The sequence below is a fragment of the uncultured Sphingomonas sp. genome (assembly GCF_964243315.1).
Classification (GTDB): Bacteria; Pseudomonadota; Alphaproteobacteria; order Sphingomonadales; family Sphingomonadaceae; genus Sphingomonas.
In genome coordinates this window covers 1-56884 of record NZ_CAXTEM010000011.1, presented here as the reverse complement: position 1 = coordinate 56884, position 56884 = coordinate 1, and the positions used below count along the sequence as shown (strand labels likewise).

Sequence of the window (56884 nt, the reverse complement as noted above, 5' to 3'; positions counted from 1 at the left end):
AGGGGGTTTATGGCGGCGTGATCCACTGCTTCACCGCAAGCGGCTCCTTCGCGGATCAGGCACTTGCGATGGGTTTCTACATCTCGATCTCCGGCATCGTGACGTTCAAGAACGCCCGCGACATTCAGGAGACGGCGGCGCGGATACCGCCCGACCGGTTGCTCGTCGAAACGGATGCGCCCTTTCTCGCGCCCGTCCCGCACCGCGGCAAGCCCGGCGAGCCCGCGTTCGTCGCCGACACCGCCCGGTTTCTCGCCGGCCTCCGCGGCGTCGACCCGGCGGAACTGGCGCAGACCACCGCTGACAACTTCTTCACCTTGTTCGCCAAGGCAAAGGGGTGAGGGTACGCATCCTCGGATCGGGCACCTCGTCAGGCGTGCCGCGGATCGGCAACGACTGGGGTGCATGCGACCCCGCCGAGCCGCGCAACCGTCGCACGCGATCGTCGATCCTCGTCGAACACGGCGACACCCGCATCCTCGTCGACACCAGCCCAGACATGCGCGAACAACTCCTCGCCGCCGACGTCGCTGCGCTGGACGCGGTGATCTGGACGCATGACCATGCCGATCATTGTCACGGTATCGACGATCTTCGGCAGGTGTTCCACACCATCGGCCGCCCGGTTCCAGGCTACGCCCGCGCGGCAACGTTGGGCGTCCTGGAGGAGCGGTTCACCTATGCGTTCAGCGGCCGCAGCGGCTATCCGCCGACCGTAGAGGCGTCGGTCCTGCCGGATCGGATCACCATCGGCGGCATCGCGATCAGCGTCGTCGATCAGCCGCACGGATCGATCCTGTCGGCGGGGCTGCGCTTCGAAGCGGATGGCGTAGCGATCGGTTATGCCACCGATTTCAACATCATGACCGACGATATGGCGGCGATGTATCAGCAGCTCGACGTCTGGATCGTCGATGCCCTTCGTGTGGCGCCGCATCCGACGCACCCGGATCTCGCCACCGCGCTCGGCTGGGTCGAGACATTCGCACCGAAGCAGGCGGCATTGGTGCATATGGATCACAGCATGGATTATGCAACGCTGTGCCGCGACCTCCCGGCGGGCGTCGAACCCGCCTATGACGGCTTGGTCCTGCCACGATGAGCGGTGATCGCGTCGCGGATATCGTGATGTACGCGCTGTTCCTGATCCTGCCGGTTTCCGCTCTGCTCGCGCGGCGCGTGCCGCTGAAGCGGACGATGGCGATGGCACTGGCATGGGTCGCGGTCTTCGCGGTCGGCTTGTTGATCGTCAGCCAGCAGCATCGCTTGTCAGGCATCACGAGCATCTTCAGCGATCAGCAGGTCCAGGGCAGCGAAACCCGGATCACGATGGCGGAGGACGGGCATTTCTGGGCCGACGTCACGATCAACGGGATCGGACGGCGGATGCTGATCGATAGCGGTGCAACGACCACGGCGTTATCGGCTGCGACGGCGGCGGCCGCCAAGCTCGATACCGACGAAAGCCCGTTTCCCGCGGTGCTCAACACCGCGAATGGCATGGTCAGCGCACGAACCGCCACCGTCGCAGAGTTGACCGTCGGCAACGTCACCGCGCGCGATTTCGGCGTCGTCGTATCGCCCGCGTTCGGCGATACCGACGTGCTGGGCATGAACTTCCTGTCGCGGCTGGCATCGTGGCGGGTCGAGGGAAAGACGCTGGTCCTCGTCCCGGCTACAGCGTAGATTCTACATAATGTAGATTATCGGCTTTAGCTATGGGCGTTCCGACACGTTGACTGGCGGCTCAAACCCCGGCGGTGAACCGGCCGCCCATCCATGTGACGCCCTCAGCTCAGCAAGAAACTCGCGCCTTGCATGCCGCGCGCGATCCTGACCTCGTCGCCCGCAGCCTGGAGGTGTAGTCCGCCTGAGCCGACCAGCCGGTACGCCTGACGATCACGGCCCTGCCCGATCGCCACGAAGCTGCTCCGCGCCGCAAATCCCGGCGTGCCGTCGTCGCGCGCCAGGACCACCCGGCCCGCGCCGTCGTGACAGAGCCGCTGGCCGCGGCGCTCGATCGGCTCGAACGCGATAGTGCCGCCCTTCCCCGGCACCTGACGGATTTGCGTCGACGCGAGCGGCCCCGAGCCGATCACGAACCGGTCGCCCTGGAGCCGCAGGAAGGCACCCGAGCGCCCCGCCGGCGCCATGCGGTATGGCAGCGGCCCATTGCCGACCGGAATTCCGAAATCGGGCGTACCGTCGGCCCGGTAGTAGATTCGCTGGATCCGCGTGTCGCGATTGGGGTCGAACAGCGGGTCGCCCTTGATCGCCTTATAGTCGCGTCCGTGATAGACCAGCACGTCGCGGCCCTGCTCGTCGACGGTGAAGCTGTTGTGGCCGGGGCCGTAGACGCTCGTGGCGTCCGAGCTGACGAACACGGGCTTGGGCGACTTGGTCCAGTTCGACGGCTGCATGATGTCGGCATCGTCGGCACAGGTCAGCAGGCCGAGGCAATATCGGTCGTCGGTCGCGCTCGCCGAATAGGTCATGAACAACCGGCCATTTCGCGGCAGCACCGTTGCGCCTTCGGCGACCTTGAACCCGCGGATTTCCCAATCGAGCGTCGGCACCGTCAGCCGCGCCGGTGCAGCCGCGAGCGTGATCGGGGTCTTCAGCGGCGCGAGATAGAGGTTGCTGTTGGTGTCGATCCCCGGCTCCTTCTGCGCCCATAGCAGGTAGCGAACGCCGCGGTGGACGAACGAGGTCGAATCGAGCGTGAAGCTGTCCCAGGGCGTGGTCAGCTGCCCGAGCAGCCTCCAGCGGCCGGTCATCGGATCGGGGCCGTCACAGACCAGCGCATAGGTGCGGATGCGGAACACGTCCTCGCCCCCGCCGCTGGGGCCGGCCGCGAAATACATGATCCAGCGGCCGTCGATACGGTGAAGCTCGGGCGCCCAGATGAAGCCCGAGAGCGGCCCGCTCGCGAGATGCCGCCACAGCACCGTCTCGCGCGCGGTGGCGAGCCCGGCGAGCGTCCGCGACCGGCGCAGCACCAGGCGGTCATATTCGGGCACCGACGCGGTCATGTAGTAATTGCCGTCGGTGTGGCGGAAGATCTGCGTGTCCGCGCGCCGCCGGACCACCGGGTTTAGCGGCTGGCCGGGCGTGACGCCCCTTCCCCGCCGTTGCGCGGTCGCGGCCGTGGCGGCGGCGACACCGGTCGCGGCGATGAAGGTGCGGCGCGTCAGCGATGTGGGATCGTTCATCTTCTCTCCAGTCGGGTACGCGCTACGTCGTTCATGGCTGCGCGACCGGCCAGCCATCCTTGGTCCAGCCGAGCAACTGGATCCGCAGCGTCGGCCGGCCCTTATTGCGCGCATCATAGGCGTGGTAGACGATATAGTCGCGCGGCCCGTCGTGCAGCACCGCGACATGCCCGGGCCCGCGCCAGCGGTTGGTGGGATCCAGTTTCGCGTGAAGGACCACCTGGGCATAGCCGTCCATCATCGGCTTGCCGTCGTAATCGACATAGGGTCCGGTGACCGCCTTGGATCGGCCGACCACGGTGTAATAGCTGCTGTTCGCGCCCCGGCAGCAGAAGTCGTTGGAGGCGAACAGATAGTAGAAATCGCCGTGCCGGATCAGGAACGGCGCCTCGATCGCGCCGGGATTGCGGCGCTGGGCGATCGCGAGAACCTTCTCGTCACCCACGGGCCGCTTGCCCGTCGCCGGATCGATCGCGATCAGCTTCAATCCCGTCCAGAAGCTGCCGAACGCCAGCCAGTTCTTGCCGTCCGCGTCGATGAAGGCATTGGGGTCGATCGCGTTGTAATCGCCCCCGCGCGGCGACACGATCACCCGACCCTGATCGGTCCAGCCATAGCCCGGCGCCGCCGGATCGAGCGTCGGCGTCGTCGCCAGGCCGATCGCCGAATGATTGCTGCCGAAGGTCGAGACCGAGTAATACAGCCGGTACTGGCCGTTCGCATAGGAGATGTCGGGCGCCCACAGCCCGGTCGTTCCCTTGATCTCCTGCTTGGCCCAGGCCGGCATCGCCGTGAACACCGCGCCGATCTTGGTCCAGGTGACGAGGTCCTTGGAAGTGCGGATGTGGATCAACCCGGGTGGCTGGTCCTCCCTGCTGGTGGTAACGAACAGATAATAGGTGTCATCCTGTTTGATGATTGCGGGATCGTGGACCGGCGACAGGTCGCCCATCAGCCGGTCAGCCGATCCAGGAGCATTCGTGGGCACCTGCCCCAATGCGACGGCGGGCATCACCATCAGCGCAACGCCGAGGATCTTTGCACTCAAATGACGCATACCCATGGCAACCTTCCCCCCCTAGAGCCTCACGCGAAGCCCGGCACCGAACGTCCGGTCGAAAACCCGCGTGTCGCGAGGGGCCAAGCCACTGGCGCCAAAATAATCGTGGTAGGTCTCGTTCAGCAGATTGGTCGCATCGACCGTGAGCGTGATCTTATCGTTGATCGCGTAGCTGGCCGAGAAGTCGAGGAAGCTTAGAGGCCGGGCGAGAATAGCGCCACCGGGAACCGCACCCGAGAAGCTGTCGGTATAGCTGCTGCGCCAATTATACGCGAGCCGCGCCGAGAACCCGTACTTCTCGTAGATCCCGACCAAATTGTACGAATATTTCGACAACGGCGTGATCGCCTGCCTCACGCCTGCATCGTTCTTAAGATAGCCGCTGGAATAGGTGAAGCTTGCCTGCCCACCGAACCCGCTGAGCGGGCCGGGTAAGAAATCGAGGAACTGGGTACCTGCGATCTCCACACCCTTCAGCTTGCCCGTGGCGGAGTTGCGCGGACGGGTCAGCAGGATGTTGCCGGGGAAGCCGGGCACCGCCTCGAAGTCCGTTGTGGTCTGAATGTAGTTGTCCAGCTTCTTGTAGAAGCCCGCGACGGTGACGGAACCGGTGTTCGAGAAATACCACTCGGCGGTCGCGTCGAAATTGTCCGACTTCACCGCGCGCAGGTTGGCGTTTCCGCCGTTCCCCGTGCCGATGGAGGATGAGCCCCCGGTGACGCCGGTCAGGGTCACCGCAACGGCAGGGTTCAGGTCGGTGAATTGTGGCCGGAAGATCTGCTTACCGGCGACCAGCCGAAGGACGATATTGTCGATCGGCCGAAACTTGAGTGTCGCACTCGGAAGCAGGTTCAGTTCATTGCGCCGCCCCTCGATCGGTGACGTTGCGGGCGTCCCTGCGGGCGGATTGATGTTCACCTGAACCGCGTTGAGGTTGGTCACGGTGTTGACGAGGCGGACGCCGGCGGTTCCCTCGAAGACATCGTCCTGCGTGCCGAAACCCACTTGGCCGTAGGCGGCGTAGACCGTCTCCACCAACGAGAATGTCCGGTTGGGATCGAAGGCTGGTTCTCCTGCAGGCCGCCCCGCGAGCGCGCGCAGCCGATCCGCATTCTCGTTGATCCATGCGGTGCTCGCCAGCGCGAAGTTATCGACACCCAATCGGCCACCGATGATCTCGTCCGGTGCGTTGCCGATGGAGCCCGCAAACCCGGAAGTCGGTACTCCGCCCAGACCGAGCGCGCCGCTTTGGGCGCTACCGGAGTCGCCGGTCCGGCGGGCATAGCGAGCACCGACCTTGAAATTCTTCAGGAACGCAGGATTTTCGAACGTGTAGAGCAGGTCTCCCTTTGCGGCCCATTGCTCGCTGTTGCTCGCGTCGCGATTGTCGAACAGCGTCAGGAGACCGAGCGTCGATCCGTCAGTCAGGTCGAAGCCGTTCGGATTGATCGAGGGCGTGCCACCAGCGTTGAAGTCATAGTCGATCCTCGGCACGACATAGGACGTGTCGACGATCAGCGCTCGGCTTCGCACGGTGCTCTTGTTGTAGGTCACTTCGGCAGAAAGCAGCGCCGACCCCGCCGTATAGCGTGTCCCGAAATTCGCCTGATAGCCGTCGGTCTTCTGCTTGAAGGCCTGCTTGCTGGTGATCGTGAAATTGTCGCGCGTCGTGATCGTCCCAGCGACGGGGAACTCGGCGCCGTTCAAGGAGGCGGTGCCGTTCTGCCGCGCGTTGATCGTCACGCCACCCGCCTTCGGCAGGCCGACGAAGAAGTTCACCTCGTAATCCTGCCGATAGCCCGTGTAGAGGCCGTCAGCATAGAATTCGAGATTCGGGGTCGGCTTGAACTGAAGCGACATGTTCACCGCCGGCCGCTGGCGGTTGCCATCGGTGACGAGCCCGCCAACGGTGTCGGGAACCAACGTACGATCAGTCGGGCTGAGCGGGCTGAAGCCGAAGTTGAATGCGGTCTGATCCTGATATTTGCGGTCGTTGTAGGAAGCGCCGATCAGCACCCCGAACTCGGCGCCGCCCGCTCCCAACGATTGCTGACCAACCCGCTGGTCACGTAGCTCCACTTGTCGCGCTTATCGCTGTAGAACGTCCGCGCTCCGCCGGCGATCTCGAAGCCATCGAAGTCCAAGGGTCGACGCAGACGGATGTCGATCGTCCCTGAAACGCTGCCCTCGATCTGATCGGGCGTTGTCGTCTTGTAGACATCGACTCCAGCGACAAGCTCCGCCGGGATATCTTGCAGCGCCACACCACGTCCGACGCCGGTGAACGCCTCTCGGCCGTTGATAAGGGACTGAACGTTGGGCAGACCTCGCACGAGCACGGAACTGACCTCGCCCTGGTTCCGATAGACCTGAATGCCCGTTACCCGCTGCAGAGCGTCGGACACGGTGTTATCGGGCAGCTTGCCGATATCTTCCGCTACGATCGAATCGACGACCTGAGTCGCGTTACGTTTGATTGTCTGCGCACCCTGAAGGCTGGCGCGGACGCCGGTGACGATGATGTCGTCTGCGATCGGCTCCTGTTCGGTACCCACCGCTGCGACCGTACCTGCCGGTGACACGCTCTGATCGGGCGCGGCGGTAGCGTCGGTGCTCGTCTGCGCCGAGGCAGCAGCTCCGAACCCCATCGCCAATGCGATTGCCGAAACGGTACACAGGACATGACTCGCCAGCGTCTTCATACGTCTTCTCCCCTAATAGTACGTCCGCTCGTGTCGGCGGCGTTATGTCCTACTAATAACAGAAGGTCGTACGCTGGCAATCGAAAAATAGAGGGTGTTTTGTAGCCAAATATCGAGTCGTCGAGCCCTGAAAGGCGCCCGACGACCCAAGCAATCAATGGTTATCGCGTGGCAACCCCATTGTCTGCGCAATGCGCTGATACGTCTCCGCCCCCTCGAGGATCGCGCCCGTCGACAGTTGGCCTACAGTCTGGCGCTGGATCGCCTGCCATGGGGTCTGCGACGCCGGATAGGCGTAGCCGCCAGCCTCGGTCAGCGCACGGCGGCGCTCGGCGAGTTCCGCGTCCGAGATCAGCACGTCCGCGGTGCCCTTGCCGAGATCGATCCGCACACGGTCGCCGGTGCGGATCAGCGCGAGGCCGCCCATCGCGGCGGCTTCGGGGCTGGCGTTGAGGATCGAGGGCGATCCCGACGTACCCGATTGCCGGCCGTCGCCGATGCACGGCAACGCCTGCACGCCTTCGCGGATCAGATAGGCGGGCGGGCGCATGTTCACCACTTCGGCCGCGCCGGGATAGCCGATCGGCCCCGCGCCGCGCATGAACAGCAAGGTGCGATCGGTGATGCCGAGCGAGGGATCGTCGATGCGGTGGTGATAATCCTCGGGCCCGTCGAACACGACGGCAGGCCCCTCGAACGCCTCGGGATCGTCCGGGTTGGACAGATAGCGCGCGCGGAAATCGGGGCTGATCACGCTCGTCTTCATGATCGCGCTGTCGAACAGATTGCCGCGCAGCACGATGAAGCCCGCATCCGCGATCAACGGCGTCGCGAACGGGCGAATCACGCGCTCGTCCTCAATTGTAGCGTCGCGGCAATTGTCACCGATCGACTTGCCGTTGGCGGTGATCGCATCCTCGTGAATCAGGCCCTGCTTCATCAGCTCGGCGACCACCGCGGGCACGCCGCCGGCGTGGTAGTAATCCTCGCCGAGATACTCGCCCGCGGGTTGCAGGTTGACCATCAGCGGCACGTGATGGCCGTATTTCTGCCAGTCGTCGATCGGCAGGTCGACGCCGATATGGCGTGCGATCGCGGCGAGATGGATCGGCGCGTTGGTCGATCCGCCGATCGCCGAGTTGACCACGATCGCGTTCAGGAACGCCTCACGCGTCAGGATGTCGGACGGCTTCAGGTCTTCGGCGACCATGTCGACGATGCGCTTGCCGGTATGGTACGCGACCTCCTGCCGGTCGCGGTACGGCGCCGGGATCGCCGCCGATCCGGGCAACTGCATGCCGAGCGCCTCGGCGAGCGAGTTCATCGTCGTTGCAGTGCCCATCGTGTTGCAATAGCCGGTCGACGGTGCCGACGACGACACCAGCTTGATGAAGCCTTCGTCGTCGATCGCGCCGGTCGCGAGCAGCTCGCGCGCCTTCCACACGATCGTGCCCGATCCGGTGCGCTCGCCCTTGTGCCAGCCGTTCAGCATTGGCCCGACCGACAGTGCGATCGCAGGGATGTTGACCGTCGCCGCGGCCATCAGACACGCCGGCGTCGTCTTGTCGCAGCCGATCGTCAGCACCACGCCGTCGAGCGGATAGCCGTAGAGCACCTCGACCAGCGCCAGATAGGCGAGGTTGCGGTCGAGCCCCGCGGTCGGGCGTTTGCCGGTCTCCTGGATCGGATGGACCGGGAATTCGAGCGCGATGCCCCCCGCCTCGCGGATGCCCTCGCGCAGCCGCTCCGCCAGCACCAGATGGTGGCGGTTGCAGGGGCTGAGATCACTGCCGGTCTGCGCGATGCCGATGATCGGCTTGCCCGAACGCAGCTCCTCCAGGCTCAGCCCGAAATTCAGATACCGCTCCAGATAAAGCGCGGTCATGTCGATGTTCGCAGGGTTGTCGAACCAGGCGCGCGAGCGCAGCTTCGGTGTGTCGATCGGTGTGTCGGTCATGGGGGGAGGGTGTCCGTCAGCGAGCGGTTGAGAGGCGGTAGATCATTACATGGTGATAGGGCTTGCCCGGATCGACCCGTGCCGACACGAAGTTCGGCTTATTGGGCGCATCCGGGAATTTCTGCGGCTCGAGCGCGATGCCGTCGCCCATCCGGTAGAGATGCCCGCCCTTGCCGACGAACGTCCCGTCGAGGAAGTTGCCGGTGTAGAACTGCACCCCCGGTTCGGTCGACAGCACTTCGAGCACGCGGCCCGATGCAGGATCCTCCAGGCGCGCCGCCAATTGCGGGGTCGCGGTCAGGCCTTTGTCGAGCGCGAAATTATGGTCGTAGCCCTGGCCGTAGCGGATCTGCTGGTCGCGGCCGTCGCGAATGCCTTGGGCGACGATCCGCGGCGTGCGAAAATCGAACACCGTGCCTTCTACGGGTTGCAACTGCCCGGTCGGCACCAGCCGTGCATCAACCGGCGTGATCGCGCGCGCCGGGATCGTTAGCAAATGCCCGGTCGCGCCCATCGGTGACCCCTCGCCGCCCAGATCAAAGATCGCGTGGTTCGTCATGTTGACGATCGTCGGCTTGTCGGTCTTCGCGTCGAATGCGATGCCGAGATCGCCCTTGTCGTCGAGCGAATAGGTCACCGTGACATCGAGGTTGCCCGGGTAGCCGGCGTCGCCATCGGGGCTGCGGTGGCTCAGCACCACGCTCGCCTGCGGGCCGCTCTTGATCGATACGATCTTCCAGACCGTCTTGTCGAACGCCTTGCCGCCGCCGTGCAGCGAATTGGTCTTGTCGTTTAGCGGCAGCTGATACGTCTTGTCGTCGAGCATGAACTTGCCACCGCCGATGCGGTTGGCATAGCGGCCGACCGTCACCCCGAAATAGTTGGGATGATCGACATAGGAGGCGAGATCGTCGTAGCCGAGGACGACGTCGGCGATCTTGCCGGCGCGATCGGGGCCGCGCAGCGACTGCAAAGTCGCGCCGTAAGCCAGGATCCGCGCCGTCACCCCGCGCGCGTTGCTGAGCGTGATCGCCTCCACCGAGGTGCCGTCCTTCAGCGTCCCCGCGACGCTCCGCGCAGCGTCGGCGGCGTGCGCAGTGGCCGGTGCCAGCAGCAGAACCGCGGCTATTGCCGTCAACGAACCGTAATTTCTTCTCGCGCGCATTGGGTCCGCTCCTGTAGAGTTCTTTCGCATCGGCGCCGTTGACGCGCCCTTGCGGTATTTATAGTCTGACAAGATCAATCAGGGCAAGCCGGGCGGCCACGCTTTTCGCTCCGACACGGGCTCCCAGAAGGAAGAGGGTTAAGCATGGCCACGCCGATCCAGATGCCGACAGATGCGGCTGATCCGCCGGGCGTCACCGGGACCAACTATCGATCCGCGCTGACGTTGCTCGCAAGCCTGTTTTTCATGTGGGGCTTCATCACTGTCATCAACAACACGCTGTTGCCGCATCTGAAAAGCGTGTTCGAGCTGAACTATACGCAGACGACGCTGATCGAAAGCGTGTGGTTCATCGCCTATTTCTTCGCATCGATCCCGTCGGCCAAGCTGATCGAACGAATCGGCTACCAGAAATCGCTGGTGATCGGGCTGCTGATCATGGCCGTCGGCGCGCTCGGCATGGTCCTCGCGGCGACGCTCCCCTCCTATGGGGTGACGCTCGTCATGCTGTTCGTTATCGCCAGCGGCATCACCCTGCTGCAAGTCGCGGCCAACCCCTATGTCGCGGTGGTCGGCCCGGCGGCGACCGCGTCGTCGCGGCTCAATCTCGTCCAGGCGCTCAACTCCGCGGGTACGATGCTGGCGCCGCTGTTCGGTGCGTACCTGATCCTCGGCCGGTCGAAGGGTGGCACTTCCGAAGTCGGCACGGTGCTGACCGAAGCCGAACGCCTCGCCGACGCGCAGTCGGTGGTCCTCCCCTATGTGCTCGTCGCGATCGTGCTGGTCGTGCTCGCGATCGTGATCGCGCGCTTTCCGCTCCCCGCGATGGGTCAGGCGACCAGCCGGATGGCGAAGGAGGAGCGCCGCCACCACAGCCTGTGGAAGCATCGCAACCTCGTCTTCGGCATCCCCGCCATCTTCATCTACCTGATTGCCGAGATCGGCGTCGCTAATCTCTTCGTCAATTTCGTCAGCCAGCCCAACATTGCCAACCTGACCAACGAGCAGGCCGGCCGCTACCTGACCTTTCTGTGGGGCGGGATGATGATCGGCCGCTTCGCCGGCTCCGCGATCATGCAGAAGATACCTGCGGAAAAGGTGCTGGCCGCCTTTTCGATCGGCGCCTTCATCGTCATGATCGTCACCGTCCTCTCCGATGGGCCGCTCGCGATGTGGTCGCTGATCCTGGTCGGGCTGTTCCACTCGATCATGTTCCCGACGATCTTCACGCTCGGCATCAAGGGCCTCGGCCCGCTGACCGAGGAAGGCTCGGGCTTGCTGATCATGGCGATCGCCGGCGGTGCGCTGGTCGTGGTGCAGGGCTGGATTGCGGACGCCTATGGCCTGCAGACCTCGTTCCTGCTGACCGCGGTGTGCGAACTCTACATCCTGTTCTACGCGCTGTGGGGTGCCAAGGTGACCGACCCGCTGCCGCCGCCGCAGGTAGTCGATCTAGCCGAGTGACTTACCGCGGGGGCCTTCGGGCCCCCGCTCCTCGCCGCGGTTCTACGCCACCATCGCCGCGCGGGTGTCGTCCAGCGCCATGTCGACCAGCACCCGCATCGCCTCGCTCGCGCCGGGCGAATCGCCCGCGACGATCGCGTCGAACACGCGGCGGTGATCGGGAATCGGGTTGCGCGGCAAGGCGCGCTGGCGCTGCTTGAACTGCGTGGTCCAGCTCACCGCTGCGCCGATGCTCGCGCTCAGCACCACCAGCGCATCGTTGCGGGTCGCGCGCAGGATCGCATCGTGGAAGTCGCGATCGGCGGCGCGTCCGGGCTCGCTCGCCAGCGTGTAGCGGGTCATCGCCGCGAGCGCGTCCTTCATCGTCTTGAGGTCCGCGCGATCGCGACGCTCCGCCGCCAGCGCCGCGGCGGCGGGCTCGACGATGGCGCGCAGCTCGAACAGGCCGCGCACGAACTGGATGTCGGGCTCGCCCGCAAACGCCCAGGCAAGCACGTCGGGATCGAGCAGATTCCATCGATTGCGCGGCAACACCCGCGTGCCCGCCTTGGGTCGGCTTTCGACCAGCCCCTTCGCGGTCAGCACCTGTACCGCCTCGCGATAGGCGCTGCGCGAGACGTCAAGCGCTTCCGAAAACGCGACCTCGCCTGACAGCACGTCGCCCGGCATGTATTCGCCCGACAGGATGGCGACGCCGAGTTTGTGCGCGATCGCACCATGTAGCCGCCGCCCGGTGCCGCGCGGGACGCGGACGCCCGCGACCTTTTCCGGCTCGGCCTCGGCGATCGGATCGGATATGATGTCGGCCAACTGGATCTCCCCGGCGATTTGGTATCAGGCGATCGGCGATCGTGGAACGACAAAGATTGCCAAGCGCATTCCCGGGCCATATGTCCGAGTAACAAATGGAGCAGCAGCGATGAGCGACAACCAAAGCGAAGTGATCGAGCGCGCCGCCTCGACCGATCGATCCTCCAGCCACGGCCCGGCCGACGTCGACGCCGCCTGCGCTGCCGCGGAAGCAGCATTCGATATCTATCGCGAGACCGATCGCGAGGCGCGTGCCGCCTTTCTCGAGCGGATCGGTGATGAGATCGTCGCGATCGGCGACGTTCTGATCGAGACCGCGATGCGCGAAAGCGGCCTGCCGCGCGCCCGGCTCGAAGGCGAGCGCGGTCGCACCGTGGGCCAACTCAAGCTGTTCGCCGGTGTCGTCCGCCGCGGCGCCTGGATGGGCATCCGGATCGATCCCGCCCTGCCCGACCGCGCGCCGCTGCCGCGTCCCGATCTCCGGCTGCGGATGATCCCGCTCGGCCCGGTCGCAGTGTTCGGCGCGTCCAACTTCCCGCTCGCCTTCTCGACCGCCGGCGGCGACACCGCCTCGGCACTCGCGGCGGGTGCGCCCGTCGTGGTGAAGGGCCATCCCGCGCACCCCGAGACCGGCGCGCTGGTCGCCGACGCGATCCGCCGCGCGGTCACCGCCTGCGGCCTGCCCGACGGCGTGTTCGGGCATCTCGTCGGCCCCGGCATCGAGCTCGGCACCGCGCTGGTCCAGGACCCGCGCATCGCTGCGGTCGGCTTCACCGGATCGCGCGGCGGCGGTTTGGCCTTGGTCAAGCTCGCCCAGTCACGCCCGGTGCCGATCCCGGTCTATGCCGAGATGTCGAGCATCAACCCGGTCGTCCTGATGCCCCACGCGTTGAAGGCGCGCGCCGCCGCGCTCGGCGCGGCGTTCGTCGGATCGCTGACGATGGGCGCGGGCCAGTTCTGCACCAATCCCGGGCTCGTCCTCGCGATCGAAGGCGACGGTCTCGACACCTTCGTTCAGGCAGCCGGCGAGGCGCTGGCCAACGCCGCCGCCTCACCGATGCTCACCAGCGGCATCCACGCCGCCTATGAGCAAGCCACGGCGGCGCTTGCATCGCACGACGCGGTCGAGACGATCGCCCGCGGCCAGGTCGGCGAAGGCGTCACCCACGGCCAGGCGGCGTTCTTCTCGACTACCGCCACCCAGTTCCTCTCGGACGAAGCACTCGGTCACGAAGTGTTCGGCGCCTCCTCGCTCCTCGTCCGTTGCCGCGACGAGGATGAAATGGTGGCGGTGCTCGCCGCTGCCGAGGGACAGCTGACCGCGACGCTGCACATGGACGACGACGACACCGCGCTCGCCACCCGGTTGGTCCCGGTGCTGGAGCGCAAGGCCGGGCGGATCCTGGCCAATGGCTGGCCCACCGGGGTCGAGGTCGCACACGCGATGGTGCATGGCGGCCCCTTCCCCGCCACGTCGGACGCACGGACCACCTCGGTCGGCAGCCTTGCGATCGATCGCTTCCTGCGCCCAGTGTCCTACCAGAACCTCGGCACCGCCTTGCTGCCCACCGTGCTGCACGACGACAGCGGCCTGCCGAGCCTGATCGACGGGGTCGCGACCAACTAACGCTGACGTAATGACCGACGACCGTCGCAGGACGGCGTTATCGGGGAGAGAGATGGATGACCCTGCGCCTATTGCAGCATCGCAGCGCCGGCGGCACGCGATCGGTGATCGCAGCTAATGACGGCGACGCCCGGATCGTTCCGGGCGTCGCCAGCGTCCGCGTCCTTGCCGAGCGCGCGATCGCTGCAGGCTCCGATCTCGCGACCGCGGTCGCCGCGTGCGGCAGCGGCGAGCAGGTCGATCTCGTGGCGGAGATGGTGGCGGGTCACTTGATCGCGCCGATCGATCATGACGACCCGGCCCATCTCGTCATGACGGGCACCGGGCTCACCCATCTCGGCTCCGCCGAGGGCCGCGACAAGATGCACCGCGATGCGGCTGCCGCGGCGACCCAGACCGATTCGATGCGGATGTTCCTCGAAGGCGTCGAGGGCGGCAAGCCTGCGGCCGGTCAGACGGGGCAGCAGCCCGAATGGTTCTACAAGGGCGACGGCTCTTGCCTCGTCGGCCCCGGCGATCCGCTGACGATGCCCGACTTCGCGCAGGACGGCGGCGAGGAGCCCGAGCTTGCCGGCATCTACCTGATCGGCCCCGACGGCACGCCGTTCCGCCTCGGCCTGTGCCTGGCGAACGAATTCAGCGATCACGTGACCGAGCGCCACAATTACCTCTGGCTCGCGCATTCCAAGCTGCGCCCGGCGGCACTCGGCCCCGAACTGCTGGTCGGCACTCCGCCCGAGCATATCGCCGGCGCCAGCCGGATCCACCGCGACGGCGCGCTGCTCTGGGAAAAGCCGTTCCTCAGCGGCGAGGCGAACATGTCGCACAGCCTCGCCAACCTGGAGGCGCATCACTTCAAATACGACCTGTTCAGGCGCCCTGGCGACATCCACGTCCATTTCTTCGGCACCGCGACGCTGTCGTTCAGCGACGGCATCAGAACGCAACCAGGCGACGTGTTCGAGATCGAGGCAGCGCCCTTCACCCTGCCGCTGCGCAACCCGCTCGCCCGCGCCGCCGTCGCGCCCGTCTCGGTGCGCACGCTGTGACCGCCGCCCCCAGCCGCATCGCCATCGTCGGCGTCGGCAAGATCGCGGTCGACCAGCACCTGCCAGCGATCGCCGCAAACCCGGACTTCACGCTCGCCGCGACGGTAAGCCCCAACCATCCGGGCTTCGCCGAAACACCGCATTTCAAGACGCTCGACGCGCTGTTCGCCAGCGACGTGGCGGTCGACGCGGTCGCGCTTTGCACCCCGCCGCAGGTCCGCTACGACCTCGCCGCCCAATCGCTCGCGCGCGGCACCCATGTGTTCCTCGAAAAGCCGCCCGGTGCGACGCTGTCCGAAGTCGCCGCGCTGGTCGCCGAAGCCGAGGCGAGCGGCGCGACGCTGTTCGCCAGCTGGCACTCGCGCTATGCCGCGGGGGTCGAACCCGCGCGCGTGTGGCTCGCCGATCGCAAGATCCGCAGCGCCGCGATCGTCTGGCGCGAGGACGTCCGCGTCTGGCATCCCGGACAGGCGTGGATCTGGGAAGCGGGCGGGCTCGGCGTGTTCGATCCCGGCATCAACGCGCTGTCGATCGTCACGCGCATCCTGCCGCGCCCGTTCTTCTTGCAAACAGCGACGCTGTTCACGCCCGCGAACCGCGCCGCACCGATCGCCGCCGATCTCGGTTTCCGCGACACCGATGGCGTTACGATCACGATGGACCTCGATTGGCGCCAGACCGGCCCGCAAAGCTGGGACATCACGGTCGAAACCGACGCCGGCACGCTCGCTCTCGCAAAGGGCGGCGCGGTGCTGACCCTTCCTGATGGCGAGCAGCACGCGCAGGATGAGGAATATCCTGGTCTCTACGCGCGCTTCGCCACGCTGGTCCGCGAGCGTCGCAGCGATGTCGATGTACGTCCCCTGCAACTAGTCGCCGACGCATTCCTGCGCGGCCACCGTCAATCCGTGGAGACCTTCGATGAATAAGTCCCCGTTCCGCTCCATCCGGCGCCTGGTCGCCGCGCTCGCGCTGACCAGCGCCGCGATCGCGCCCGCGCAGACCGGGGTGCAGCAGACCGCGGCACCGGCGGAGCTGACGATCCAGGCCGACAAGCCCGGCCCGGTCTATGATCGCCGTATCTTCACGCAGTTCGCCGAGCATCTCGGCACCGGCATCTATGGCGGCCTGTGGGTTGGCAACAATTCCAAGATCCCCAACACCCGCGGCGTTCGCAACGATGTCGTCGGCGCGCTGAAGGCGCTGGGGGTGCCGGTGGTCCGCTGGCCCGGCGGCTGCTTCGCCGACGAATATCACTGGCGGGAAGGCATTGGCGCGCGCGCTAAGCGCCCGGTGAAGATCAACACGCATTGGGGCGGCGTCACCGAACCCAACACCGTCGGCACCCATGAATTCATGGACATGGCCGAACAAATCGGCGCCGAAGTCTATATCTCGGGCAACGTAGGCAACGGCACGCCGCAGGAAATGGCGGAGTGGGTGGAATACATCACTGCGCCCGCCGGTAGCCTCGCCGACCAACGCGCACGCAATGGCCGCAAGGCACCGTGGGCGCTGCCCTATTTCGGCATCGGCAACGAGCTGTGGGGCTGCGGCGGCAACATGCGCGCCGAATATGCCGCTGACGTCACCCGCCGCTACGCGACCTTCATCAAGGCGCCCGCGAATACGCGGATACTGAAGATCGCCAGCGGCGCGAACAACGACGACCTGAAATGGACCGAGACGATGATGCGCGAGGCATCGGGTCAGGTCGATGCGCTGTCGCTCCACTTCTACACCGTGCCCGGCGGCTGGCCGCCGCGCGCCTCGGCGACCGAATTCGACGAAGCCGGCTGGGCGCAGGTCCTCGCCGAGACGCTGCGCATGGACGATCTCATCACCCGCCACAGCGCGGTGATGGACAAGGTCGATCCGCAGAAGAAGATATTCCTCGCGGTCGACGAATGGGGCACCTGGTACGCCGGCGATCCCGGCACCAACCCCGGCTTCCTGCGCCAGCAGAACACGCTGCGCGACGCGATGGTCGCGGCGGTCAACCTCAACATTTTCGCCAAGCACGCGGACCGGGTGAAAATGACCGCGATCGCGCAGATGGTGAACGTGCTCCAGGCGATGATCTTCACCGACGGGCCGAAGATGGTCCTGACGCCAACCTATCACGTCTTCGAGATGTACAAGCCGTACCAGGACGGCACCGTGCTGCCGATCCAGCTCAAGTCGCCGTGGTACAACAAGGACGGCTGGGTGATGCCCGCGGTCAGCGCGTCGGCGGTGCGCGGCAAGGATGGCGCGATCCATGTCGGCCTAGCCAACCTCGACCCGAAGCGTGCCACGACGGTGTCGACCAACGTCGCCGGGCTGGCGGCGGGTGCGACGGTGTCGGGACGCGTCCTGACCGCACCGGCCGTCAATTCGCTGAACTCGTTCGCCACACCCAACGCCGTGGCCCCGGCGCGGTTCGACGGCGCTCAGCTGACGGGCACCACGCTCACGGTGACGCTGCCGCCGAAGTCGGTGGTGATGCTCGCGGTCAAGTGAAGCTGGCGGGGGAGAGCGGCACACGCTCTCCCCCATCTTGGCGAGGAATTTCTTCACTGCGCTCGAAACGAATGGGGTTGTAGAAGATCGCCCCTCCCCCGTTCGTTTCGAGCGAAGTCGAGAAATTCTTAGGCGGCGCTCAAGAGCCCCTATTCATCGCAAACCAAACGGCGCTTTCCCGCAATATGGTAGCGTCGAGCCTCCGACCGCCGTCGAACACGATCGCAGTCTCCGCAAGCTCCTCACGCAAGGACGCTCCCCGCAGCGCCACCGCAACGTCGAGCCGGCTCCCTTCCCGAACCCGGCTGAACGCAAGGATGCGATCCGCAAGCGGCCCCGAAACATCGGCACGCACGAAGCCGCCCTCCGCGAACAGCCGAGGCTCCATGCGACGTAGAGCCAGCAGCGACGCGATCAGCGCCTGCTTCGGATCGCTCCCATCGGCCAGGCTCATTGCCCGCGCCGCATAGTCGACCGGCCGCCGATTGTCCGGATCGACCAGGCTGAGGTCCAGCGCCTCCGTACCCTGATAAAGGTCGGGCACCCCTGGAACGGTGTAGCGCAGCGCCACCTGGACCAGGCTGTTGGCCATCGCCGCCGCCGCGATCTCACCAACAAACCGCGCGATTGCCGACCGCGCGCGCTTGCCTCCCGTCTCGACCAGCACCATTGCCGCGAGCGCCTTGCAGGCCGCCTCATAACGCTCGTCGGGCGCCTCCCACGAGGACCGCAGCTTCGCCTCGCGCAACGCCTTTTCCTGCCACGCCTGGATGCGCGCGAGGTAATCGCCGTCGGGCGCCCCGTCGGGCCAGCTACCGACCAGCGTTTGCCACAGCACGTAGCGATCCGCCGCGTCGACATCCGCACCGTACGCGGCGATCTCCGCTTCCAGCTCCGACACGAACGCGATCCACGCAGCCGGCCGCTCGCTCAGCACCGCGAGCCGCGCGCGGACATCCTCGCCCCGCTTGTGGTCGTGGGTCGCGGTAGCGAGCATCGCGTGCGGCCACGTCGCCGCCCGCTCCGCCATCGCCTCGGCAAAGGCATCGACCGACATCGAAAAGCGCTCGGCATCGAAGCCGACATCGGTTCGCGAGAGCAATCGGCCATATCGATAGAAGGCGGTATCCTCGACCGACTTCGCGGCGATCGGCGCCGACAATTGCTGGAACCGCCGCACCGCCTCCCCCGCTTCCGTGCCGCCCGCCCCGCCGAGCAAGCCGAGCGCCAGATCGATCACGCCACCCTCGCCCGGCGGCACATGCGGCGCGACCCGCTCCCGCACCCGGTCGCGGATCGCGGCATCGGCGGCGGGCGCGGTGTCGCCAAGTCCGTAAGTGCGATAAACCGGAAACACCCAGAGCAGCCGCTCGATCGCACGCCGCAGCATCGCCCGCGTGACCCCCTGCGCTTTTGGCACCGCCGCAGCGAAGGCATCGACGCAGCCGTCCAGTTGCCCCGCAAACTGCCAATCGAGCAATTGCTGCCGCGCCAGCAACTCCTCCGCTGCGAACGCCGCCGGACGCCCGCTCAGCACCGCCCAGTGATCGGTCAGCGGCATCTCCCCCGCGGGATCGTGGAGCAGTGCGGACACTTCCTCCATGAAGTCGTAGCCGCTGGTGCCGTCGATCCCCCAATCGGTGGCGAGCGGCTCGTCGGGCCCGAGGATCTTCTCGACCACGAGATAGGCCGGTCCTGCGGGCGCGTCGGCTGCACGCTCGGTCGCATCGAGCCGCGCGCGCAACTTGCGGCAATAGCCTGCAGGGTCGGTCAGCCCGTCGACATGATCAATGCGGACGCCGTCGATCAGCCCCTCCGCATAGAGCCGCAGCACCAGCGCGTGGGTCGCCTCGAACACTTGCGGATCCTCAACCCGCAGCCCGGCCAACTCGTTGATCGTGAAGAACCGCCGCCAATTCAGCTCGTCGTTGGCGGTCCGCCAGGATGCGAGCCGATAATGCTGGCGCTCGAGCAGCGCGCGCAACGCCGCCTCGTCGCCCGGCATCGCGCGATCCTCAGGCCGCACCGGAAAGCGGTGCTCGCCATAGGCGACGATCTCGAGCCCGCCATCGCCCTGTTCGACCGCGATGTCGCCGGCCGCGATCACCGCGTCGAGCCCGGCGCCGAGCACCGGCAACACGATCGGTCGCCGCCAATCGATGTCGAAATACTCGGCGAACTCGCTGTCCGCGCCCTTCGCCAGCACGTCGTTCCACCAGCGGTTTTCTCCGCCGGCGACGCCCATATGATTGGGGACGATGTCGACGATCACCCCCATCCCGCGCTCTCGCAGCGCCGCCGCCAGCCGCCTGAACGCCGGCTCGCCACCCAGCGCGGGATCGATCCGGGTCGGGTCGACGACATCATAGCCGTGCGTCGATCCGCTGCGCGCGACCGTGATCGGCGACGCATAGACATGGCTAATCCCGAGCGCGTCGAGATAGGGCATGATCTTCAGCGCGTCGTCGAAGGTGAAGCCGGCGTTGAACTGCAGCCGATAAGTGGCGCGGGGCGTCATACGGTCTCGATCCGGTTGAGCCGCGCGATCCGCCCGGCGACATCGGGTGCATCGAGCAGCGCCGCGGTTTCGCCGGGCATGCGCCGTCGCCAATTAGGGTGTTCGTCGGTCGTGCCGGGCAGGTTCGGTTGCTCGTCGAGCGCGAGCAGATCCTCCATCGGCACGATCACCAGCGGACACGGCGTCGTTGCGGCGAAGTCGATCGCGGCATCGACCGCCGCAGCGGGGTCCGCCGGCAGTTCGCCAGCGCCGATCGCCTGCCACATCGCGGTCCGCTCCGCGTCACGTGCGACCTGCGCATCCACCAACGCGGCGTCAGGCCAGCCTTCGATCCGCGCGCGCCAGTTGAGGTCGCGACCTTGCCACCACCCCGCGATCGTCGGGGTGTCGTGGGTCCCAGTCATCGCCACCGCCTGCGGCGACCAGCGCGCCGCGGGCTTGAACACATCCTCTTCGCGTTCGAACGGCAGCACCGCCATGCCGTAGATCCCGCGCGCCGCCATGACGTCACGAAAGCCCGGCGGCACCGTGCCGAGATCCTCACCGATCACGATCGCGCGTGCACGGTGCGATTCGATCGCGACGATCCGCAGCAGATCAGCGAACGGCATCGAGAGATACGCGCCCTCTCCCGCCGGCGCCCCGTGTGGCACGACCCACAGCCGCGACAGGCCGAGCGCGTGATCGATGCGTATACCGCCCGCATGCCCCAGCGATGCGTGCAAGGTCGCCTTGAACGCCGAGAACCCCGTGCGGCGCAGCGCAACCGGCGACAACGCAGTGATGCCCCAATTTTGCCCGGTCGGCCCGAGCGGATCGGGCGGCGCCCCGATCGATAGGCCCGTGATCAGATCGCCGCGCCCGCTCCAAGCCTGGCTGCCGCCCGGATCGACGCCCACCGCGAGATCCGCGATCAGGCCGATCGCCATGCCCGACGCGACCGCAGCCGCCTGCGCCGCCGCAAGGCCGCGATCCGCCCGCATCTGCAGATAGGCGTAGAACGCGACCTCGCCTGCATGCGCCGCCGCGAATGCAGCCACCGCACTGCCATCGGAATCATGAAAGGCGCTCGGCCACTCCTGCCAGCCACGCGCCCCAGTTGCGGCCAAGAAGTGTGCATTGAGCGCATCGAATACGGCATGCCGCTCCAGCGCCGCGCCACCCTCGCGTCGAAACGCCGCCAGCGCCTCCTGCTCGCCATCCGCCGCGAACGCCTGACGCAATGCATTCATCCGCGCGGGGATCGCCGAAGCCCAATCGATCAGCGGCGCCGTATCGTCAGGACCAGCGCCCGCGACATCCGCCAGCACGACGTTCCGGAACAGCCGCGTCGAAGGGGCATAGGGGCTGAAGCGCGTTGCATCCGCCGGGAACAAGGCATGCACCGGATTGATCGCCAACGCCGCCGCACCGCGCTCCCCGAACGCGCGCGCAGTCTCCGCCAGCGTGCCGAAGTCGCCGTAATGAGTCGGCGCCGATCCCTGCAGCGCCGGGATCTGCACCGCCGCGCCCCAATGCCTGCCTACGGGCAGCTGCCAGCATCGGGGCGGCGCGATCGTCAGCTCGACCGTGCCCGCCGCAGTCTCGAGCAGATGGTAGCCGGGCTCGGCGACCGGGGGCAGTACGACGTCACCTCCCCGCGCCGCCAGGTTCACCGCCATCCGGGCGCCATTCTCCAGCACCAACTCGGCCCGTCCAGCTGCGATGCCCGCGGGCAGCGTCACCGCGCGACCGACCTCGCCCGAAGCGTAGCGGGCCGCGTCCGCCTCCTCGCGAAGCCGCGCCAGGCTCCCCGCGATGCAGCGGTCGTCATCGGCGGGCAGCCCCAACGCGTCGAGGATCGCCAGCAGCGACGATCGGCTCACCCTCTGCGCGACGCTACCGGCATCCTCCCACTCGGCGGATAAACCGGCAGCCGCGACGAGCTCATCGAATGACCCGATCATACCAGCCAGGCCGCGAGGCTAGCCGAGCCGCCGGGCTCGCCCACCGCAAAGAAGGGTGCGCTCTGCTCGGGAAGCTCGACTGCGTCGTCGCCGATGTTGAACAACAACGTCAGCACCCGGTCGTCGCCCATCGCCCAGCGCGCCACGAAGGCCTTGTCGCCGACGACCTGCGCACCCAGCGCTCTTGCCCCCGCGAGCCGCGGCACGATCTCCGTCCGCCGTGCCGCCAGCAGCCGCCGGTAAAGCTCTCGCCATTCGGCCGCCGCCGGGCCCGGCTGCGGACGCGATGCGCCGAACGTCGAGCGCGCATTGGGATCGGGGATCGCCGCGCGCGCGGCCTCATCGGCGAACGCCGCGAACTTCGCGAACTCGCGACGGCGACCTTCGCGAACCGCGTCGGCGAGTTCGTCGTGGAAGTCGGTGAAGAACAGGAACGGCGTATCGCTGCCGCTCTCGTCGCCCATGAAGATCAGCGGGATCTGCGGGCACAGCAGCAACAATGCGGTCGCCGCGCGCAGCTTGGCCTGATCCGCGAGGATCGTCAGCCGCTCGCCGAGGGCGCGGTTGCCGATCTGGTCGTGGTTCTGGAGGAACGAGACGAACGCGGTCGGCGGCAGATGCCCGCTCGGCTTGCCGCGCGCGGCGCCCCCGCCGTTGGGCGATGCCTCGCCCTGATAGATGAACCCCTCGCCCAGGCATCGCGCCAGCCGCTCCGCCGGCCGTTCCGCGAAATCGCCGTAATAGGCGCTGGTCTCTCCGGTCAGCAGCACGTGGAGAACGTTGTGGAAATCGTCGTTCCATTGCGCATCATAGCGGCCACCGCCGATCCGGTCGGCATCGTTATGCTCGTTTTCCAGCACCAGATGAACAGGCCGATCGCCGCAACGCGCGCGGATCTCTTCGGCCATTGTGTCGAGAAAGGCGTCGTCGCCGATCGCATGCACCGCGTCGAAGCGCAGCCCGTCGACCCGGTAATCCTCTAACCACATCAGCGCATTGTCGATGAAGTAGCGCGCAACCGCGGGCTGATCGACCGCGACTGCCCCTCCCCACGGCGTCGCGACATCGGTGTGGAAGAAGCCGCTGGCATAGCCGCCGAGGTAATTACCGTCCGGCCCGAAATGATTGTAGACCACGTCCAGCAGCACCGACAGCCCGACGCCATGCGCGGCATCGACGAGCGCGCGCAGATCGTCGGGCGTCCCATACGCCTCTGCCGGCGCATAGGGCAGCACGCCGTCATAGCCCCAGCCCCGCTCGCCCCCGAACGCCGCGACCGGCATCAGCTCGATTGCGGTCACGCCGAGGTCCGCGATCGCCGGAAGCTGTGCGATGACGCCGCGAAAGCCGCCGAGCACGCCGACATGGATCTCCTGGATCACATGCTCGCTCCATAGACGTCCCCGCCAGTCGCTCCGCCAGCGGAACGTCGTCGGATCGACCACGACGCTCCAGCCATGGACACCGCCCGATTGCGCGCGCGATGCCGGATCGGGCACGTCGACCGCCTCCGCGACCCGGAACAGGTAGCGCGTGCCCGCCGGCGCATCGGTTTCGATCGCAAACCAGCCGTCGTCCTGCGCGGTCATCGGCAGCGGTTCACGCCCGTCGATCACCAGCGTCACCGCCGCGCGATCCGGCGCCCACAGCGCGAACCGGGTGCGACCCGCCGCAATGATGCTAGCGCCCCAGCGCATCAGCCGACATCTTCCGCGTCGAGCTGCCATGCGATCAGCGCCGCTCCCTGCGGCGCCACTACATAGCTCTCGCCGATCTCGCCCTCGCCAATGCCAGCGTCCGCGCTGTCGATCAGCAGCGTCCGCGTGCCGGTGGGCCCGCGCAGCGCGAACTCGATTGGGTCCTCCGATCCGTTGAGCAGCAGCGAGACCATTTCGAGGCTACCGTCCGCCGCCTTGCGCGCGCGCCGCATCTGCAGCGCACGACCTTCCGGATTTTGCCAATCGTCAGGCATCAAAGTCTCGCCGCGTTCGTCGAACCATTCGATGTCGTTGACGCCGTCGACTTGCTGCTGGTCGCCATAGAAATAGGCGTTCGATCGCAGCACCGCGTACTGCTTCCTCAGCGCGGTCAGTCGCGCAGTGAAGTCGATCAGTGTCTGCCCGTCCGCACTCTCCGCGGCAGCCCAGTCCAGCCAGCTGATCTCGTTATCCTGGCAATAGGCATTGTTGTTGCCCTGCTGGGTCCGTCCGAACTCGTCCCCCGCGACCAGCATCGGCGTGCCGAGCGACGTCAGTAGCGTGGTAAGCATCGAGCGCATCACGCGTCCGCGCGCCGCCGCGATGTCGGGATCGTCGGTCGGTCCTTCCGCCCCCCAATTGCGCGAGTAATTTTCGGAGTGACCGTCGGCGTTGTCCTCGCCATTCGCGGCGTTGTGACGCTCCTCGTACATCACGGTGTCGGCCAGCGTGTAGCCGTCATGCGCGGCGATGATGTTGACGCTCGCCCAGGGGCGCCGCGCGCGTCGGTCGAACAGGTCGCCCGATCCCGACAGCCGCGCCGCCAGATCGGGTCGCTGGCCGGCGTCGCCGCGCCAGAACTTGCGCACCGTGTCGCGGTACTTGTCGTTCCATTCGGCAAAGCCTGGTGCGAAATTGCCGAGCTGGTAACCGCCCGGCCCGATATCCCACGGTTCCGTGATCAGCTTCAGCCGCCCGAGTACCGGATCCTGCCGCAGCACGTCGAAGAACGCCGCCCCCGGATCGAACCCCTCGCGCTCGCGCCCGAGCGTCAGCCCCAGATCGAAGCGGAACCCGTCGATCCCGAAGCTGGTCGCCCAATAGCGCAGCGAATCCGCGACCATCTGGATCACCCGCGCCTTGGTCAGGTCGAAGGTGTTGCCGGTCCCCGTGTCGTTGATCGCATAGCGTTCGTCACCCTCGACCAGCCGGTAATAGGTAGCATTGTCGAGTCCGCGCCATGACAGCGTCGGGCCGCGCTCCGATCCCTCGCAGCTGTGATTATAGACAACGTCGAGGATTACCTCGATCCCCGCCGAATGCAGCCGCCGCACCGCGCGGCGCAGTTCGTTCTGGCTGTGCCCCGCCAGGTAGCGCGCTTCGGGAGTGAAGAAGGCGAGCGTATTGTAGCCCCAGTAATTGCTCAGCCCCTTCTCCTTCAGGAATCGGTCCTGGGTGAAGGCCTGGATTGGCATCAGTTCGATCGCGGTGACGCCGATCCGCCTCAGATGCGCGATCACCGCGGGATGGCCGAGCGCCGCATAGCTGCCGCGTTCGCGGGCGGGCACCAGCTCCATCAGCTTGGTCAGCCCCTTCACATGCGCCTCGTAGATCACCGTTTCCGACCACGGCGTGTTCGGGCGGATGTCGCGCGACCAGTCGAAATGATCGTCGACCACCACCGCCTTCGGCATCGCCGCCGCACTATCCCGACGGTCGAAGCTCAGATCCTCCTTGGCCGATCCGATCCGATAGCCATGCAGCGCGTCGGTCCAGCGGATCTCGCCCGACAGCTTGCGCGCGTAAGGATCGAGCAGCAGCTTGTTGGGATTGAAGCGATGCCCGCGCTCGGGCGCATAAGGCCCGTGCGCGCGGTAGCCATATAGCAGCCCCGGCCCGACATCGGGAAGGTAGCCGTGCCAGACCTCGTCGGTCCATTCGGGTAGCGCCAGCCGCTTCAGTTCGCGCCGGCCCGACGGATCGAACAGGCACAGCTCCATCTTCTCGGCGTTGGCGGAAAACACCGCGAAGTTGATGCCGTCGCCGTCGAAGGTGGCACCTAAAGGATAGGGCGATCCCGCCTCGAGCGTATCGGGAAGCGAGGTCACGTAGGTTCCTATCGTTCAGGTAGCCCGCCATGCGCCGGAAGGTGCGGTGGCGGGTAGAGTAGCAGGGAGGTAAATTGTCGCCGTCAGATCGACTTGGCGATCTTCGCGGTCTTCCGCTTGATCTTGGTCAGCGTGCTGGCCTCGGCCGGGGCGCTGACCGCCGGCGGTTCGCTCGTCGCGCTATCCTCGGTCGGCAAGCCGCTAGCATCGACCCCGGCGGTAGGATCGGTTGCCTCAGGAGTGCCGCCGGATTCCGATGCAGCGCGGTGCCAATGGTCCGCCTCGCGACCTTCCGGCTCGCCCTCTTCCTGCCAGATCGCATAGGCGCGATCGCGGATCGTGCGTTCCTTGTCGTCGTTCATAGCCGCCGCCTCCTCCTGTGCCAGAAAAAGCAAACCGACGACGCCGGGATCGGTTCAACCCGCACCCGAAGAATCTGGTTAACGCGAGGCTGCGTCAGGCATCCTCGAGATCGTAGTTCGCGGATACCTCCGCGACCGCACGCCGCGCGATCTCGTCCAGCCCCTCGGGGCATTCCGCCTGCACGTCCCAATTGGGCGAGGACACGCTTTCCGGCTCGGCTGGCGTCGGCAGCATGAAGTCGATCTTCGAACCCTCGCCGTCCAGCGAGAACCGCAGCGCGGCTTGGTTCAATTCGTCGCGGATCTCTTCCGCGGTCAGGCTCGGACGTCGCATGCGTTATACTCCTGGAGAAGGCCTGCGAACCTTTGGAGAACGGTCATACGCTTATTGTGAGCACACCAAGAGTCATTTCTCCGCCGCCAGCTCCGCCAACTCGCGCGGTCGCAGTTCGTGGATCAGTTGATCGGTCGTGCATTGCGCTGCCGGCTTGTCGGGACGCCATCGCAGCAGCCGGGTGCCGTGACGGAACCGCCCCGCGGTGACCTGATCGTAAATCACCTCGACCACCAGCTCGGGCCGCAGCGGCACCCACTCGCTCGCGGCACCGTTGTTCCAGCGGCTCGGCCCGCCCGGCGCCTTGCCGCTGAACCCGTCGCCGCCCGCCAACGGCTCGAGCATCGCGGTAAGCGCCGCGCGGTCAGCGTCCGCGATCGCCGAGGTGAAGCCGACATGATCGAGCGCCCCGTCCGCTCGGTACAACCCGAGCAGCAACGATGCGACCCCGGTGCCCTCCTTTACCCGGCGGAACCCGCCGACCACGCAATCCGCGGTACGGTGCTGCTTGACCTTCAGCATCGCGCGCTCGCCCGATCGATAGGGTTCGTCGAGCCGTTTGGCGATCACCCCGTCGAGCGCGCCGCCGCTGCCGGCAAGCCACCCCTGCCCCTGCGTCCGCGACGTGCTGGCGGGTGACAGCAGCACCGCCGAACCGCCATTATCGCGGTGGAACGCCTCGAGCGCGGCACGGCGGTCGCTCAGCGGCCGGTCGCGATAGGATTGATCGCCGATCCCGAGGCAATCGAACAGCATCAGCTGCGCAGGGGTCTCTTCCGAAAGCCGTCGTATACGGCTCTCCGCCGGGTGCAGCCGCTGCTGCAACGCATCGAACGACAATATCTCGCCGATCGGCAGGATCAGCTCGCCGTCGAGCACGAAGTGCTTCGCGCCAAGCGAGGCGACGAGCGCGACCACCTCCGGGAAATAGCGCGCCAGCGGCTTGCCCGATTTCGAATGAATGCGGATCTCGTCGTCGTCGCGCACCACGATCGCGCGAAAGCCGTCCCATTTGGGCTCGAACTGCCAGCCTTCGTCCTCGGGCAACTCCTCCACCAGCCGCGCCTCCATCGGCGCGATCGGAACGTCGATCGTATCCTCGGCCATGTCAGCCACCTGCCTTGCTGAGGACGAACGCGAGCAGGAAGCCGACTACCGCGATCAGCCCGCTATAGTCATGCGAGCCTTCGGTCGCCTCGGGGATCATCGTGTCGACCAGCATCGCCAGGATCGCACCCGCCGCGACCGCGGTCACCGCCGCGACGATCTCCGGGCTGGTTCCCGCCAGCGCGACGTTCCCGACCATCGCTGCGATCGCCGACGCCACGGCGATCCCGAACCACACCCCAAAGATATACCCGGCGCTGCGTCCCGCCTTCTTCATCCCCGCCGCGCTCGACAGCCCCTCGGGAACGTTGGACAGGAACACCGCGGCGACCGTGACGACGCTCACCCCACCGCCACCGAGCAGGCTCACGCCGATCACCACCGATTCCGGGATACCGTCGAGCAACGCGCCGATCGCGATCGCGAGTCCACCGCCGCCCTCGGCGCTTGGCTGGCTCTGGTCGGCGTTCGACCCCGATCGCTTGCGGTGCTTGGCGCCCCGCCGCGACACGATGATGTTGGCGATGGTGTAGACGACCGCGCCGCCGACGAAACCGCCCGCGGTTGAGTCGAATCCGCCCTGCTTGAACGCCTCGTCCATCAGGTCGAACGCGACGGCCGAGATCAGCACGCCCGATCCGATCGCCATCACCGCCGCGATCAGCCGCTGCGGCAGCGTCGCGTAATAGCCGATCGCCGCCCCCAGGATCAGCGCGGAACCGCCAACGAACCCCCAGAACCCCGCTTCCCACACGATAGCCTTCCTCCCTCAGCGCCAACGTACGGCTGCGATCGTTCGATCCGCTGGCGCAACTGTGAGCAGGGTCGGGCGTTGGCGGCTCTTCACCACGAGGGTTTTCGCATGTCACACGGTCTCACGGTCCCCGAAGCCAACCAGTCCCCCTACCCGCTCCAGGAACCGCCCCACACCCACAAGCCCGAGGTAAAGGGCCTGCCCCCAGTCGCCAAGAAGGACAGGGCGAACAAGCGCGACAAGGCCGACAAGGGCGAGAAGCGCCTGGCCTCGAAGTCCGGCGGCGCACTCGCCCTGATCGGTGCAGCACTCGGCCTCGGCGCACTCGCGATCGGCGCGGTACTCTACGAGCGCCAGGCCGAACCCGCGAAGAAGAAGGGCGGCAAGAAGAGCAACAAGCGCTAGGATCCGTCGCGCGTCTTTTCGGGGGTGGGTAGCACCCGCTGTGCTCCCGCGAAGGCGGGGACCCAGCACCGGGTCCCCGCCTTCGCGGGGACACACGTTTGCTCGGGTGCGCTGTTAGCCGCTTCCGAGTCATGCTCTCGGCGCCGGTCGGCTCAGAAACCGCGACCCTGCCAAGCAGAACCGCCACGGCGTCTCTGCAGCCCGCCGAATTCCGATCCGCGGCCCGGCGACCACCGGCTCTAGCGCGCCGCTCACAACCAACGCAAACGGCGGCGCATCGAGCGACAACCCATTATGCGCCGCGGTCACGCCGAGCGCCTGGCAGAGCCGCCCGGGCCCCGCACACAGCAGTTCGACCTTCTCCAACCCGCGCCGTCGCCGCATCGCGTCGATACTCGTCACCGGCTCGATCGCCCGGATCAAGACCGCGCTGCCGTTGCCGCAGGTTATGTTCAGGCACAGATGAAGGCCGTAGATACGATAGACATAGGCGTGCCCCGCCGGCCCGAACATCGCCGCATTCCGCATCGTCCGCCCGTTGAAGCTGTGCGACGCCGCATCGTCTGCCGCATAGGCTTCGGTCTCAACGATCCTGCCGCCGACGCCGTCCAGCGTCAGCGTCGCCCCGATCAGCGCCTCCGCGACGACGGCAACGTCACGCGCGCAAAACTCAGAAAGGCATACCATTCACGACTCGGTCGCGGTCACGAACACGCGCCCGTCCTCGATCCTAATGCAGGTGAGCACGCCAGTCTCATAGGCGCCGGTGTCGATGCCGATACGATTGCTGCGAACCACCGGCTCCGGGCCGTCCCAGCTATGCCCGTGAACGATCATCTTCTCGAATGGCTTGGTGCTGTCGAGGAACGGTCCCCGAATCCACAGCAGATCCTGCACCGTCTGGTCGGCCAGCGATCGCCCCGGCCGCGCGCCCGCATGGCAAAAGGCGTAGTCGCCGATCGTCACGAGTGTCTCCAGCGATTGCAGCAGGTCGAGATGCGACGCCGGCATCGCGTCGAGCAGCCGGTCCCGCGTGTCGACGTGCAACTCGGTGTCGTCCGCGACATCGGGAGCTGCGACCCCATACGCGGCAAGCGTCTCGGCGCCGCCGAAGCCGACCCAAGGCCGTCCGCTCTCGGGATCGCCGAGGTAGCGCAGCAGCGCCTGTTCGTGATTGCCGATCAGCAGGTGCGTCTCGTAGTCCGGCCGCCGCCGCAGCCATGCCAGCGCGGCCAGCACCTCGGCGGAAGCGGGTCCGCGATCGATATAGTCTCCGCAGAATACCAGCACCGGGCGCCGCCCGTTCGCCTGCACCGCGGCATCGGCGACGATCCGGCGCAGGATCTGCTGGAGCAGGTCGTAGCGTCCGTGAATGTCGCCGACAGCATAGACCAGCTGGCCCTCCGCGCGGCGTACTGCGACGTCAGGCAAAGGCACGAAGCCGCTCTCTACCCTCATCGGCCGACCATGATCATTCATCGTCGCGCAGCGCACGCCGACGGGCCGTCCATAGCTCGTCGGTCAGATCCTCATAGGATCGCAGCGTATCCGCCGGATCGTCCTGCGCCCGGTCGCGTGCGCGCACCCAGCGGCGATTGACCCCGACCAGATAGCCGCGCGGTACCCCCGCCTCGGCTGCCGAGGCATAAGCCTCGACCAGGTCGCGATCCGCGCCGTCGAGCTGTTCCGCGAGACACGCGAAGCTCGACGATCCGCCCCGACGGTCGCAAGCGGAGGCGCGGCTGCCTTCGCCGGCCAGGCGGTATTTGCGCGGTTGGGCCACAGCGGCCGGGCGGTCGACGGTCTCGAGCTTCACCACCGGGGCCTCCGTCGCAGCGATCGTCACCGGGACATCGGTCGGCGCGATCGTCCCGGTCGGCGCGACCGCGACATTCGCTTGTGGCACGGGCTGGGTGATGTTCGGTGCGGACTGTCGCTGGGCGGCGATCCGCACTGGCGGTGTGCGCTCGGTTTCGGGCTTGGCGTTGTCGAGCACCGTCACCCCCATCGCGACCCCGGCGACCGCCGCAACTGCGGCAAGCGCTACGCCGCCGAGCACGCGCGCGCCGCGCCGGCGCCGTCGCGGCGGCACCACGACCGGCATCGCATAGCTCGGCAGGTCGCGCGTCCCGGCCGCGCGGGGCGCACCGAAGATCGAATCCATCGCTGATCCGACTTCGCCGAAACGTCGTGGTCCCATGGCGGGGTTCGCGCCCGACCTGCCCGCACGGGCGAAAGGATAGCCGGATTGTTCTGACATCGCTGCCGTTCCCATCGTTCTTTCATGAACTATCGGGATCGAACGCTTAATTACAGCTGTACGTTGCGCTTTCCCGGTTCGGATAGGAACTCAGGCCGCATGCTGAAGGGCGAATTGATGAAAATAGGCATGGACCACCGGATCGTCGATCGGTGCGATCAGCGCCTCGACATCGTTCGCGATGCTCGCCTCCGCACCGAGCGCCGCTCCTGGCTGATAGCCCATCGCCCATTCGCCGAATTGGCGCTGCTCGATCGCCGACCGGCTGAGGATCACGACCGCGAAATGGCGGGGATCTGCACGGATTCGCTCGAAGGTGGCCAATACCGCCGCTTCCGGTCCTTCCAGTGCCTGAAGAAAGCGACGCCCACCCACGACCAGCAGTCCGGTCACGCCGGCGGCCTTGTTGTTGCGACGCGAGACCCGCAGGACGCTGTCGAGCTCAGCGGGGGTCATGGGAGACCGTGTCGTACTTATATAAAGCAATCGGATCATCAGCATGCACTCCGTATCGTGCACGCTTGCTACGACTCAATTGCGAAATAGCTGGTTAAAAGCGAGTATAACCTGGATCAACCAATATGGTTTTTTCTGGCGCTGATGCCTGCTTTTAGCTTGATCAGGTGCCGTCAGCCGGAATGTTCGCGTGAAGGAGATCAACCTATGCCGCTCTACGAACTCGACGGAAAGCGTCCGACCTGCCACCCCACCGCGTGGGTCGCGCCAAGCGCTGATCTCATCGCCGACGTCGTGCTCGGCGAAGACGTCAGCGTCTGGTTCGGGGCGGTAATCCGCGGCGATAATACGCAGATCGCGATCGGTGCGCGCAGCAACATCCAGGAGGGCGCGATGCTCCATTCCGATCCCGGCATTCCGCTGGTCGTGGGCGCCGACTGCACGGTCGGGCATCATGCCATCCTGCACGGCTGCACCGTCGGCAACCGCACGCTGATCGGCATGGGTGCGGTGGTCCTCAACCACGCGGTGATCGGCGACGACTGCATCGTCGGCGCCGGCGCGCTGGTGACTGAGGGCAAGACCTTCCCCGCCGGCAGCCTTATCATCGGCTCGCCAGCCAAAGCGGTGCGCCAGCTAGACGACGCGACCCGCGCCTCGCTGGTCGTGTCGGCGCAGCATTACGTCGCCAGGGCACATAGCTGCGCCGACGGGCTCAGGCAGGTCGGCTGATCATTTCGCCAGCCAGGTGGTGATCGCCGGGCGCAGGCGATCGGCGGTGCCCTTGCGCACCGCGATCGCGGTCAGCGCCCGGTTTGCGCCGGCGCGCTGACCCGCAGCAAGGTACTTGGCCGCGAACGCCTCGATCTTGGCCGGCATCGCGGGATCGTTGGAGCGTGAACCCAGTCCGACGATATACCCCGGCCGGGCGCCCTCTTCGATGAAGCTCTCGGCAAGCTCGCGGTGCGCCACCGCCCAGTTGAACGCGAGTTCGGGGTGACGGTTCGACACCGCGCGCAGCAGGATGCCCTTCTGTGGCGTCGTCAGCGTGTCCGCCTGCAACAGGTCGAGCGCCCGCTGCCCGAGTCCTGGCGACCGGCTGCTACCGAGCAGCGCCACCAGCGTGTTCTTCGCTACCGGGCTCTTCTCCGCGATGGTGAGCGCGAGCAGCGCATCCCATTCCGCCGGGGTGGCGTTGATTGCGAAGGTCGACAGGATCGGCTCGCGGATTGTCGGCGGGATCGCGGTCGGATCGTTCTTCAACGCTGCGACATAGCGCCTCGCACGATCCGCCACCGCTGCGTCCCCATCGGCGCCGAGCCGCCCGAGCAGCGCTTCGCGCAGATTGGTCACCAGCACCGGCTCGCCCGCGGTCGCATCGACCCCGATCCGCGCCAGCACCGGCGACAGCAGCACCCGGTTGCGTGCGCGCAGCGGCGCCTCCAGCGGCGTACCGAGGTAGAGCGAGGTCAGGCTGCCGAGCTGCCCCGATACCATCGACCATTCGAGCGGGTCTGCCGCGGCGCCGACGCGGCCCATCAGGGACAGCCAGCGCGACAGGTCCTGGTAACCGCCCGCCGCCAGCGCGTAATCGTCGCCCAGCGTGCCCAGCCGATCCTCGAGCGTCAGTGTCGAATAGCCACGAACGATCGCGTCATGCCCGGCATCGTCGTACATCGCGCGCAGATAGCTGCCCTTGCCGCGATTGAGCACCAGCGTCCCGCAGCCCTTCACCGCGACGTTCGTAGCTGCACCCGATACGATCGTGCGCGTCTCGCCACCGCCGACCGTCGCGACCACCAGCGGCACGTGCCAGGTCTGCGCGGCCTTCGATGCCGCATCCAGTCCGAAGCGCCCCTGCGCCAGCGTCGCCGTGGTGGTTCCACCCGCGCACTTGGCACCGGTGAGCGTTACCAGCGGCACGCCGCCCTGCAAGGTGAAGTCGTGTGCGATCTCTGTCACCGGCTTCCCGGCAGCCGTCGACAGCTCGGTCCAGAGCTGGTCGGTGACGGTGTTTCCGTATTTGTATTTCGCCATGTAGGTGCGAATGCCGCGCCGGAAGGTGTCCGCGCCGAGCGTCGATTCGAGCATCCCGATCACCGCCTGCCCCTTGGCATAGGTGATCTGATCGAACGCATCGCTAATGTTCTCGACGGTTTCGATCGGGCGGATGATCGGGTGCGTCGCCGCGGTCGCGTCCAGCCGCATCGCGTCCTCGCGCTCGCTGGCGATCGCCGAAGCCGACGCCTGCCATGTCGGGTTAAGATCGTTCGAGGATTTCCCCTCCATCCACGATGCGAAGCCTTCGTTAAGCCACAGATCGTCCCACCACGCCATCGTCACCAGGTCGCCGAACCATTGGTGCGCCATCTCGTGCGCGACGACAGTAAAAATCCGCTGGCGGCCGCTCTCGGTGGTGCGCTTGGGATCGAACAACAACTCGTTCTCGAAATAGAAGATCGCGCCCCAATTTTCCATCGCCCCGAAGGTCTGGCTCGATCCCGGGCCCGCGATCATGTCCATCTTCGGCAACGGATAGGGCTGGCCGAAATAATCATTGTAATAGGTCAGCAGCCGCTTGGCCTCGGCGAGCGCGTAATCGCCCTGATCGACGACGCCGCGCCGGCTGATCACGCCGATCTCGGTCTTGCCCGCCATCACCGTCTTGCGCTCGAGATCGCCCATCCCGAGGAACAACAGATAGGACGACATCACCGGTGTCGGCGCGAACACATAGCGCTGGCTGCCGTCCGCCGCCTTCGTGATCGTCGCGGGCATGTTCGAAAAGGCGAGCTGCTTGGCGGGCGCGGTGGTGCTCAACCGGAAGGTCGCCTTGAACGACGGCTCGTCCCACATCGGCGCGAACCGCCGCGCGTCTGGCGCCTCGAACTGGGTCGCGAGCATCCGCGACTTCGATCCGTCGGTGTTGGTGTAATCGATCGCGAACAGCCCCAGCGGCTGCTGGTTGATCTTGCCCGTCCAGCGCAGCGCTATCTTATGGCGCCCGGCGCTCGCGGCTTGGGCAAGCGACAGCGTCACCTGCTGCTGGGCGGTGTCGTAGGCGACAGTGGCCGGCTTGCCGTCAACCGTCGCGGACGAAATCGCCAGGTCGGCCGCGTTGAAGATAATCGTCCTCGTCGCCTGCTTGACGTCGACGTCGATCGTCTCGCTGCCCGTGAAGGTCATCTTCGCCGCGTCGGGCACCACATCGATGTCATAGGCGATCGGCACCACCGTCTTCGGCAACTGTCCCGCCGCGAGCGCAGTGGTCGAGGCGGACATGGCGAGCAGGACGGCAACAGCGCTTTTCATCAACGACAAACTCCACGAATTCGATGGCGGCGTCTTACGCCTTTGCTACACCGGTGCAAGCGAGCCAGAAGGCCACCGCGGGCGCTCGGCTGGACAGCAAGATCGGTTTCGGTAAGAAACGGGTTATGACGATGCCATCTATATTCGATCGCCTGCGCCTGCCCGTGATCGGGTCGCCGCTCTTCATCATCTCCGGTCCCGATCTGGTGATCGCGCAGTGCAAGGCGGGCATTGTCGGATCCTTCCCTGCGCTCAACGCGCGGCCTCAGTCGGTGCTCGACGAATGGCTGCATCGCATCACCGAGGAACTCGCCGCGCACAACCGCGCACATCCGGATCGGCCCGCGGCGCCGTTCGCGGTCAACCAGATCGTCCACAAGTCCAACGATCGCCTCGAAGCCGATCTCGAAACCTGCGCCAAATGGCAGGTGCCGATCGTGATCACCTCGCTCGGCGCGCGCGAGGATCTCAACACCGCCGTTCATGGCTGGGGCGGGATCACGCTGCACGACGTGATCGACGACCGGTTCGCGCGCAAGGCGGTGGAAAAGGGTGCCGACGGCCTTATCGCGGTCGCGGCCGGCGCCGGCGGTCATGCAGGCAAGCTGTCGCCCTTCGCGATCATTCAGGAAATCCGTATGTGGTTCGACGGGCCGCTCGCGCTGTCCGGCTCGATCGCCACCGGCGGCGCAGTCCTCGCCGCGCAGGCGATGGGCGCCGACTTCGGCTATATCGGCTCGCCCTTCATTGCCACCGAAGAAGCCAATGCCGAGGACGGCTACAAGCAGGGCATCGTCGATGGCCGCGCCGCGGACATCGTCTACTCGAACCTGTTCACCGGCGTTCACGGCAACTACCTGCGTGGATCGATCGAGGCGGCCGGGATGGACCCCGACAATCTGCCCGAGGGCGATCTCAAGACCATGAACTTCGGCGGCGGCAACAGCAGCAAGGCCAAGGCATGGCGCGACATCTGGGGGTCGGGCCAAGGCATCGGGGTCGTCGATCGCGTCGAGAGCGTCGCCGACCGCGTTGATCGCCTGGAACGCGAATATCGCGCGGCCCGTGAGCGGCTGGGGATCGGCCGGGGCTGAGGTCGGTAGGGTCGCTAAGACCCGCTCCGTCATCCCCACGCAGGCGGGGATCCAGACCGGCAAGCGTTGCAGCTAACCTACCTAGTCCAGCCAGTATGGATCCCCGCCTGCGCGGGGATGACGAACAAAGTGGCTGGTTCCACTTGCCATCGTTTGACGCTGAGGTCCTAGAACGCCGCGGCGATCCGGTTCTGCAGCGACCTTGCCGGGCTCGGTGGGGCCATCCCCTGCTGCGCGTCGTCGAGCCGGGCCACCCGGCGATGCAGGTCCGCGCTCGCCGCGATCATCGCCTGCGCGGTCTGCGGCAGCGCACTCACCAGGTTTGCATCAAATACCGGCGCATGACCCAGGCGACGCGAAGGGTGGAGCAGATCGGACCGCTCGATCTCGCCGATGTCGACCGCGCGCTGCGTCATCAGCCACGCGATGACATGCATCAGCCGGGTCGTCACCTTCAGCGACTCACACGAGAATCCCACCCTGACCAGCGGATCGAGCGCCTCGCGCTCGGCGCGGCCAGCCTCGTCGAAATAGCTCCGCGCTTCGTCCGCCAGCAGCATCGCCTCGGTATACAGCCCGTCGATGAGGCGACGGTGAATGGCGGTATCGTTGGCAGCCTGCATCATGCCGCTCCTTTGCCATAGCCATGCTGCGCTGCACAGGCTCCGTGGCGCCTTGCCGAAACTCGTTACTGTGCCGCAACGGGCCAGCGGGGATTCAGGCGATGATGTCGGGAATCAGCTCGTCTTCGATCATCGCGATCTCGTCGCGCAGCCGCAGCTTGCGCTTCTTGAGGCGGGCCGTCTGCAGCTGATCGGGGACCCCCGTTGCCGCAAGCGCTGCGATCGCGGTGTCGAGATCGCGATGTTCGAGGCGCAGCAGGTCGAGCCGCGCTTCCATCTGTGCATCGTCCATCATCGCCGCCCCCAGCTGCCGCGCTGCCCCGCCGACGACGATGCCTTAATGCAGCGGCCACCGCAAAACCAATCGTCGTGCCCTTCGCCTCGGCTAGTCGCTTTCGCGTATAATCGTGCACGACTTTTTCGCGCTTCGGTGGTTTACTCCGTCCCCCCAACGATTGCATCAGGAGGTATACCGCCATGCAGACGACGCATCAGACGGCCTTGGCAACGAAGCATGCGACTCTCGACAAACGGATCGACGAGGAAACGCATCGCCCGCTGCCCGACGCGCTGATCCTGGCGGACTTGAAGAAGCAGAAACTACGCTTGAAGGAAGAACTCGGCGGCGCCTGACCGCCGCGGCCGATCAGGTCGGGTTCCTGCCGCCGCGGTGGCGGGAGCCCAGGCCCACCCCTAGATTGACCGGCGTCGCATAGATCGGTGTCTGCTTGCCCTGCCCGACCGGCTTGCGCGCCTTCTTCGGATCGATCGGATGATCGAACGCGATGCCGATGCGGCCTTCGGTGCACCAGGCGACCCTGCCGATAACCTCGCCGATTCCGCGCAGCTCCATCGATACCGCGGTGCCGGTGTCGACCACCCGGTCGGCTTCGGCCATCATCCCACCCTCGGAAAGGTTGCGCACGCGCACCTCGCGCGTGTCGGCGGTGCCTACGAAGGTCAGCCGCGCGGTCAGGAACAGGCTGTCCCGCTTGCGCGGACGCTGCCCCGATCCGCTGGCGGATTGGGTGGCGATCGGGTCGCGGTTGAAACTGTCCATCCGGCGGGTCTCGTTGCACGAATAATGATGAGATTCGCGTAGGCTACAAAGCTTAGCGAATTGCTTACTCAATCCTCGCGCGAAACCTTTTCGTTGCGTTCGTGGCGCTCCTGCGCCTCGACGGTCATCGTCGCGATCGGTCGCGCTTCGAGCCGGCCGAGGCTGATCGGCTCGCCGCTGACCTCGCAATAGCCATATTCGCCCTCGTCGATCCGTCGGATCGCGGCTTCGATCTTGGCGACGAGCTTGCGCTGGCGATCGCGGGTGCGCAGTTCGATCGACCAGTCGGTCTCGCTCGACGCCCGATCGGTAAGATCCGCCTCACGCATCGAATCGACCTGCAGTTGCGACAGGGTGCTCTGCGCTTCGAGCAGGATCGCGTCCTTCCACCGCAACAGCTTCTTCCTGAAATAAGCCTGTTGCTTCAGGCTCATGAAAGGTTCGTCGGCGGTGGGACGATAGCCGTCGTCGGCATCGTTTGCCGGCGGCGGGGTCGATATTGAATCGGGTACTCGATTGATCACCGTTGCCATACCACTCTCCCTTCGGCCCTCTGTGCCTCGGGGCCGCCCCCAAATGGTGATCGGGCCTATAATCGTGCGTCGTCGCGCCGACAAGCGAGCGCGCTTGCGTAAATGTCCCGTCTCGCGACAGATTGTTGCGAATGCGCTATTTGCGCATCACCCGGGACCTCGCCTGAGCCTCGATAACGATTAACCATATCATTGTATCGTCTTGATACGTTAACAACACTATTGCCGTTGATCATCGTGGAGGGAGGTAAGTATTCATTAGGATCCAGGTTAATGATCTTGCGCTTAATAGTTTCTTTTGCACTCTACGGCATAGCGGCATCGCATGCGAGAACTGGCAAGCAGGTCCCGTCTGCCAGCAACGAGAGAGTGTCCCTATGTCTGTGCGGATGGCCATGGCCAAATTGTGCGCGTGCGCATGCGGTGGTGCCGTGATCGGCGGCGGCGCGGTCCATGTTGCCGAGAGCCCGAAGCGCGCCCCGCACTTCAGCAAGTCGGCCAAGCCGATCTACACCAAGCCCATCCGCCGCGTCGCGCACGCCCGCCCGGCGCCGCGCCCGGTGCGTCCGCGCACCCGAGTCGTGACGACGACGACCACCACCGCTTGCGCGCCTACCGTCGTTTCCATCGCCAATCAGCCCGCACCACTGCCGAGCGCGTTCGGCGAGCCCTTCGGCGGTAGCGGCGGCGGCGGCGTCCCGGTCGTGATCGGCGGCAGCGGCGGCTTCTTCGGCGGTAGCGGCGGCTTTGGCGGCGGTTTTTTCGGCGGCGGCAGCTCGGGGTCGAGCGGCAGCGTCGTCGTCTCGTCGACCTCCAGCGGCGGGTCTACGTCGAGCAGCGGCGGTTCCACCTCTAGCAGCGGCGGCTCTACCTCGAGCAGCAGCAGCGGCGGCTCGACATCCAGCGGCAATGTCAGCAGCACCTCGTCGACCGGGGGGTCGTCGACCTCGACCGGTGGCGCGACGGTTTCGAGCACCTCGTCGTCGGGCGGATCGAGCGGCAACGTCTCTTCGTCGACCTCGTCCTCCACCTCATCGTCGTCGTCGGGCAACGTCTCGACGTCGACGAGCTCCAGCGGCAACGTGTCCTCGTCGACCTCGACGAGCTCCAGCAGCAACGGTTCGTCCACCTCGACCAGCTCGTCGAGCTACGGGTCGAGCAGCAAGGGCTGGAGCAGCGGCGGGCATTGGTCGTCGAACGGTGGCTGGAGCTCCAACGGCGGCACCGGATCGAGCGGCGGCAAACCCGCCCCCGTCCCAGCCCCGCCGATGGTGTTCCTGTTCGGCGCCGGCGCGGCGATGCTCATCGCGCGCCGCCGTTTCGCCAAGCCCGTCTCAGCCTGATTCCTTACGCCGCCACTAGCGCCTTCTCGATGTCGGGCACCGAATGCCCGGTCAGATCCTTGGCCAGCTCGCCCGCTAGCCGGCTGCTGACTTCCTTGTGATAATGTTTGCGCAGCTCGCCCAGCGTCTTGGGCGGCGCGATGATGATCAACGACTCATATTCCTTGGCGAGCGCGCGGCGCTTGAGCATCTCCGCGGTCTCCGCGGCGAAGCGATCCTCCTCCTGCTGGTGGTAATCGGTCTCGCCCATCGATCCGCGTGACTCGGCGAACTGCGCGCCACCGCCGGCCGCATGGTTGCTGCCGCCCTGCGCCACAGCCGGCGCACCCGATCCGCTCTGGGTCGATCGCGCCCGTCCTGCGGCATCGGTCTTCTGGTCGCGATCGGCCGGGTTCGGCTGCTCGACCGCATGTTCGACCTGAAGGTTGGGGAATTCCGCATCGCCCTTGTTGCGGAAGAACAGTGCCTTGCGGCCATCCGCGACCAGCACGAACGCATTATGGGGAACCTGCATCGTCTCATACTCCCGGTCGTTGCAATCGGGGTCTGAACGCAAGGAACGGCGCGCGGGTTGCGCCTGTGCGGGTGCCTCGGCATAGCCCGTGCATCATGCACGACATACGCGCCATCCGGGACGATCCCGCCGCCTTCGACGCCGCCCTCGCCCGCCGCGGCCTGCCTGCCCAATCGACCGCGCTGCTCGCGCTGGACGATGCGCGCCGCGCCACGATCGCCGCGGCACAGGACGCGCAGACCCGCCGCAACGACCTGTCGAAGCAGATCGGTCAGGCCAAGGCGCAGAAGGACGAGGCGCGGGCACAGACGCTGATGGCCGAGGTCGCGGCGCTGAAGGACGCGCTGCCTGCCCTCGCCGCCGCCGAGCGCGAGGCGGAGCAGTCGCTGGAGACCGCGCTCGCCGCCATCCCGAATGTGCCGCTCGACGATGTGCCCGAGGGTGCCGACGAGAACGACAACAAGCTGATCCGCCAATGGGGCGAGCCACGTAGCTTCACGTTCACGCCGCGCGAGCATGACGCGGTCGCGGAGCCGCTCGGCATGGACTTCGATACCGGGGTCCTACTCGCCGGGGCGCGGTTCACGCTGCTTCGCGGCGCGGTCGCACGCCTCAGCCGCGCGCTCGGGCAGTTCATGCTCGATCGGGTCGTCGCCAACGGCTTCGAGGAAGTGGTGCCGCCGCTGCTGGTGCGCGACGAGGTGGCGTTCGGCACGGGCCAGCTGCCGAAATTCGCCGAGGATCTGTTTCGCACCACCGACGGTCGCTGGCTGATCTCGACTTCCGAGATGTCGCTGACCAACATGGTCCGCGAACGGATCATGAGCGAAGCCGAGCTGCCGCTCTACTTCACCGCGCTCACCCCGTGCTTTCGGTCCGAGGCAGGGTCGGCGGGGCGCGACACGCGCGGGCTGATCCGGCAGCATCAGTTCGAAAAAGTCGAGATGGTGGCGATCACCACGCCCGAAACCTCGCAGGCCGAGAACCAGCGCATGACCGGCATCGCGGAAGCCATCCTCGAAGCGCTCGATCTTCCCTATCGGCGCATGCTGTTGTGCACTGGCGACCTCGGCTTCTCGATGGCGCGCACCTACGACATCGAAGTGTGGTTGCCGGGCCAGGGGCGGTATCGCGAGATTTCGAGCTGTTCGACCGGCACCGATTTTCAGGCACGCCGCATGAACGCGCGCTACCGACCCGAGGGTGAGAAGGCGACGCGCTTCGTCCACACCCTCAACGGGTCCGGGCTCGCGGTCGGGCGGACGCTGGTGGCGGTGATCGAGAACTACCAGCAGGAGGACGGCTCGGTCGCGGTGCCCGCCATTCTCCAGCCCTATCTCGGCGGGCTCGGTCGGCTGGTGCCGATCGGATGATCCGCGCGGCGGCGATCGGCGCAGCGATGCTGACGCTCGCCGGCTGCATCCCCGGCGAAGAGCCCCCTCCCGTCGCCGTTCGCCCGCCGCCGCCGCCAACCGAAGAACGCCGCCCGCGGCAGGATCCGGGGCCACCGCTCGACGATTACCAGCGCCGCCCGGTCGAGGACGACGAAGTCTCGATCCTTCCCGCGCCCCGCCCAGCCTGGGAAGCGCGCCCGGTCGAGCCGGATGCGCGCGCGGTGCCCGACGGCAGCTATGTGGTCAGGCAGGGCGACACGCTGCGCGGCGTCGGCGACCGTACCGGCGCGGGCAGCGAGGCGATCGCGCGCGCCAACGATCTGCCGCCGCCGTTCACGATCCGCGCCGGCCAGCGGCTTGCGATACCCGGTGGCCGCTATCACCTCGTCCGACCCGCACAGAGCGGGATCGCGATCGCGCGCGCCTATGGCGTCGAATGGTCGCGGATCGTCACCGCCAATGCGCTCGCCGAGCCCTATATCCTGCGGGTCGGGCAGCGGATCCTGATCCCCGGCGACATGCAGGCCGGCCCGACCCGCGCCGAACGCGCCGCCGCCTTCAGGCTCGACATCGACGACATCATCACCGGCGGCGAGCCCGCTCCCGCGCCCAGCCAGCAACCTGCCCGCCCTGCCGCGAGCGCCCGCCGCGTGCTGCCGACCAACGCGGTCGTCGTCGCACCCGCGCGGCTCACCGGCGGCGCGTTCATGTGGCCGGTCGACGGGCGCGTGGTGAAGCGCTTCGGCCCCGGCGCGAGCGGCGAACGCAACGACGGCATCAAGATCGCGGTCGCGCTCGCGTCCCCGGTCCACGCGGTCGCGGACGGAGTCGTCGCCTATGTCGGCGACGGCATCGCCGCCCTGGGCGGACTGGTGATCGTCAAGCATGGCGGCGGCTGGACCAGCGTCTACGGCCACGCCTCCAAGCTGCTGGTGCAGCGCGGCCAGAGCGTCAAGCGCGGCCAGACGATCGCGCTGTCCGGCGACACCGGCTATGCCGACCGCCCCGAGCTGCACTTCGAACTCCGCAAGGGTAGAATGCCGGTCGACCCGCAAACTCAGCTACCGCGGAGTTGAGCTTGCCCCTCCCGCGCACCGTATAAGGAACCCGCCACCCCGGCGAAGACCGGGGCCCAGTTAGGCGGCGTGAGTTGGCGCGCGCCGTACTCCGTTACATCGACCTTCCCGACTGGGCCCCGGCCTTCGCCGGGGTGGTGCAACTCGCTAGACGAAGCGCGCGTGCCACGCAGAGGACGCCAAACACGTGACGCCCGCGCCCCCGCTTGCTAACCGCCGCGCATGACCTACCAGTCCGACCTGCTCAGCACCCTCGCCGCGCGCGGCTACATCCACCAGCTCACCGACGCCGCCGCGTTGGACGCGCTCGCGACCAAGCAGGTCGTCCCCGGCTATATCGGATTCGATCCAACCGCGCCGTCGCTCCACGTCGGCAGCCTCGTCCAGATCATGCTGCTCCGCCGGCTCCAGCAGACCGGGCACAAGCCGATCGTGCTGATGGGCGGCGGCACCGGCAAGATCGGCGATCCGAGCTTCAAGGACGAGGCGCGCAAGCTGCTCGCGGCCGACGGCATCCAAGCCAACGTCGCCTCGATCAAGCGGATCTTCGAACGCTTTCTGACCTTCGGCGACGGCCCGAGCGACGCGGTGATGCTCGACAATGCGGAATGGCTAGACGCGCTCGAATACATCCCGTTCCTGCGCGAGGTCGGTCAGCATTTCTCGATCAACCGGATGCTGTCGTTCGATTCGGTGAAGCTGCGGCTCGACCGCGAACAATCGCTGAGCTTCCTCGAATTCAATTACATGATCCTGCAGGCCTATGACTTCCTGGAACTGTCGCGTCGCGCTAGCTGCCGGTTGCAGATGGGCGGGTCGGATCAATGGGGCAACATCGTCAACGGCATCGAACTCGCGCGGCGGATGGACGGCACCGAGGTGTTCGGCGTCACCACGCCGCTGATCACCACTGCGGACGGCGGCAAGATGGGCAAGACCATGGCCGGCGCGGTTTGGCTGCACGAGGACCAGTTGTCGCACTTCGACTACTGGCAGTTCTGGCGCAACACCGACGATCGCGACGTTGGCCGCTTCCTCCGGCTGTTCACCGATCTGCCGCTCGACGAGATCGCGCGGCTGGAGGCGCTGGGTGGCGCAGAGATCAACGACGCCAAGAAGATCCTCGCCACGGAAGCCACCGCACTGTGCCGCGGGCGCGATGCCGCCGATCAGGCGGCGGAGACCGCGCGACGCACCTTCGAAGAGGGCGCGGCAGGTGACTCGCTGCCGCGCTTCTCGGTCGCCGTCGGCGCGATCGGCATCGTCGACGCGCTGATCGGGATCGGCTTCTGCGCCTCGCGCGGTGAAGCGCGACGCCTGATTGCTGGGGGCGGCGCGCGGATCGAGGGCGAGCGGGTCGCCGACGAAGCCGCCACGATCACGATCGGCGACGCGCCGGTCCGAATTTCGGCGGGCAAGAAAAACCACGGGCTGATCGAACCAATCCGGCCAGCGTAAGTATCTGTAAACCGGTGACCCCTAATCCTTCCCGCGACGACCGACGCGATGCCGCGGGCGGTCGGCGGAGAAGAGCGTGTTTCAGTCCGCAATCTCGGGATCGATCGACAATCGCGTCGAGCCACGCGCGGAAGTGTATCATCGCACCCGTGCGACGATGCCCGATCGGCAGGTCTGCTCGGTACTCGTCGTCAACATCTCGGCAAGCGGGCTGATGCTGCGCAGCGACGCGCTGGTCGCGGTGGGCGATCGTATCCAGGTGATGCTGCCGACTGCGGGCGAGGTCGCCGCGACGGTGCGCTGGGCGCTCGGCGGACGCCTCGGCTGCCAGTTCGACGCGGCGATCCCGGGACCGCGCTACGCTGCGGTGCTCGCCAAACTGGACCGCTAATCAACCGGAACGCAGCAGCGCGACGCCCGCATCACGTTCGAAAAGATACAGCAACGTCCGCGCCGCCTGCCCGCGCGGCCCCGCAAGTCCGCCGTCGCGATCGATCAACAGCCGGGCATCATCCTGCGCGCATTGCAGCAGATCGTGGAGCAGATCGGGGGTTGCGATACGGAACGCCGCCTCGCCCGACTGCCGCGTTCCGAGCATCTCGCCCGCGCCGCGCAGCCGCAGATCCTCTTCGGCGATGCGGAAGCCGTCGTTGGTCTCGCGCATAAGCGCAAGCCGCGCACGCGACGTCTCGCTCAGCGCCGATCCGCGGATCAACAGGCATACCGATCGCCCGCTCCCCCGCCCGACCCGCCCGCGCAATTGGTGGAGCTGCGCCAGGCCGAAGCGGTCGGCATGTTCGATCACGATCAGCGTCGCGTTCGGCACGTCGACTCCAACCTCGATCACCGTCGTCGCGACCAGCACGCCCACCTGCGCCGCGGAGAACGCCGCCATGACGGCGTCCTTCTCGGGCGGCTTCATCCGGCCGTGCACCAGCCCAACGCGATCCCCGAACCGCGTCGCCAGCGTCGCCGCGCGCGCCTCCGCGGCGGCGAGGTCGGACTTCTCGCTCTCCTCGACCAGCGGACAGACCCAATAAGCCTGACCCCCGTCCGCCAGATGTCGGCCCAGCGCGTTGATCACGTCGTCGAGCCGATCCTCCGAGATCACCCGAGTCTCGATCGGCTGCCGGCCGGGCGGCATCTCGTCGAGCCGGCTGACGTCCATTTCGCCATATTGCGCCAGCGTCAGCGTCCGCGGGATCGGCGTCGCGGTCATCGCCAGCAGATGCGGCGCGCGGCCCTTCGCCTGGAGCAGCATCCGCTGCGCCACGCCGAAGCGATGCTGCTCATCGACGACCACCAGCGCGAGATCCTTGTAGACCACCGCCTCCTGGAAGATCGCGTGCGTGCCGATCAGGATGTCGATCTCACCCGCCGCCAGCCCCATCAGCGTCGCCTCGCGAACCCGGCCCTTGTCGCGCCCGGTCAACACCGCGATGTTGAGCGGCAGGCCCCCGAGCGTCTTGCGCAGCGTCTCGTAATGCTGCCGCGCCAGTATCTCGGTCGGCGCGAGCAATGCCCCCTGCGCGCCAGCCTCCACTGCGATCAACAGCGCCATCGCCGCGACCAGCGTCTTGCCCGACCCGACATCCCCCTGCAGCAACCGCAACATCGGCGCTTCCTGCGCCAGGTCGCCCTCGATCTCCCGCACCGTCCGCGCCTGCGCGCCGGTCAGCTCGTACGGAAGCCGCAGCGCGTCGCGTAGCCGCCCGTTGCCCTTCAGCGCCCGGCCGCGCCGCTTGCGGGTATCCGCCCGGACCAATGTCATCGCGAGCTGATTGGCGAACACCTCGTCATACCCCAGCCGCTCGCGCGCCGCCTTGTCCGCGGGATCGGCATGGATCCGCGCCAGCGCATCGCGCCAGTCGGGCCATTCCCGCTTCGCCTTCAGCCCCGGTTCGATCCACTCCGGCAGGTCGGGAACCCGCGCGATCGCCTCCTGCGCGAACTGGCCGAGCCGGCGCGAGCTCAGCCCTTCCGAGAGCGGGTAGATCGGTTCGCGCGCGCGGAAATCCTCGGCACCGTCGCCCTCCGTCTCGGACACCTCGGGATGGACGATCTGGAGTTCCTGGCCATAGGTGTCGAGGCGCCCGCAGACGAGCCGTGCCTCGCCGAGCGGCAGCAGCTTCTTCGCCCAGCCCGGATGCCCGCCGAAGAACACCAGACTGACGTAATTGCCCTTGGCGTCAGCCGCCTGCACCCGCTTCGGCCCGCGGCCGTTGCTGCCGCGATGCTCGCGCGGGGTCAGCGTGATCGCCACGATCCGCCCCGCGTCCGCCGGATCCAGCTCCTCGCGCCGCACCCGATCGATCCACCCGCTCGGCATATGGAACGCGACATCGACGACCCGCGCCAGGCCCAGCCGGTCGAGCGGCTTGGCGAGCGAGGGGCCGATGCCCTTCAACGCCGTCACTTCGGCAAACAGCGGATTGAGGATATCGGGTCGCATGACTATCTTGCAGCTATACCGAACCCGACCGGCGCCGCCAGCGCCTGCCGGGCAATCTCGCTTGGGAAGCCGCATGGATCATGACATTCGCCTAAAACGCCTGTGCTTCCGCAGCTGGCATCGCGGGACGAAGGAAGCCGATCTGATGATCGGCGGCTTCTTCGACATGCACAGTGCCGGCTGGACCGCCGCGGAACTCGACTGGTTCGAGGAACTGCTCGAGGAACAGGATGTCGACATCATGGGCTGGGCGATCGGATCGATCCCCTGCCCGCCACGATGGGACGGCCCGATGATGCAGACGATGCGGTCGATCACCTACGTGCCGGTCGCGGAGTAGCGGGTGTTCCTGCGAACGCAGGGACCCAGAGCCTCGAGCGTCATCGTCAACGACCCTGGGCTCCTGCGTTCGCAGGAGCTCATTAGCCGACCGGATTGCCCTTTGCCCGACCTAAATTCGATCCTCTCCGCAACTCGCGCGCTCACCCTGTCGGGGGTGCCGACCGGGTTCCAGCCGTCGCTGCTCGCCGACCTTGCGCGCGGTGCCAAGGGCCGGGTCGTGTTCATCGCGCCCGACGAAGCGGCGATGCGCGCGATAGCGGCGACCGCGCAGTATTTCGCGCCCGAGCTGGAGGTGGTCAGCTTTCCCGCCTGGGATTGCCTACCCTATGATCGCGCCTCGCCCACGCTGCGGACGATGGCCGAACGCGTCGCCGCGCTGCACCGGTTGCAGGTCGCGAAGAAGGCGCCGCAGCTGTTCCTCACCACCGCCAACGCCGCCACGCAGCGCGTCCTGACGCCGTTCCGCATCCGCCAGCTCGTCGCGCGGCTCGCGCCCGGCGAGCGGATCGGCCGCGACGCGCTCGGCACGCTGCTCCAGGCGAATGGCTATGTCCGTACCGAGACGGTTCACGACCAGGGCGAGTATGCGGTCCGTGGCGGCATCGTCGATCTCTACCCATCGGGCGAGGATCACGCGCTGCGGCTCGACTTCTTCGGCGACGAGATCGAGACCGTCCGCACCTTCGACCCCGCCGACCAGCGCACCACCGGGCGCATCGACGGCTTCATCCTGCTGCCCGCCTCCGAAGCACTGCTCGATGAGGAATCGGTCAAGCGCTTCCGCGGCCGCTATCGCGAGACCTTCGGCGCCACAGCGACCGGCGATCCGATCTACCAGGCGATCTCCGAAGGCCGCCGCCTCGCCGGCATGGAGCATTGGCTGCCGCTGTTCGAGGAGAAGCTGGCGACGCTGTTCGACCATCTCGGCGCCGAAGACATCGTCGTGCGCGACACCGGCGTCACCGCCGCGACCGAGAGCCGCCTCGAATCGATCGCCGACTATTACGAGAACCGCAAGCGCGCCGAGGCCGCCCAGCCCGGCAGCTATCGCCCCCTGCCCGCCAAGTCGCTCTACCTCGACGACAAGGAATGGAACGCCGGCCTCGCGGTCACCACCGCCCACGTCACCTCGCCGTTCCACGAACCGGAAAGTGCGGCGGTCGTCGACTTCGCGGTCGACGGCCCGCGCGATTTCGGCCCCGAGCGCAGCAGCGGCGGCAACCTCTACGAAGCGGTGGTCAAGCACCTCGTCAAGCTGCGCAAGGACGGCCGCAAGCCGATCCTCGCCAGCTATTCGACCGGCTCGCGCGAACGCCTCGGCAATCTACTGAAGGACCACGGCCTGACCGGCGCCAAGGCCGCGGAGAGCTGGCACGAGGCGCTGAGCATCGCCGACACCACCAAGAGCGCGGGCGTCGCGCTGGTGGTGCTGCCGCTCGACCACGGCTTCACCGCGCCGGGCGTCGCGCTGCTCACCGAACAGGATATGCTCGGCGATCGGCTGGTCCGCCGCGCCAAGCGCAAGAAATCGGCCGACGCCTTCCTCGCCGAACTCGCGACGCTGTCACCGGGCGATCTCGTCGTCCATGCCGACCACGGCATCGGCCGCTACGAGGGGCTGACCTCGATCCCGGTCGGCAAGAGCCCGCACGATTGCGTCGCGCTCAGCTATGCCGGCGGCGACAAGCTCTACGTGCCGGTCGAGAACCTCGAAGTCCTGTCGCGCTACGGCTCGTCCGAAGAAGGCGCAACGCTCGATCGGCTTGGCGGCGAGGCATGGCAGCGCCGCAAGTCGAAGATGAAGGAGCGGATCCGCGAGATCGCCAGCGGGCTGATCGCAGTCGCTGCCGAACGCGCGCTCCACCCCGGTGATGTCGTCGAACCCGATTCGAGCGGCTACCCCAGCTTCGTCGATCGCTTCCCCTATGAGGAAACCGAGGACCAAGACCGCGCGATCGAGGATGTGCTCGCCGATCTCGCGGCGGGCAAGCCGATGGACCGGCTGATCGTCGGCGATGTCGGCTTCGGCAAGACCGAGGTCGCACTCCGCGCCGCCTTCGTCGCGGCTATGGCGGGCAAGCAGGTCGCGCTCGTCTGCCCGACCACGCTGCTCGCGCGACAGCATTACAACAATTTCGTCGCCCGCTTCGAAGGCTTCCCAATCCAGCTCGGCCGGCTGTCGCGTCTCGTCACGGCGAGCGAGGCGAAGGCCACGCGGGACGGCTTGGCGGCGGGGACGATCGACATCGTCATCGGCACCCACGCGCTGCTCGCCAAGAGCGTCGAGTTCAAGCAATTGGGGCTCGTCATCGTCGACGAGGAACAGCGTTTCGGCGTCACCCACAAGGAACGCCTCAAGACGCTCCGCGCCGACGTTCACGTCCTGACGCTGACCGCGACGCCGATCCCACGGACGCTGCAGATGGCGATGAGCGGCATCCGCGAGCTGTCGGTGATCCAGACCCCGCCGGTCGATCGCCTCGCGGTCCGTACCTACGTCATGCCCTGGGATCCGGTGGTGCTGCGCGAGGCGTTGCTGCGCGAACATTACCGCGGCGGGCAGAGCTTCGTCGTGACGCCGCGCGTCGCCGACCTGCCCGATATCGAGGAATATCTGCGCAACGAGGTTCCGGAAATCCGCTACGTCGTCGCTCACGGCCAGATGGCGCCGACCGATGTCGAGGAGCGGATGTCCGCCTTTTACGACCGCAAGTTCGAGGTGCTGGTCTCGACCACGATCGTCGAGAGCGGGATCGACATCCCCAGCGCCAACACGATGATCATCCACCGCGCCGATCGCTTCGGCCTGGCCCAGCTATACCAGCTGCGCGGCCGCGTCGGCCGGTCGAAGACCCGCGCCTATGCCTATCTGGTCACCCCGCCCGAACGCCAGATGACCGATGCCGCCGAGAAGCGGCTGAAAGTGCTGTCGGATCTCGACAGCCTCGGCGCCGGGTTCCAGCTCGCCAGCCACGATCTCGACATCCGCGGCGCGGGCAATCTGCTCGGCGACGAACAGTCGGGGCATATCCGCGAGGTCGGCTACGAACTCTACCAGGCGATGCTGGAAGAGGCGATCATGGACGCCAAGGCCGGCGGCATGCGCACCCGCCCGCGCGACTTTAGCCCGCAGATCACGGTCGACGCGCCGATCCTCATTCCGGAGGAGTACGTCCCCGATCTCGACCTGCGGATGGGCCTGTACCGCCGCCTCAACGAACTCGACGAGAGCCGCGAGATCGAGGCCTTCGCCGCCGAGATGATCGACCGCTTCGGCCCGCTGCCCGATCCTACCGAGAACCTGCTGCGCGTCATCGAGATCAAGCTCCACGCCAAGCGCGCGTGCATCGCCAAGATGGACGTCGGCGTGAAGGGCGTGCTGGTGTCGTTCCACGACGACAAGCCACCCAATGTGGACGGCCTGCTCGCCTATGTCGACCGGCTCAACGGGGTCGCCAAGCTGCGGCCCGACAGCAAGCTGGTGCTGCAACGCGCCTGGCCCGACGCGAAGACCCGCCTCCACGGCGCGCTACAATTGTCGAAGGGGCTGGCGAAGGCGGCGGGGTAAACTCCGGGGCAAGCCGTCCTTTCCGTAATCCCCGCGCAGGCGGGGATCCATACTGGCGACCCTAGGCGATCATCGATATCGCATAGGATTTGGATCCCCGCTTGCGCGGGGATGACGGAAATGGGTGCGGCGCTGCATCTTCGGCGACGCGTACGGAGCACGCCCCATCTGTTTAAGAACTATGATCCGAAATGATCTTCCATCCCGCCGGCTGCCGTTCGAACACCAACGTCGTCAGCCCCGTCTCCGCCTTCGCCCCCGCGCCCGGCGGCGTCAGCGTCCAGCGCGCCACCAGCAGTTGATGCACATCGCTCAGCTTGCGAAATGCGAGCATCTGCATGCTGAGCGCGCCACGCACGTTGCCGCCCGGCCGCGCAGCACGCCCTTGCTGGTCACATAGGTCCCGTCCTTGGCATAGATCGCGACGAACCGGTCGAGGTCGCCCGCATTCCATCCCGCGGTGCTCGCGGTCATCGCCGCCTCGACGGCTGCCTGCGCGGCGCTGGTCTGCGCCGAGGCGGGCGCGGCGATCAGCGCGGCCGCCACGTAGATGCTGCGGATCATGCCTCATTCTCCATCATGTCGATCAATGCCGCTTCGTCCAGCGGGTGCGCGCGCAGGAACCCCTGGTAGAAGGCGCAACCCGCCGCCGCGAGCAGCCCAAGCTGCGCATCGGTCTCCACGCCCTCGGCGATCACCGGCAGCCCCAGCGACTGCGCCATCTCGATCACCCCGCGCACCACGATCCGGTCGCGCGGCGACTTGTCGATCTCGCTGGCGAGCGTCTTGTCGATCTTGAGGTAATCCAGCGGCAGCGCCTTCAGATAGGCGAGGCTCGAATAGCCGGTGCCGAAATCGTCGATCGCGACCCGGCACCCGCCGCCGCGCAAAGTCGCGAACAGCGCCGCCGCGGCGGGAAGGTCCTCGATCAGCCCGGTTTCGGTGATCTCGACGGTGAGCCGACCGCGCGGGAACCCGCTGGCGTCGATCCGCCCCAGGAAGAGTGCCGCGAAGCCCGGCCGCGTGACGTCGCTCGCGGTCAGGTTCAGCGACAGCCGCAGCATCTGCAACGCCCGCGGCCACGCCGCCGCACGCGATAGCGCCAGTCGCTGTATATGGTCCGACAGCGCGATGCCCAGATCGGCGCGGTCCGCGGCGGCGAACAACGTCTCGGCCCCCAATGGCCCAAGCGTCGCATGATCCCAGCGCGCGAGCGCCTCGACCCCGGTGATCCGCCCCGATGCGATCTCGACCTGGGGCTGGAAGCGCAGGTCGATCTCGCCGCGATCGATCGCGTGGTGGAGATCGACCGCGAGCGTGTCGAGCGGCGCTACCCCCGCCTGCGTCGCGGTCCGCACCACCCCGTCGCTGGCCTTCGCCGCGGCAAGCGCCTCGCTCGCGCGGTGCAGCAACGCCGCGGCATCGTCGGTCGGCGAGCGCGTCGCGATGCCGACTCGACTTCCCAGCACCGCAAGCATCTGTTCGACCGGGAACGGCCGCGCCAGGGCCTCGTCGATCGCCGCCGATATCCCCTCGATATCGCCCGCGTCGACATCTGCGGCGACGATGAACTCCGATCCGCTGATCCGCACCGCCAGCGTCTGCCCCGCCCAGCGACTCTCCACCGCAGCCCGCAACCGCCGCCCGGCAGCATCGATCAGCGCGTCGACCGCGGGTCGCCCGTAGGCGGCGTTGACCAGATCGAGCCGCGAGAGCGCGAGCAGCAACACCGATACCGGACGCTCCGGATCGGCGAGCGCCGCGGCCAGCCAGCGCCGCGCGGTCCCGGCATTGCCGTCATGCTGCCACGCCGATGGCGGCTCACGGCGGTCGATCACCGCGCCGGTCCGCGCGGCATGGCGCGCCGCGAAGCGCAGCGACGCGACCAGCTCGCCCTCCCCCGCCGGACTGGCCAGAAAATGCGTCGCGCCGCCGAGATAGAATTCGTCGATCGTGCCGACATCGCCGCGCGACACCATCACCAGCAGCGCGCCGCCCGTCGCCGCGACCACCCCGCCCAGCGCGCGGACCGTATCGAGACCAAGATCGAGCGCGCCGCGCGCGTCGACCAACGCCACCGCCGCCCCGCTGTCGAGCAACCTTTTCTCGCACTGGTCGGCATCGCCGAGGATCGTCGCCTGCCATCCTGCCGCGGCGGCGATCTGCGCCAGTTCGTCGCGCTGTCGGAACGACACGATCAGGAGCGGTGGTCCGACCCCGTTTCCCATGTCATTCGCGTCGCTTGCCATCGCCGCAGCCTAGCGCCGTTGCCCCCGGCTTGCCACTCCGGTCTTGTTCGCACGCGGTGCAAGCCCTAGCTGAAGGGCGATGGCCACCGCTCCCCCACGTCAGGATAAGCCGCTGGTCGACTCGCACGGCCGCACGATCCGCTATCTGCGGATCTCGGTGACCGATCGTTGCGACCTGCGCTGCCGCTATTGCATGGCCGAGCAGATGACCTTTCTGCCGCGCTCCGCCTTGCTGGCGCTCGAGGAGATCGCGATCATTGCCGAGCGTTTCGTCGCACGCGGCGTCACCAAGCTGCGGCTGTCCGGGGGCGAGCCGCTCGTCCGCCGCGATGTCGGCGAATTGGTGACGCGCCTGGGCCGGCTGATCGGCAACGGCCTCGACGAGCTTACGATGACCACCAACGGCACCCGGCTCGCGCAGCATGCGCCCGCCATGGCCGCAGCGGGCATCAGGCGGGTCAATGTCAGTCTCGACAGCCGCGATCCCGATCGCTTCCGCTTCATCACGCGCCACGGTGACGTCGCCCAGGTCCTAGGCGGGATCGCCGCGGCCAAGTCGGCCGGGCTCGCGGTCAAGATCAACATGGTCGCGCTGGGCGGGCTCAACGAAGACGAGATCGCGTCGATGCTCGCCTGGTGCGTCGACGAGGGCCACGACCTCTCGCTGATCGAGACGATGCCGCTCGGGACGATCGACGAGGATCGCATCGACCGCTTCGTACCGCTGTTCCGCGTATTCGACGCGCTATCGGCGCGGTTCGACCTCACCCGCGACATGCACAACAGCGGCGGTCCAGCGCGCTACTGGCGGGTGGCCGGCACTGGCACCCGCCTCGGGCTGATCTCGCCGCTCACCGCCAATTTCTGCGACGGCTGCAACCGGGTGCGGCTGACTACCGAGGGCAAGCTCTATTCGTGCCTCGGTCACGACGATCAGGTCGACCTCAAGACCGCGTTGCGCGATGGCGGCATCGCCGCACTCGACGACGCGATCGATTCGGCACTCTTCACCAAGCCCGCCCGCCACGATTTCCGCATCGAGGCGGGCAGCGCGCCCGCGGTCGCGCGGCACATGAGCGTCACCGGCGGATGAGCCAGTATGAACGGCGCGCGCTGGTCGCGTCGCCGACCGCGCCCGCGCAGGCGGCAGCCGCCGAACTCGCCGACGCTGCCGACTGGGTCGATCCAGCCGATGCCGATGTCGTGATCGCGCTCGGCGGCGACGGGTTCCTGTTGCAGACGCTCCACACCATGCTCGATCGCCGTCGCCCGGTGCCGGTGTTCGGCATGAATCTCGGCACCGTTGGCTTCCTGATGAACGAATGGCGGCTGCACGGCCTCGTCGACCGGTTGGAGCGTGCCAAGGCCTTCAAGGTCACGCCGCTGCTGGTGACGGTCACCGGCATCGACGGCCGCATTCACCAGATGCCTGCGATCAACGAGGTGTCGGTGCTGCGCGAGACCCGCCAGACCGCCAAGATCGAGGTTATGGTCAACGATCGCGTCGTGCTGCCCGAACTCGCCTGCGACGGCATCCTCGCCGCCACGCCAGCAGGATCGACCGCGTATAATCTTTCGGCACACGGCCCGATCCTTCCGCTCGGCTCCAACCTGCTCGCGCTCACCCCGATCAGCCCGTTTCGCCCGCGGCGCTGGCGCGGCGCGATCCTGCCCGACAAGGCGCGGATCCGGTGGCGCGTGCTCGATCCCGATAAGCGCCCGGTCTCCGCGGTCGCCGACCAGCATGAAATTCGCGACGTCGCCCTGGTCGACATCGCGATGGACCGCGCGCGCGAACTCACCTTGCTGTTCGACCCCGAACACGCGCTCGACGACCGCATCACGATGGAGCAGTTCATCTCCTAAGAGCTGGTCGAAACTCGAGAGAGAGCGAGCTCCGCAGGCGGTGCCGGCCCGCGCCCCCTCCCGACCGCCGACACGGTATCCTGATGGGAGGCCGGGAGGGGGAGCGGGCCGGCACCGCGAAACTCACTCTAAGCACGCTTGCATCCTCCGACCGGCGAGTTATAGAGCCGCCCTCGGCAACGATCCCTGATAGCTCAGCGGTAGAGCTCTCGACTGTTAATCGAGCGGCCGTAGGTTCGAATCCTACTCAGGGAGCCACTTTCGCCACATCGCGCGTTGTGGCTGGCATGCGCCAGTCGACCCACATCCTTACGATCGATACCCGCCGCCAAGGGATGCTCGACGTCACCCGTCCCATCCTTGACTGGGTGCGCGCGCAGGGCGTGGAGCAGGGTCTGCTGACGGTCTTCTGTCGTCACACCTCAGCGTCGCTACTGATCCAGGAGAATGCCGCGCCGGCGGTGCGTAGCGACATGGAGGCGTATTTCGCGCGGATCGCGCCCGAAAGCGCCGCGTACGATCATGACGACGAGGGACCGGACGACATGCCCGCGCATCTCCGGACCGCGCTGACCGGGGTCCAGCTGACCGTTCCGGTCATCGACGGCATGCCCGCGCTCGGGACGTGGCAGGGCATCTACCTGTTCGAGCACCGCCGCCACCCGCGTCGCCGGACCCTGGCACTGCACCTGATCGGCGACTGAACCTCCCACGATTTGCGCTATTTATCTGCCGGCGCGTGCATATTCGTGGACGGAGCGATTTTGTTCATCGCTCGTTCCAGGAAAGAGCGGTAGTCCTGCGGAGGTTCGCCGCACCCGCTGCGAATGGAGACAATCGATGATGCATCTTGGCCGCAAGGCTGTGGTTGCGGCGCTCGCCGCGAGCACGCTGATGGTCGCGGGTTGCGCGACCGAGACTACCTACCGACCTGCGACGGGCCAGGGTTTTGCCCGCACCGGCTATAGCGACCGCCAGATCGAGCCCAATCGCTTCCTGGTCAGCTTCTCCGGCAACAGCGTGACGTCGCGCGACACGGTCGAGCGTTACCTGTTTTTCCGCGCGGCCGAGCTGACGCTGCAGAACGGCTACGATTATTTCGTGATGGCCGACCGTGACACCGATCGGCAGACGCGAACTTACACAACGCCGGGCTTTGGCGGCGGGTTCGGGGGCGGCTTCGGCTATGGCGGCTTCGGCGGCTATTGGGGTCCGGCATGGCGGTATCGCGGCCGCGGCTTCGGCTGGCGCAGCTATGACCCGTGGTTCGGCGGCGGCTTCGGCGGCCCGTGGGGCAACGACTTCGACGTTCGGACGATCGATCGGTTCGAGGCGACCGCGGAGATCGTGATGCGCAAGGGTCCGATCCCGAAGGACAACCTCCGCGCGTTCAACGCAAAGGCGGTGGTCGACAGCATCGGCCCGTCGGTGGTGCTGCCGAAGGCGAGCTAAGGGCCGTGCACCCGCGCCAGCGTGAAAGCGGAAGCGTGCGGTGAACCGCTCAAGCTGTTCCCCGGCGCAGGCCGGGGCCCAGTAGCGGAACGGCGGTAATGGAGCGTCGCGCTCCGTTACCACGACCTACCCAGCTGGGTCCCGGCCTTCGCCGGGGAACTGAAAGCTCGAATTAATCCAGAGCCCTCCCCGCCACCACGTGGAGGGCTTCGTCACATCAGGCGGTCACCGCCCCGTGGCAATGCTTGTACTTGTTGCCCGACCCGCACGGGCACGGCGCGTTGCGGTTCACCCGCCCCTCCCAGTCCGCCGGATCGGCACCGAGCTCCATCGGCTGCGGCTGCGCAATCTGCAGCGGCGGCAGCTGGCTGCGCACCACGCCGCGCGTCCCCGCATCCATGTCGTTCGAATTGTCCTCGCCCGTGAACGGGTCGAAATGCGTGGTGATGAAGTCCGGCAGCTCGGGCAGGTCGGTCGGCATCTGCATCTGGAAGCGGGCATGCGCGATCGTCTTGGTCACGTCGACGCGGATCGCATCGAGCATCCGCTGGAACAGCGAGAACGCCTCCTGCTTATACTCGTTGATCGGCGTCTTCTGCGCATAGGCGCGCAGGTGGACGACCTGGCGTAGCGCATCGAGCGTCGCCAGATGCTCTTTCCAGTGATGATCGAGGTTTTGGAGCAGGATCGACTTCTCGACCTGGGTCCAGGTCTCGACGTCCAGATCCGCCGCCTTCTGCTCGATCGCCTCGTCGGCGAGCGTACGGACGCGTTCCTCGACCAGCTCGGGATCGATCGCTTCTTCGGTCAGCCAATCGTCGATCGGCGGCTCGAGGTTGAGGATCTCGGCGAGCTGGGTCTTCATCCCCGCCACATCCCACTGCTCGGGATAGGAATTGGGCGGGCACGCCTCGCCGACGATGACGTTGACCGTCTCCGCGCGCATGTCGCTGACCACGTCGCCGACCGCATCGGCGTCCATGATGTCGGCGCGCTGTTCGTAGATCACCTTGCGCTGGTCGTTCATCACGTCGTCATACTCGACGACCTGCT

General features: G+C 66.9%; 54 protein-coding genes and 1 tRNA gene (1 of these 55 cut by a window edge). 23 read left to right on the top strand and 32 right to left on the bottom strand.

Annotation, left to right across the window (positions count from 1 at the left end; translation table 11 throughout):
- The 3 genes in view from ACFE77_RS05780 to ACFE77_RS05770 are tightly spaced (each overlapping or abutting the next) and all read left to right on the top strand, a layout consistent with a single transcriptional unit that may run on beyond the window.
- Nucleotides 1-341 carry the 3' end of a TatD family hydrolase gene (locus ACFE77_RS05780; protein ID WP_375420677.1) on the top strand. Its footprint begins 436 nt before the window's first position, so 341 of the gene's 777 nt are visible here — the last part of the coding sequence; the start codon falls outside the window, past its left edge; its stop codon occupies nt 339-341.
- Nucleotides 338-1102 (top strand): MBL fold metallo-hydrolase, encoded by a 765-nt coding sequence (locus ACFE77_RS05775; RefSeq protein WP_375420676.1) that lies wholly within the window; start codon nt 338-340, stop codon nt 1100-1102. Before ACFE77_RS05780 ends, ACFE77_RS05775 begins: the two co-directional genes overlap by 4 nt.
- On the top strand, nt 1099-1686 hold the full coding sequence (locus tag ACFE77_RS05770; RefSeq protein WP_375420675.1) for a TIGR02281 family clan AA aspartic protease: 588 nt from the start codon (nt 1099-1101) through the stop codon (nt 1684-1686). The genes ACFE77_RS05775 and ACFE77_RS05770 overlap by 4 nt, the downstream gene beginning before the upstream one ends.
- Nucleotides 1687-1790: 104 nt before the next feature.
- Here the strand turns inward: ACFE77_RS05770 and ACFE77_RS05765 are convergent, their stop codons facing one another.
- From ACFE77_RS05765 to ACFE77_RS05740, 6 genes are all read right to left on the bottom strand, one after another.
- Nucleotides 1791-3212: a family 43 glycosylhydrolase gene (locus ACFE77_RS05765; RefSeq protein ID WP_375420674.1), complete on the bottom strand. Its 1422-nt coding sequence runs from the start codon at nt 3210-3212 to the stop codon at nt 1791-1793.
- A gap of 31 nt (nt 3213-3243) precedes the next feature.
- On the bottom strand, nt 3244-4275 hold the full coding sequence (locus tag ACFE77_RS05760) for an arabinan endo-1,5-alpha-L-arabinosidase (RefSeq protein WP_375420673.1): 1032 nt from the start codon (nt 4273-4275) through the stop codon (nt 3244-3246).
- A 15-nt stretch (nt 4276-4290) separates the two neighbouring features.
- Nucleotides 4291-6351, bottom strand: coding sequence for a TonB-dependent receptor (locus ACFE77_RS05755; protein WP_375420672.1), 2061 nt, complete (start codon nt 6349-6351; stop codon nt 4291-4293).
- Nucleotides 6282-6974, bottom strand: coding sequence for a TonB-dependent receptor plug domain-containing protein (locus ACFE77_RS05750; protein ID WP_375420671.1), 693 nt, complete (start codon nt 6972-6974; stop codon nt 6282-6284). The genes ACFE77_RS05755 and ACFE77_RS05750 overlap by 70 nt, the downstream gene beginning before the upstream one ends.
- A 154-nt stretch (nt 6975-7128) precedes the next feature.
- Complete coding sequence (locus ACFE77_RS05745) at nt 7129-8931, bottom strand: IlvD/Edd family dehydratase (protein ID WP_375420670.1); 1803 nt, start codon at nt 8929-8931, stop codon at nt 7129-7131.
- 16 nt (nt 8932-8947) lie between these two features.
- A complete protein-coding gene (locus tag ACFE77_RS05740) occupies nt 8948-10096 on the bottom strand; it encodes an aldose epimerase family protein (RefSeq protein WP_375420669.1) in 1149 nt (382 codons plus the stop codon).
- A 162-nt stretch (nt 10097-10258) separates the two neighbouring features.
- Here ACFE77_RS05740 and ACFE77_RS05735 point away from each other — a divergent pair, with 162 nt between their 5' ends.
- On the top strand, nt 10259-11560 hold the full coding sequence (locus ACFE77_RS05735) for a sugar MFS transporter (protein WP_375420691.1): 1302 nt from the start codon (nt 10259-10261) through the stop codon (nt 11558-11560).
- 42 nt (nt 11561-11602) lie between these two features.
- Here the strand turns inward: ACFE77_RS05735 and ACFE77_RS05730 are convergent, their stop codons facing one another.
- The gene (locus tag ACFE77_RS05730; protein ID WP_375420690.1) at nt 11603-12361 is read right to left on the bottom strand and encodes a FadR/GntR family transcriptional regulator; all 759 of its coding nucleotides are present in this window, start codon (nt 12359-12361) and stop codon (nt 11603-11605) included.
- 118 nt (nt 12362-12479) lie between these two features.
- On the opposite strand from ACFE77_RS05730, the gene ACFE77_RS05725 reads away from it, so the two are divergent.
- Genes ACFE77_RS05725 through ACFE77_RS05710 form a run of 4 tightly spaced genes read left to right on the top strand, consistent with a single transcriptional unit; the run spans nt 12480 to nt 17548 of the window.
- Nucleotides 12480-13997, top strand: a complete 1518-nt coding sequence (locus tag ACFE77_RS05725) for an aldehyde dehydrogenase (NADP(+)) (protein ID WP_375420668.1) — start codon at nt 12480-12482, stop codon at nt 13995-13997.
- A 56-nt stretch (nt 13998-14053) separates the two neighbouring features.
- Nucleotides 14054-15046, top strand: coding sequence for an AraD1 family protein (gene araD1, locus ACFE77_RS05720; protein WP_375420667.1), 993 nt, complete (start codon nt 14054-14056; stop codon nt 15044-15046).
- Nucleotides 15043-15975 carry a Gfo/Idh/MocA family protein gene (locus ACFE77_RS05715; RefSeq protein ID WP_375420666.1) on the top strand — a complete coding sequence of 311 codons (933 nt, stop codon included), beginning with the start codon at nt 15043-15045 and terminating at the stop codon, nt 15973-15975. Before araD1 ends, ACFE77_RS05715 begins: the two co-directional genes overlap by 4 nt.
- Nucleotides 15968-17548 (top strand): alpha-N-arabinofuranosidase, encoded by a 1581-nt coding sequence (locus tag ACFE77_RS05710; RefSeq protein ID WP_375420665.1) that lies wholly within the window; start codon nt 15968-15970, stop codon nt 17546-17548. The genes ACFE77_RS05715 and ACFE77_RS05710 overlap by 8 nt, the downstream gene beginning before the upstream one ends.
- Nucleotides 17549-17687: 139 nt before the next feature.
- Here ACFE77_RS05710 and treY read toward each other — a convergent pair whose 3' ends face one another.
- The 8 genes from treY to ACFE77_RS05670 all read right to left on the bottom strand — a co-directional run bounded on the left by treY (nt 17688) and on the right by ACFE77_RS05670 (nt 28374).
- Nucleotides 17688-20066, bottom strand: coding sequence for a malto-oligosyltrehalose synthase (gene treY / locus ACFE77_RS05705; protein WP_375420664.1), 2379 nt, complete (start codon nt 20064-20066; stop codon nt 17688-17690).
- On the bottom strand, nt 20063-22012 hold the full coding sequence (malQ, locus tag ACFE77_RS05700) for a 4-alpha-glucanotransferase (RefSeq protein WP_375420663.1): 1950 nt from the start codon (nt 22010-22012) through the stop codon (nt 20063-20065). The genes treY and malQ overlap by 4 nt, the downstream gene beginning before the upstream one ends.
- Nucleotides 22009-23709 (bottom strand): malto-oligosyltrehalose trehalohydrolase, encoded by a 1701-nt coding sequence (gene treZ / locus ACFE77_RS05695; RefSeq protein WP_375420662.1) that lies wholly within the window; start codon nt 23707-23709, stop codon nt 22009-22011. The genes malQ and treZ overlap by 4 nt, the downstream gene beginning before the upstream one ends.
- Complete coding sequence (gene glgX / locus ACFE77_RS05690) at nt 23709-25817, bottom strand: glycogen debranching protein GlgX (RefSeq protein ID WP_375420661.1); 2109 nt, start codon at nt 25815-25817, stop codon at nt 23709-23711. The genes treZ and glgX overlap by 1 nt, the downstream gene beginning before the upstream one ends.
- A gap of 83 nt (nt 25818-25900) precedes the next feature.
- On the bottom strand, nt 25901-26179 hold the full coding sequence (locus ACFE77_RS05685; RefSeq protein ID WP_375420660.1) for a DUF2934 domain-containing protein: 279 nt from the start codon (nt 26177-26179) through the stop codon (nt 25901-25903).
- Nucleotides 26180-26273: 94 nt separating this feature from the next.
- Nucleotides 26274-26513 (bottom strand): hypothetical protein, encoded by a 240-nt coding sequence (locus tag ACFE77_RS05680; RefSeq protein ID WP_375420659.1) that lies wholly within the window; start codon nt 26511-26513, stop codon nt 26274-26276.
- 72 nt (nt 26514-26585) lie between these two features.
- A complete protein-coding gene (locus ACFE77_RS05675; protein ID WP_375420689.1) occupies nt 26586-27620 on the bottom strand; it encodes an ATP-dependent DNA ligase in 1035 nt (344 codons plus the stop codon).
- Nucleotide 27621: 1 nt separating this feature from the next.
- Nucleotides 27622-28374 (bottom strand): ZIP family metal transporter, encoded by a 753-nt coding sequence (locus ACFE77_RS05670; protein ID WP_375420658.1) that lies wholly within the window; start codon nt 28372-28374, stop codon nt 27622-27624.
- A gap of 108 nt (nt 28375-28482) precedes the next feature.
- On the opposite strand from ACFE77_RS05670, the gene ACFE77_RS05665 reads away from it, so the two are divergent.
- Complete coding sequence (locus ACFE77_RS05665) at nt 28483-28779, top strand: hypothetical protein (RefSeq protein ID WP_375420657.1); 297 nt, start codon at nt 28483-28485, stop codon at nt 28777-28779.
- A gap of 129 nt (nt 28780-28908) precedes the next feature.
- Here the strand turns inward: ACFE77_RS05665 and ACFE77_RS05660 are convergent, their stop codons facing one another.
- The 4 genes from ACFE77_RS05660 to ACFE77_RS05645 form a co-directional block, all read right to left on the bottom strand.
- Nucleotides 28909-29466, bottom strand: a complete 558-nt coding sequence (locus ACFE77_RS05660; protein ID WP_375420656.1) for a DNA-3-methyladenine glycosylase — start codon at nt 29464-29466, stop codon at nt 28909-28911.
- Entirely contained in the window at nt 29467-30216 is a 750-nt protein-coding gene (locus ACFE77_RS05655) for a metallophosphoesterase family protein (RefSeq protein WP_375420655.1), read from the bottom strand.
- A 34-nt stretch (nt 30217-30250) separates the two neighbouring features.
- Nucleotides 30251-30943 carry a hypothetical protein gene (locus ACFE77_RS05650; RefSeq protein WP_375420654.1) on the bottom strand — a complete coding sequence of 231 codons (693 nt, stop codon included), beginning with the start codon at nt 30941-30943 and terminating at the stop codon, nt 30251-30253.
- A gap of 186 nt (nt 30944-31129) precedes the next feature.
- Complete coding sequence (locus tag ACFE77_RS05645) at nt 31130-31534, bottom strand: BLUF domain-containing protein (protein WP_375420653.1); 405 nt, start codon at nt 31532-31534, stop codon at nt 31130-31132.
- Nucleotides 31535-31702: 168 nt separating this feature from the next.
- Here ACFE77_RS05645 and ACFE77_RS05640 point away from each other — a divergent pair, with 168 nt between their 5' ends.
- Nucleotides 31703-32227: a gamma carbonic anhydrase family protein gene (locus tag ACFE77_RS05640; protein WP_375420652.1), complete on the top strand. Its 525-nt coding sequence runs from the start codon at nt 31703-31705 to the stop codon at nt 32225-32227.
- Here ACFE77_RS05640 and ACFE77_RS05635 read toward each other — a convergent pair whose 3' ends face one another.
- A complete protein-coding gene (locus tag ACFE77_RS05635; protein WP_375420651.1) occupies nt 32228-34807 on the bottom strand; it encodes a M1 family metallopeptidase in 2580 nt (859 codons plus the stop codon).
- Nucleotides 34808-34932: 125 nt separating this feature from the next.
- Here ACFE77_RS05635 and ACFE77_RS05630 point away from each other — a divergent pair, with 125 nt between their 5' ends.
- Nucleotides 34933-35901: an NAD(P)H-dependent flavin oxidoreductase gene (locus ACFE77_RS05630; RefSeq protein WP_375420650.1), complete on the top strand. Its 969-nt coding sequence runs from the start codon at nt 34933-34935 to the stop codon at nt 35899-35901.
- 167 nt (nt 35902-36068) lie between these two features.
- Here the strand turns inward: ACFE77_RS05630 and ACFE77_RS05625 are convergent, their stop codons facing one another.
- Nucleotides 36069-36524: a DUF1465 family protein gene (locus tag ACFE77_RS05625; RefSeq protein ID WP_375420649.1), complete on the bottom strand. Its 456-nt coding sequence runs from the start codon at nt 36522-36524 to the stop codon at nt 36069-36071.
- Between the two features lie 94 nt (nt 36525-36618).
- Nucleotides 36619-36816 (bottom strand): YdcH family protein, encoded by a 198-nt coding sequence (locus ACFE77_RS05620; protein ID WP_375420648.1) that lies wholly within the window; start codon nt 36814-36816, stop codon nt 36619-36621.
- A 185-nt stretch (nt 36817-37001) separates the two neighbouring features.
- Here ACFE77_RS05620 and ACFE77_RS05615 point away from each other — a divergent pair, with 185 nt between their 5' ends.
- A complete protein-coding gene (locus tag ACFE77_RS05615; protein ID WP_375420647.1) occupies nt 37002-37157 on the top strand; it encodes a YdcH family protein in 156 nt (51 codons plus the stop codon).
- Between the two features lie 13 nt (nt 37158-37170).
- On the opposite strand, the gene ACFE77_RS05610 is transcribed toward ACFE77_RS05615, so the two are convergent.
- The 5 genes from ACFE77_RS05610 to ACFE77_RS05590 all read right to left on the bottom strand — a co-directional run bounded on the left by ACFE77_RS05610 (nt 37171) and on the right by ACFE77_RS05590 (nt 39974).
- Nucleotides 37171-37584 (bottom strand): PilZ domain-containing protein, encoded by a 414-nt coding sequence (locus tag ACFE77_RS05610; protein ID WP_375420646.1) that lies wholly within the window; start codon nt 37582-37584, stop codon nt 37171-37173.
- A 68-nt stretch (nt 37585-37652) separates the two neighbouring features.
- Nucleotides 37653-38117 (bottom strand): RNA polymerase-binding protein DksA, encoded by a 465-nt coding sequence (gene dksA, locus ACFE77_RS05605; RefSeq protein WP_375420645.1) that lies wholly within the window; start codon nt 38115-38117, stop codon nt 37653-37655.
- Nucleotides 38118-38751: 634 nt separating this feature from the next.
- Nucleotides 38752-39246, bottom strand: coding sequence for a hypothetical protein (locus ACFE77_RS05600; protein WP_375420644.1), 495 nt, complete (start codon nt 39244-39246; stop codon nt 38752-38754).
- A gap of 18 nt (nt 39247-39264) precedes the next feature.
- On the bottom strand, nt 39265-39423 hold the full coding sequence (locus ACFE77_RS05595) for a hypothetical protein (RefSeq protein ID WP_375420643.1): 159 nt from the start codon (nt 39421-39423) through the stop codon (nt 39265-39267).
- Between the two features lie 41 nt (nt 39424-39464).
- Entirely contained in the window at nt 39465-39974 is a 510-nt protein-coding gene (locus ACFE77_RS05590; protein ID WP_375420642.1) for a host attachment family protein, read from the bottom strand.
- 95 nt (nt 39975-40069) lie between these two features.
- Here ACFE77_RS05590 and serS point away from each other — a divergent pair, with 95 nt between their 5' ends.
- The 4 genes from serS (at nt 40070) to ACFE77_RS05570 (ending at nt 44293) form a co-directional block, all read left to right on the top strand.
- Nucleotides 40070-41347: a serine--tRNA ligase gene (gene serS, locus ACFE77_RS05585; RefSeq protein WP_375420641.1), complete on the top strand. Its 1278-nt coding sequence runs from the start codon at nt 40070-40072 to the stop codon at nt 41345-41347.
- On the top strand, nt 41344-42444 hold the full coding sequence (locus ACFE77_RS05580; protein ID WP_375420640.1) for a peptidoglycan DD-metalloendopeptidase family protein: 1101 nt from the start codon (nt 41344-41346) through the stop codon (nt 42442-42444). Before serS ends, ACFE77_RS05580 begins: the two co-directional genes overlap by 4 nt.
- 222 nt (nt 42445-42666) lie before the next feature.
- Nucleotides 42667-43902 carry a tyrosine--tRNA ligase gene (gene tyrS, locus ACFE77_RS05575; protein ID WP_375420639.1) on the top strand — a complete coding sequence of 412 codons (1236 nt, stop codon included), beginning with the start codon at nt 42667-42669 and terminating at the stop codon, nt 43900-43902.
- Nucleotides 43903-43978: 76 nt separating this feature from the next.
- A complete protein-coding gene (locus tag ACFE77_RS05570; RefSeq protein ID WP_375420638.1) occupies nt 43979-44293 on the top strand; it encodes a PilZ domain-containing protein in 315 nt (104 codons plus the stop codon).
- On the opposite strand, the gene recG is transcribed toward ACFE77_RS05570, so the two are convergent.
- Nucleotides 44294-46354: an ATP-dependent DNA helicase RecG gene (gene recG, locus ACFE77_RS05565; protein WP_375420637.1), complete on the bottom strand. Its 2061-nt coding sequence runs from the start codon at nt 46352-46354 to the stop codon at nt 44294-44296.
- Between the two features lie 73 nt (nt 46355-46427).
- On the opposite strand from recG, the gene ACFE77_RS05560 reads away from it, so the two are divergent.
- Nucleotides 46428-46694, top strand: a complete 267-nt coding sequence (locus ACFE77_RS05560) for a succinate dehydrogenase assembly factor 2 (RefSeq protein ID WP_375420636.1) — start codon at nt 46428-46430, stop codon at nt 46692-46694.
- A gap of 102 nt (nt 46695-46796) precedes the next feature.
- Nucleotides 46797-50264 carry a transcription-repair coupling factor gene (gene mfd / locus ACFE77_RS05555; protein ID WP_375420635.1) on the top strand — a complete coding sequence of 1156 codons (3468 nt, stop codon included), beginning with the start codon at nt 46797-46799 and terminating at the stop codon, nt 50262-50264.
- A 172-nt stretch (nt 50265-50436) separates the two neighbouring features.
- Here mfd and ACFE77_RS05550 read toward each other — a convergent pair whose 3' ends face one another.
- The 3 genes from ACFE77_RS05550 to ACFE77_RS05540 are packed head-to-tail and all read right to left on the bottom strand — an operon-like array spanning nt 50437 to nt 52513.
- Nucleotides 50437-50604: a hypothetical protein gene (locus ACFE77_RS05550; RefSeq protein WP_375420634.1), complete on the bottom strand. Its 168-nt coding sequence runs from the start codon at nt 50602-50604 to the stop codon at nt 50437-50439.
- The gene (locus ACFE77_RS05545) at nt 50577-50828 is read right to left on the bottom strand and encodes a hypothetical protein (RefSeq protein WP_375420633.1); all 252 of its coding nucleotides are present in this window, start codon (nt 50826-50828) and stop codon (nt 50577-50579) included. Before ACFE77_RS05545 ends, ACFE77_RS05550 begins: the two co-directional genes overlap by 28 nt.
- Nucleotides 50825-52513 (bottom strand): EAL domain-containing protein, encoded by a 1689-nt coding sequence (locus ACFE77_RS05540; protein ID WP_375420632.1) that lies wholly within the window; start codon nt 52511-52513, stop codon nt 50825-50827. The genes ACFE77_RS05545 and ACFE77_RS05540 overlap by 4 nt, the downstream gene beginning before the upstream one ends.
- 79 nt (nt 52514-52592) lie before the next feature.
- Between ACFE77_RS05540 and moaA the strand changes: the two genes are divergently transcribed.
- From moaA to ACFE77_RS05515, 5 genes are all read left to right on the top strand, one after another.
- Nucleotides 52593-53606 carry a GTP 3',8-cyclase MoaA gene (gene moaA / locus ACFE77_RS05535; protein WP_375420631.1) on the top strand — a complete coding sequence of 338 codons (1014 nt, stop codon included), beginning with the start codon at nt 52593-52595 and terminating at the stop codon, nt 53604-53606.
- Nucleotides 53603-54379 carry an NAD kinase gene (locus ACFE77_RS05530; protein WP_375420630.1) on the top strand — a complete coding sequence of 259 codons (777 nt, stop codon included), beginning with the start codon at nt 53603-53605 and terminating at the stop codon, nt 54377-54379. Before moaA ends, ACFE77_RS05530 begins: the two co-directional genes overlap by 4 nt.
- A 183-nt stretch (nt 54380-54562) precedes the next feature.
- Nucleotides 54563-54637 (top strand) — tRNA-Asn (locus tag ACFE77_RS05525).
- A 29-nt stretch (nt 54638-54666) separates the two neighbouring features.
- Complete coding sequence (locus ACFE77_RS05520) at nt 54667-55083, top strand: secondary thiamine-phosphate synthase enzyme YjbQ (RefSeq protein ID WP_375420629.1); 417 nt, start codon at nt 54667-54669, stop codon at nt 55081-55083.
- 136 nt (nt 55084-55219) lie between these two features.
- Nucleotides 55220-55831: a hypothetical protein gene (locus ACFE77_RS05515; RefSeq protein WP_375420628.1), complete on the top strand. Its 612-nt coding sequence runs from the start codon at nt 55220-55222 to the stop codon at nt 55829-55831.
- Nucleotides 55832-56048: 217 nt separating this feature from the next.
- On the opposite strand, the gene ACFE77_RS05510 is transcribed toward ACFE77_RS05515, so the two are convergent.
- Nucleotides 56049-56884 (bottom strand): SEC-C metal-binding domain-containing protein (locus tag ACFE77_RS05510; RefSeq protein ID WP_375420627.1); only part of this gene is annotated, 836 nt, incomplete at its 5' end.

Coding starts and splice junctions, on each gene's coding strand:
- treZ (WP_375420662.1), bottom strand. CDS start 23,709: ATGCGCTGGGGCGCTAGCATCATTGCGGCGGGTCGCACCCGGTTCGCG.
- araD1 (WP_375420667.1), top strand. CDS start 14,054: ATGACCCTGCGCCTATTGCAGCATCGCAGCGCCGGCGGCACGCGATCG.
- ACFE77_RS05685 (WP_375420660.1), bottom strand. CDS start 26,179: ATGAACGACGACAAGGAACGCACGATCCGCGATCGCGCCTATGCGATC.
- malQ (WP_375420663.1), bottom strand. CDS start 22,012: ATGATCGGGTCATTCGATGAGCTCGTCGCGGCTGCCGGTTTATCCGCC.
- ACFE77_RS05650 (WP_375420654.1), bottom strand. CDS start 30,943: ATGGATTCGATCTTCGGTGCGCCCCGCGCGGCCGGGACGCGCGACCTG.
- ACFE77_RS05725 (WP_375420668.1), top strand. CDS start 12,480: ATGAGCGACAACCAAAGCGAAGTGATCGAGCGCGCCGCCTCGACCGAT.
- ACFE77_RS05540 (WP_375420632.1), bottom strand. CDS start 52,513: ATGGCAAGCGACGCGAATGACATGGGAAACGGGGTCGGACCACCGCTC.
- ACFE77_RS05740 (WP_375420669.1), bottom strand. CDS start 10,096: ATGCGCGCGAGAAGAAATTACGGTTCGTTGACGGCAATAGCCGCGGTT.
- ACFE77_RS05770 (WP_375420675.1), top strand. CDS start 1,099: ATGAGCGGTGATCGCGTCGCGGATATCGTGATGTACGCGCTGTTCCTG.
- ACFE77_RS05580 (WP_375420640.1), top strand. CDS start 41,344: ATGATCCGCGCGGCGGCGATCGGCGCAGCGATGCTGACGCTCGCCGGC.
- ACFE77_RS05750 (WP_375420671.1), bottom strand. CDS start 6,974: ATGAAGACGCTGGCGAGTCATGTCCTGTGTACCGTTTCGGCAATCGCA.
- dksA (WP_375420645.1), bottom strand. CDS start 38,117: ATGGCAACGGTGATCAATCGAGTACCCGATTCAATATCGACCCCGCCG.
- ACFE77_RS05710 (WP_375420665.1), top strand. CDS start 15,968: ATGAATAAGTCCCCGTTCCGCTCCATCCGGCGCCTGGTCGCCGCGCTC.
- ACFE77_RS05765 (WP_375420674.1), bottom strand. CDS start 3,212: ATGAACGATCCCACATCGCTGACGCGCCGCACCTTCATCGCCGCGACC.
- tyrS (WP_375420639.1), top strand. CDS start 42,667: ATGACCTACCAGTCCGACCTGCTCAGCACCCTCGCCGCGCGCGGCTAC.
- moaA (WP_375420631.1), top strand. CDS start 52,593: ATGGCCACCGCTCCCCCACGTCAGGATAAGCCGCTGGTCGACTCGCAC.
- ACFE77_RS05680 (WP_375420659.1), bottom strand. CDS start 26,513: ATGCGACGTCCGAGCCTGACCGCGGAAGAGATCCGCGACGAATTGAAC.
- ACFE77_RS05645 (WP_375420653.1), bottom strand. CDS start 31,534: ATGATCCGATTGCTTTATATAAGTACGACACGGTCTCCCATGACCCCC.
- ACFE77_RS05530 (WP_375420630.1), top strand. CDS start 53,603: ATGAGCCAGTATGAACGGCGCGCGCTGGTCGCGTCGCCGACCGCGCCC.
- ACFE77_RS05595 (WP_375420643.1), bottom strand. CDS start 39,423: ATGAGCATCGCCGCGCCGGCGCCGAACAGGAACACCATCGGCGGGGCT.
- serS (WP_375420641.1), top strand. CDS start 40,070: ATGCACGACATACGCGCCATCCGGGACGATCCCGCCGCCTTCGACGCC.
- ACFE77_RS05635 (WP_375420651.1), bottom strand. CDS start 34,807: ATGAAAAGCGCTGTTGCCGTCCTGCTCGCCATGTCCGCCTCGACCACT.
- ACFE77_RS05615 (WP_375420647.1), top strand. CDS start 37,002: ATGCAGACGACGCATCAGACGGCCTTGGCAACGAAGCATGCGACTCTC.
- ACFE77_RS05675 (WP_375420689.1), bottom strand. CDS start 27,620: ATGGCCGAGGATACGATCGACGTTCCGATCGCGCCGATGGAGGCGCGG.
- ACFE77_RS05625 (WP_375420649.1), bottom strand. CDS start 36,524: ATGCAGGCTGCCAACGATACCGCCATTCACCGTCGCCTCATCGACGGG.
- ACFE77_RS05560 (WP_375420636.1), top strand. CDS start 46,428: ATGGATCATGACATTCGCCTAAAACGCCTGTGCTTCCGCAGCTGGCAT.
- ACFE77_RS05515 (WP_375420628.1), top strand. CDS start 55,220: ATGATGCATCTTGGCCGCAAGGCTGTGGTTGCGGCGCTCGCCGCGAGC.
- treY (WP_375420664.1), bottom strand. CDS start 20,066: ATGACGCCCCGCGCCACTTATCGGCTGCAGTTCAACGCCGGCTTCACC.
- recG (WP_375420637.1), bottom strand. CDS start 46,354: ATGCGACCCGATATCCTCAATCCGCTGTTTGCCGAAGTGACGGCGTTG.
- ACFE77_RS05640 (WP_375420652.1), top strand. CDS start 31,703: ATGCCGCTCTACGAACTCGACGGAAAGCGTCCGACCTGCCACCCCACC.
- ACFE77_RS05620 (WP_375420648.1), bottom strand. CDS start 36,816: ATGGACGATGCACAGATGGAAGCGCGGCTCGACCTGCTGCGCCTCGAA.
- ACFE77_RS05735 (WP_375420691.1), top strand. CDS start 10,259: ATGCCGACAGATGCGGCTGATCCGCCGGGCGTCACCGGGACCAACTAT.
- ACFE77_RS05545 (WP_375420633.1), bottom strand. CDS start 50,828: ATGATCCGCAGCATCTACGTGGCGGCCGCGCTGATCGCCGCGCCCGCC.
- ACFE77_RS05550 (WP_375420634.1), bottom strand. CDS start 50,604: ATGCAGATGCTCGCATTTCGCAAGCTGAGCGATGTGCATCAACTGCTG.
- ACFE77_RS05610 (WP_375420646.1), bottom strand. CDS start 37,584: ATGGACAGTTTCAACCGCGACCCGATCGCCACCCAATCCGCCAGCGGA.
- ACFE77_RS05760 (WP_375420673.1), bottom strand. CDS start 4,275: ATGGGTATGCGTCATTTGAGTGCAAAGATCCTCGGCGTTGCGCTGATG.
- ACFE77_RS05590 (WP_375420642.1), bottom strand. CDS start 39,974: ATGCAGGTTCCCCATAATGCGTTCGTGCTGGTCGCGGATGGCCGCAAG.
- ACFE77_RS05520 (WP_375420629.1), top strand. CDS start 54,667: ATGCGCCAGTCGACCCACATCCTTACGATCGATACCCGCCGCCAAGGG.
- ACFE77_RS05745 (WP_375420670.1), bottom strand. CDS start 8,931: ATGACCGACACACCGATCGACACACCGAAGCTGCGCTCGCGCGCCTGG.
- ACFE77_RS05660 (WP_375420656.1), bottom strand. CDS start 29,466: ATGGTATGCCTTTCTGAGTTTTGCGCGCGTGACGTTGCCGTCGTCGCG.
- ACFE77_RS05665 (WP_375420657.1), top strand. CDS start 28,483: ATGTCACACGGTCTCACGGTCCCCGAAGCCAACCAGTCCCCCTACCCG.
- ACFE77_RS05630 (WP_375420650.1), top strand. CDS start 34,933: ATGACGATGCCATCTATATTCGATCGCCTGCGCCTGCCCGTGATCGGG.